This window comes from Bacillus sp. WMMC1349 (genome assembly GCF_013155385.1).
Taxonomy (GTDB): Bacteria; Bacillota; Bacilli; order Bacillales; family Bacillaceae; genus Bacillus.
Map to the genome: position 1 here is coordinate 1 of NZ_JABJUQ010000005.1, position 56,776 is coordinate 56,776.

Annotated in this window: 69 protein-coding genes and 1 pseudogene (1 of these 70 cut by a window edge); 65 read left to right on the forward strand and 5 right to left on the reverse strand. The window is 37.9% G+C overall.

The window, feature by feature from the left end; translation table 11 throughout:
* Positions 1-162: 162 nt before the first annotated feature.
* From HOO54_RS01375 to HOO54_RS01480, 21 genes are all read left to right on the forward strand, one after another.
* Positions 163-681 carry a phage terminase small subunit P27 family gene (locus HOO54_RS01375; protein ID WP_172292190.1) on the forward strand — a complete coding sequence of 173 codons (519 nt, stop codon included), beginning with the start codon at positions 163-165 and terminating at the stop codon, positions 679-681.
* The gene (locus HOO54_RS01380) at positions 678-2,387 is read left to right on the forward strand and encodes a terminase large subunit (protein WP_172292192.1); all 1,710 of its coding nucleotides are present in this window, start codon (positions 678-680) and stop codon (positions 2,385-2,387) included. The genes HOO54_RS01375 and HOO54_RS01380 overlap by 4 nt, the downstream gene beginning before the upstream one ends.
* Before the next feature lie 11 nt (positions 2,388-2,398).
* Positions 2,399-2,587, forward strand: coding sequence for a DUF1056 family protein (locus tag HOO54_RS01385; protein ID WP_172292194.1), 189 nt, complete (start codon positions 2,399-2,401; stop codon positions 2,585-2,587).
* Positions 2,588-3,892 carry a phage portal protein gene (locus HOO54_RS01390; protein WP_172292196.1) on the forward strand — a complete coding sequence of 435 codons (1,305 nt, stop codon included), beginning with the start codon at positions 2,588-2,590 and terminating at the stop codon, positions 3,890-3,892.
* The gene (locus HOO54_RS01395) at positions 3,843-4,568 is read left to right on the forward strand and encodes a head maturation protease, ClpP-related (RefSeq protein WP_172292198.1); all 726 of its coding nucleotides are present in this window, start codon (positions 3,843-3,845) and stop codon (positions 4,566-4,568) included. The genes HOO54_RS01390 and HOO54_RS01395 overlap by 50 nt, the downstream gene beginning before the upstream one ends.
* A 39-nt stretch (positions 4,569-4,607) precedes the next feature.
* Positions 4,608-5,888, forward strand: coding sequence for a phage major capsid protein (locus HOO54_RS01400; RefSeq protein ID WP_253907589.1), 1,281 nt, complete (start codon positions 4,608-4,610; stop codon positions 5,886-5,888).
* Between the two features lie 28 nt (positions 5,889-5,916).
* The gene (locus HOO54_RS01405) at positions 5,917-6,219 is read left to right on the forward strand and encodes a head-tail connector protein (protein WP_172292200.1); all 303 of its coding nucleotides are present in this window, start codon (positions 5,917-5,919) and stop codon (positions 6,217-6,219) included.
* A complete protein-coding gene (locus HOO54_RS01410; protein WP_172292202.1) occupies positions 6,209-6,517 on the forward strand; it encodes a phage head closure protein in 309 nt (102 codons plus the stop codon). Before HOO54_RS01405 ends, HOO54_RS01410 begins: the two co-directional genes overlap by 11 nt.
* Entirely contained in the window at positions 6,517-6,915 is a 399-nt protein-coding gene (locus HOO54_RS01415; protein ID WP_172292204.1) for an HK97-gp10 family putative phage morphogenesis protein, read from the forward strand. The genes HOO54_RS01410 and HOO54_RS01415 overlap by 1 nt, the downstream gene beginning before the upstream one ends.
* Positions 6,912-7,295: a hypothetical protein gene (locus HOO54_RS01420; RefSeq protein WP_172292206.1), complete on the forward strand. Its 384-nt coding sequence runs from the start codon at positions 6,912-6,914 to the stop codon at positions 7,293-7,295. The genes HOO54_RS01415 and HOO54_RS01420 overlap by 4 nt, the downstream gene beginning before the upstream one ends.
* 14 nt (positions 7,296-7,309) lie before the next feature.
* Positions 7,310-7,915, forward strand: a complete 606-nt coding sequence (locus HOO54_RS01425) for a major tail protein (protein WP_172292208.1) — start codon at positions 7,310-7,312, stop codon at positions 7,913-7,915.
* Between the two features lie 64 nt (positions 7,916-7,979).
* Positions 7,980-8,345: a phage tail assembly chaperone G gene (gpG, locus tag HOO54_RS01430; protein ID WP_172292210.1), complete on the forward strand. Its 366-nt coding sequence runs from the start codon at positions 7,980-7,982 to the stop codon at positions 8,343-8,345.
* Between the two features lie 194 nt (positions 8,346-8,539).
* Positions 8,540-12,991: a phage tail tape measure protein gene (locus HOO54_RS01435; RefSeq protein WP_172292212.1), complete on the forward strand. Its 4,452-nt coding sequence runs from the start codon at positions 8,540-8,542 to the stop codon at positions 12,989-12,991.
* Entirely contained in the window at positions 12,991-13,827 is an 837-nt protein-coding gene (locus HOO54_RS01440) for a phage tail family protein (RefSeq protein ID WP_172292214.1), read from the forward strand. The genes HOO54_RS01435 and HOO54_RS01440 overlap by 1 nt, the downstream gene beginning before the upstream one ends.
* A 12-nt stretch (positions 13,828-13,839) precedes the next feature.
* Positions 13,840-15,552, forward strand: a complete 1,713-nt coding sequence (locus tag HOO54_RS01445) for a phage tail protein (RefSeq protein ID WP_172292216.1) — start codon at positions 13,840-13,842, stop codon at positions 15,550-15,552.
* A gap of 36 nt (positions 15,553-15,588) precedes the next feature.
* Positions 15,589-18,150, forward strand: a complete 2,562-nt coding sequence (locus HOO54_RS01450) for a peptidase G2 autoproteolytic cleavage domain-containing protein (RefSeq protein WP_172292218.1) — start codon at positions 15,589-15,591, stop codon at positions 18,148-18,150.
* Positions 18,151-18,163: 13 nt separating this feature from the next.
* Positions 18,164-19,531: a phage baseplate upper protein gene (locus HOO54_RS23980; protein ID WP_253907590.1), complete on the forward strand. Its 1,368-nt coding sequence runs from the start codon at positions 18,164-18,166 to the stop codon at positions 19,529-19,531.
* Between the two features lie 14 nt (positions 19,532-19,545).
* Positions 19,546-19,995, forward strand: coding sequence for an XkdX family protein (locus tag HOO54_RS25035; protein WP_375335794.1), 450 nt, complete (start codon positions 19,546-19,548; stop codon positions 19,993-19,995).
* Between the two features lie 58 nt (positions 19,996-20,053).
* Positions 20,054-20,266 (forward strand): BhlA/UviB family holin-like peptide, encoded by a 213-nt coding sequence (locus HOO54_RS01470; protein WP_172291990.1) that lies wholly within the window; start codon positions 20,054-20,056, stop codon positions 20,264-20,266.
* A gap of 12 nt (positions 20,267-20,278) precedes the next feature.
* Entirely contained in the window at positions 20,279-20,542 is a 264-nt protein-coding gene (locus HOO54_RS01475) for a phage holin (RefSeq protein WP_172292220.1), read from the forward strand.
* Between the two features lie 61 nt (positions 20,543-20,603).
* Positions 20,604-21,530, forward strand: coding sequence for a peptidoglycan-binding protein (locus HOO54_RS01480; RefSeq protein WP_172291992.1), 927 nt, complete (start codon positions 20,604-20,606; stop codon positions 21,528-21,530).
* Between the two features lie 97 nt (positions 21,531-21,627).
* Here HOO54_RS01480 and HOO54_RS01485 read toward each other — a convergent pair whose 3' ends face one another.
* Positions 21,628-22,032 (reverse strand): hypothetical protein, encoded by a 405-nt coding sequence (locus tag HOO54_RS01485; protein ID WP_172292222.1) that lies wholly within the window; start codon positions 22,030-22,032, stop codon positions 21,628-21,630.
* 30 nt (positions 22,033-22,062) lie between these two features.
* Positions 22,063-24,651, reverse strand: coding sequence for a T7SS effector LXG polymorphic toxin (locus HOO54_RS01490; protein ID WP_172292224.1), 2,589 nt, complete (start codon positions 24,649-24,651; stop codon positions 22,063-22,065).
* 331 nt (positions 24,652-24,982) lie between these two features.
* Here HOO54_RS01490 and HOO54_RS01495 point away from each other — a divergent pair.
* From HOO54_RS01495 to recA, 7 genes and pseudogenes are all read left to right on the forward strand, one after another.
* Positions 24,983-25,345 (forward strand): annotated as a pseudogene (locus HOO54_RS01495) (response regulator aspartate phosphatase); the annotation flags it as partial.
* 122 nt (positions 25,346-25,467) lie between these two features.
* Positions 25,468-26,751, forward strand: coding sequence for an IS110 family RNA-guided transposase (locus HOO54_RS01500; RefSeq protein ID WP_172291902.1), 1,284 nt, complete (start codon positions 25,468-25,470; stop codon positions 26,749-26,751).
* 479 nt (positions 26,752-27,230) lie between these two features.
* Positions 27,231-27,905, forward strand: coding sequence for a hypothetical protein (locus HOO54_RS01505; protein ID WP_172292000.1), 675 nt, complete (start codon positions 27,231-27,233; stop codon positions 27,903-27,905).
* 315 nt (positions 27,906-28,220) lie between these two features.
* Positions 28,221-29,489, forward strand: a complete 1,269-nt coding sequence (locus HOO54_RS01510; protein WP_172292070.1) for an MFS transporter — start codon at positions 28,221-28,223, stop codon at positions 29,487-29,489.
* Complete coding sequence (locus HOO54_RS25325; RefSeq protein WP_253907579.1) at positions 29,476-29,652, forward strand: hypothetical protein; 177 nt, start codon at positions 29,476-29,478, stop codon at positions 29,650-29,652. Before HOO54_RS01510 ends, HOO54_RS25325 begins: the two co-directional genes overlap by 14 nt.
* A 433-nt stretch (positions 29,653-30,085) precedes the next feature.
* Entirely contained in the window at positions 30,086-30,619 is a 534-nt protein-coding gene (locus HOO54_RS01520) for a serpin family protein (protein WP_172292002.1), read from the forward strand.
* A gap of 337 nt (positions 30,620-30,956) precedes the next feature.
* Positions 30,957-32,033, forward strand: coding sequence for a recombinase RecA (gene recA, locus HOO54_RS01525; protein WP_253907581.1), 1,077 nt, complete (start codon positions 30,957-30,959; stop codon positions 32,031-32,033).
* A gap of 61 nt (positions 32,034-32,094) precedes the next feature.
* On the opposite strand, the gene HOO54_RS01530 is transcribed toward recA, so the two are convergent.
* Positions 32,095-33,507, reverse strand: a complete 1,413-nt coding sequence (locus HOO54_RS01530; RefSeq protein ID WP_172292226.1) for a recombinase family protein — start codon at positions 33,505-33,507, stop codon at positions 32,095-32,097.
* Between the two features lie 81 nt (positions 33,508-33,588).
* The gene (locus HOO54_RS01535) at positions 33,589-34,251 is read right to left on the reverse strand and encodes a LexA family protein (RefSeq protein ID WP_172292228.1); all 663 of its coding nucleotides are present in this window, start codon (positions 34,249-34,251) and stop codon (positions 33,589-33,591) included.
* A gap of 162 nt (positions 34,252-34,413) precedes the next feature.
* Between HOO54_RS01535 and HOO54_RS01540 the strand changes: the two genes are divergently transcribed.
* The 5 genes from HOO54_RS01540 (at position 34,414) to HOO54_RS01555 (ending at position 36,659) form a co-directional block, all read left to right on the forward strand.
* Positions 34,414-34,659 (forward strand): helix-turn-helix transcriptional regulator, encoded by a 246-nt coding sequence (locus HOO54_RS01540; protein ID WP_172292230.1) that lies wholly within the window; start codon positions 34,414-34,416, stop codon positions 34,657-34,659.
* Positions 34,659-34,793, forward strand: coding sequence for a hypothetical protein (locus tag HOO54_RS24635; protein WP_301539265.1), 135 nt, complete (start codon positions 34,659-34,661; stop codon positions 34,791-34,793). The genes HOO54_RS01540 and HOO54_RS24635 overlap by 1 nt, the downstream gene beginning before the upstream one ends.
* Complete coding sequence (locus tag HOO54_RS01545) at positions 34,794-35,609, forward strand: phage antirepressor KilAC domain-containing protein (protein ID WP_172292232.1); 816 nt, start codon at positions 34,794-34,796, stop codon at positions 35,607-35,609.
* Positions 35,609-36,265 (forward strand): hypothetical protein, encoded by a 657-nt coding sequence (locus tag HOO54_RS01550; protein WP_216664702.1) that lies wholly within the window; start codon positions 35,609-35,611, stop codon positions 36,263-36,265. The genes HOO54_RS01545 and HOO54_RS01550 overlap by 1 nt, the downstream gene beginning before the upstream one ends.
* 145 nt (positions 36,266-36,410) lie before the next feature.
* Positions 36,411-36,659, forward strand: a complete 249-nt coding sequence (locus HOO54_RS01555) for a hypothetical protein (RefSeq protein WP_172292234.1) — start codon at positions 36,411-36,413, stop codon at positions 36,657-36,659.
* Here the strand turns inward: HOO54_RS01555 and HOO54_RS01560 are convergent.
* Positions 36,656-37,036 carry a DUF2513 domain-containing protein gene (locus HOO54_RS01560; RefSeq protein ID WP_172292236.1) on the reverse strand — a complete coding sequence of 127 codons (381 nt, stop codon included), beginning with the start codon at positions 37,034-37,036 and terminating at the stop codon, positions 36,656-36,658. The genes HOO54_RS01555 and HOO54_RS01560 overlap by 4 nt on opposite strands.
* Before the next feature lie 50 nt (positions 37,037-37,086).
* On the opposite strand from HOO54_RS01560, the gene HOO54_RS01565 reads away from it, so the two are divergent.
* The 32 genes from HOO54_RS01565 to HOO54_RS01720 all read left to right on the forward strand — a co-directional run.
* Entirely contained in the window at positions 37,087-37,356 is a 270-nt protein-coding gene (locus tag HOO54_RS01565) for a YqaH family protein (RefSeq protein ID WP_172292238.1), read from the forward strand.
* A 205-nt stretch (positions 37,357-37,561) separates the two neighbouring features.
* Complete coding sequence (locus HOO54_RS01570; RefSeq protein WP_172292240.1) at positions 37,562-38,143, forward strand: host-nuclease inhibitor Gam family protein; 582 nt, start codon at positions 37,562-37,564, stop codon at positions 38,141-38,143.
* Positions 38,143-38,802, forward strand: coding sequence for an ERF family protein (locus HOO54_RS01575; protein ID WP_172292242.1), 660 nt, complete (start codon positions 38,143-38,145; stop codon positions 38,800-38,802). The genes HOO54_RS01570 and HOO54_RS01575 overlap by 1 nt, the downstream gene beginning before the upstream one ends.
* Before the next feature lie 15 nt (positions 38,803-38,817).
* Positions 38,818-39,681 carry a hypothetical protein gene (locus HOO54_RS01580; protein WP_172292244.1) on the forward strand — a complete coding sequence of 288 codons (864 nt, stop codon included), beginning with the start codon at positions 38,818-38,820 and terminating at the stop codon, positions 39,679-39,681.
* Positions 39,599-40,387, forward strand: coding sequence for an ATP-binding protein (locus HOO54_RS01585; RefSeq protein WP_172292278.1), 789 nt, complete (start codon positions 39,599-39,601; stop codon positions 40,385-40,387). The genes HOO54_RS01580 and HOO54_RS01585 overlap by 83 nt, the downstream gene beginning before the upstream one ends.
* Positions 40,384-40,533 (forward strand): hypothetical protein, encoded by a 150-nt coding sequence (locus HOO54_RS01590; protein ID WP_172292246.1) that lies wholly within the window; start codon positions 40,384-40,386, stop codon positions 40,531-40,533. Before HOO54_RS01585 ends, HOO54_RS01590 begins: the two co-directional genes overlap by 4 nt.
* Complete coding sequence (locus tag HOO54_RS01595; protein ID WP_172292248.1) at positions 40,533-40,742, forward strand: hypothetical protein; 210 nt, start codon at positions 40,533-40,535, stop codon at positions 40,740-40,742. Before HOO54_RS01590 ends, HOO54_RS01595 begins: the two co-directional genes overlap by 1 nt.
* 93 nt (positions 40,743-40,835) lie before the next feature.
* A complete protein-coding gene (locus tag HOO54_RS01600; protein WP_172292250.1) occupies positions 40,836-41,213 on the forward strand; it encodes a YopX family protein in 378 nt (125 codons plus the stop codon).
* Entirely contained in the window at positions 41,210-41,494 is a 285-nt protein-coding gene (locus HOO54_RS01605) for a hypothetical protein (protein WP_172292252.1), read from the forward strand. Before HOO54_RS01600 ends, HOO54_RS01605 begins: the two co-directional genes overlap by 4 nt.
* Positions 41,491-41,907, forward strand: a complete 417-nt coding sequence (locus tag HOO54_RS01610; protein WP_172292254.1) for a RusA family crossover junction endodeoxyribonuclease — start codon at positions 41,491-41,493, stop codon at positions 41,905-41,907. The genes HOO54_RS01605 and HOO54_RS01610 overlap by 4 nt, the downstream gene beginning before the upstream one ends.
* On the forward strand, positions 41,894-42,106 hold the full coding sequence (locus HOO54_RS01615) for a hypothetical protein (protein ID WP_172292256.1): 213 nt from the start codon (positions 41,894-41,896) through the stop codon (positions 42,104-42,106). The genes HOO54_RS01610 and HOO54_RS01615 overlap by 14 nt, the downstream gene beginning before the upstream one ends.
* A 106-nt stretch (positions 42,107-42,212) precedes the next feature.
* Positions 42,213-42,650: a single-stranded DNA-binding protein gene (gene ssb / locus HOO54_RS01620; protein WP_172292258.1), complete on the forward strand. Its 438-nt coding sequence runs from the start codon at positions 42,213-42,215 to the stop codon at positions 42,648-42,650.
* An 11-nt stretch (positions 42,651-42,661) separates the two neighbouring features.
* Positions 42,662-42,838 (forward strand): hypothetical protein, encoded by a 177-nt coding sequence (locus HOO54_RS01625; RefSeq protein WP_172292260.1) that lies wholly within the window; start codon positions 42,662-42,664, stop codon positions 42,836-42,838.
* A complete protein-coding gene (locus tag HOO54_RS01630; protein ID WP_172292262.1) occupies positions 42,825-42,995 on the forward strand; it encodes a hypothetical protein in 171 nt (56 codons plus the stop codon). The genes HOO54_RS01625 and HOO54_RS01630 overlap by 14 nt, the downstream gene beginning before the upstream one ends.
* Entirely contained in the window at positions 42,992-43,390 is a 399-nt protein-coding gene (locus HOO54_RS01635) for a hypothetical protein (protein WP_172292264.1), read from the forward strand. Before HOO54_RS01630 ends, HOO54_RS01635 begins: the two co-directional genes overlap by 4 nt.
* Before the next feature lie 13 nt (positions 43,391-43,403).
* Complete coding sequence (locus HOO54_RS01640) at positions 43,404-43,550, forward strand: hypothetical protein (protein ID WP_172292266.1); 147 nt, start codon at positions 43,404-43,406, stop codon at positions 43,548-43,550.
* A 195-nt stretch (positions 43,551-43,745) separates the two neighbouring features.
* Positions 43,746-44,123: an ArpU family phage packaging/lysis transcriptional regulator gene (locus tag HOO54_RS01645; RefSeq protein ID WP_172292268.1), complete on the forward strand. Its 378-nt coding sequence runs from the start codon at positions 43,746-43,748 to the stop codon at positions 44,121-44,123.
* Between the two features lie 487 nt (positions 44,124-44,610).
* A complete protein-coding gene (locus tag HOO54_RS01650; RefSeq protein ID WP_172292270.1) occupies positions 44,611-44,961 on the forward strand; it encodes a hypothetical protein in 351 nt (116 codons plus the stop codon).
* Positions 44,951-45,325, forward strand: coding sequence for an HNH endonuclease (locus HOO54_RS01655; protein ID WP_172292272.1), 375 nt, complete (start codon positions 44,951-44,953; stop codon positions 45,323-45,325). Before HOO54_RS01650 ends, HOO54_RS01655 begins: the two co-directional genes overlap by 11 nt.
* A gap of 228 nt (positions 45,326-45,553) precedes the next feature.
* Entirely contained in the window at positions 45,554-46,072 is a 519-nt protein-coding gene (locus tag HOO54_RS01660) for a phage terminase small subunit P27 family (RefSeq protein WP_172292190.1), read from the forward strand.
* Positions 46,069-47,778 (forward strand): terminase large subunit, encoded by a 1,710-nt coding sequence (locus HOO54_RS01665; RefSeq protein ID WP_172292192.1) that lies wholly within the window; start codon positions 46,069-46,071, stop codon positions 47,776-47,778. The genes HOO54_RS01660 and HOO54_RS01665 overlap by 4 nt, the downstream gene beginning before the upstream one ends.
* Before the next feature lie 11 nt (positions 47,779-47,789).
* The gene (locus HOO54_RS01670) at positions 47,790-47,978 is read left to right on the forward strand and encodes a DUF1056 family protein (protein WP_172292194.1); all 189 of its coding nucleotides are present in this window, start codon (positions 47,790-47,792) and stop codon (positions 47,976-47,978) included.
* Positions 47,979-49,283, forward strand: a complete 1,305-nt coding sequence (locus tag HOO54_RS01675) for a phage portal protein (protein ID WP_172292196.1) — start codon at positions 47,979-47,981, stop codon at positions 49,281-49,283.
* Positions 49,234-49,959 carry a head maturation protease, ClpP-related gene (locus HOO54_RS01680; protein WP_172292198.1) on the forward strand — a complete coding sequence of 242 codons (726 nt, stop codon included), beginning with the start codon at positions 49,234-49,236 and terminating at the stop codon, positions 49,957-49,959. Before HOO54_RS01675 ends, HOO54_RS01680 begins: the two co-directional genes overlap by 50 nt.
* A 39-nt stretch (positions 49,960-49,998) precedes the next feature.
* Complete coding sequence (locus HOO54_RS01685; RefSeq protein WP_253907589.1) at positions 49,999-51,279, forward strand: phage major capsid protein; 1,281 nt, start codon at positions 49,999-50,001, stop codon at positions 51,277-51,279.
* Positions 51,280-51,307: 28 nt separating this feature from the next.
* Entirely contained in the window at positions 51,308-51,610 is a 303-nt protein-coding gene (locus HOO54_RS01690) for a head-tail connector protein (RefSeq protein ID WP_172292200.1), read from the forward strand.
* Positions 51,600-51,908 (forward strand): phage head closure protein, encoded by a 309-nt coding sequence (locus HOO54_RS01695; RefSeq protein WP_172292202.1) that lies wholly within the window; start codon positions 51,600-51,602, stop codon positions 51,906-51,908. The genes HOO54_RS01690 and HOO54_RS01695 overlap by 11 nt, the downstream gene beginning before the upstream one ends.
* Positions 51,908-52,306, forward strand: a complete 399-nt coding sequence (locus HOO54_RS01700) for an HK97-gp10 family putative phage morphogenesis protein (RefSeq protein ID WP_172292204.1) — start codon at positions 51,908-51,910, stop codon at positions 52,304-52,306. The genes HOO54_RS01695 and HOO54_RS01700 overlap by 1 nt, the downstream gene beginning before the upstream one ends.
* Entirely contained in the window at positions 52,303-52,686 is a 384-nt protein-coding gene (locus tag HOO54_RS01705) for a hypothetical protein (RefSeq protein WP_172292206.1), read from the forward strand. Before HOO54_RS01700 ends, HOO54_RS01705 begins: the two co-directional genes overlap by 4 nt.
* A gap of 14 nt (positions 52,687-52,700) precedes the next feature.
* Positions 52,701-53,306, forward strand: a complete 606-nt coding sequence (locus HOO54_RS01710; protein WP_172292208.1) for a major tail protein — start codon at positions 52,701-52,703, stop codon at positions 53,304-53,306.
* A gap of 64 nt (positions 53,307-53,370) precedes the next feature.
* Positions 53,371-53,736, forward strand: a complete 366-nt coding sequence (gpG, locus tag HOO54_RS01715) for a phage tail assembly chaperone G (RefSeq protein ID WP_172292210.1) — start codon at positions 53,371-53,373, stop codon at positions 53,734-53,736.
* 194 nt (positions 53,737-53,930) lie between these two features.
* Positions 53,931-56,776 carry the 5' portion of a phage tail tape measure protein gene (locus HOO54_RS01720; RefSeq protein WP_172292212.1) on the forward strand. It continues 1,606 nt past the right edge of the window, so only the first 2,846 of its 4,452 coding nucleotides appear in the window; the start codon lies at positions 53,931-53,933; the stop codon falls past the right edge of the window.

Below are 56,776 nucleotides of genomic sequence, written 5' to 3' on the forward strand. Positions count from 1 at the left end.
AAACACCGCTTTTCAAAGTTCCCGAAAAATACAAAATACCCTCTCGGCGATTTGCCAAGAGGGCTTGATATAAACGATTTGATTGTTAGTTTCATCATAGCATGTTTGACGGAAAAAACAAGCGAAAAAAGAAGATTTTTTTAACGAAATGAGGTGAAAAACATGCCGAGACCCGCAAAATCTGCAGCTCTTCAACTAATACAGGGTAATCCGAATAAAAAGAATACTGAGGAATTAGCCACCAGAGCTAAATATGAAAAACAAATGAAAATGCGTACTGAAAATATTAAGCCTCCTTCATGGTTGGATGATAAGGTAGCTAAAAAAGAATTTAAACGGGTTGCTGCTTTATTGTCTGAAGTGGATCTCATCACAGAGGCGGATATCAACATGTTGGCCACCTATTGTAAGATTTACTCTCGATATATTTCTATTACAAAAAAAATTGATGAAGATGGCATCATGATAAACACAGAAGGGTGTAATGAAAATGGTCAGCCCATCAAGTCGGTTGGTGAAGAACATCCCCTTCTTAAACGCGAGAAAAATTATTATGATCAGATGATATCTGCGGCCAACCATTTTGGCCTTACACCGTCTGCACGTGCAAAACTAGCCATCACCAAAACTCAGGAAGAACGAGAAAAGACGGCAGCGGAAAAGGAGTTTGGTAATGTATGAATACAATTAAACAGTTTATGATTGACTACTCGCGCGATGTGATATCGGGTGAGATTGTGGCGTGTCAAAAACATATTTGGGCTTGTCATCGCTTTTTAAATGACATTAAGAGAGAAGGAACAAGGGAGTTCCCTTATATATTTGATGACGAGAAAGCTAGACGGTTTCTTTATTGGATGACTCAGTTTAAGCATACAAAAGGACCTCTCGCAGGAGAAAATATTGTCCCCGAACCAATCCAAATTTTTATTTTTGGCAATGTGTATGGGTGGGTTCACAAAGAAACAAGGTATCGCAGATTCACAAAAGTATATTGGCAAGTTGGACGTAAGAACGCGAAAACACAAAGTTTAGCTTGTGTTGCTTCTTATGAAGCTATGGCAAATGATGAAAATATGTCAGAGGTCTACATTGGGGCAACGAAAACTGAGCAAGCAAAAATATGTTGGAATGAGATCAAAGCACAGATTCTTCAGTGTGAGCTATTAAATAAACCTGAGCAAAAATATAGGATTGCCTACGGGAAAATTGAACATCCAAAAACACAATCTAAAATTGAGGCACTCTCTAAAGATGCAGGGAAAACAGGAGATGGGTTCAATCCTCAGTGCGGAATTATAGACGAATATCACGCACATAAAACATCTGAAATATATGATGTACTTGTTTCTGGTATGGCTGCACGAAATCAGCCGTTAATGGTCATTATTACGACTGCCGGTTTTGAATTAAATAACCCTGCCTACCGCGTTGAATATGATTACGTGTCACGCATTTTAGATCCAAATAAAGTAGAAACAAATGAGCAGTATTTTGTGATGGTTAATGAATTAGACAAAGGTGATGACATTAAGGATGAGCAGAACTGGATCAAAGCCAATCCTATTGTTGCTAAAAATGAACATGGACTTAATTATCTGCGTGGAGAGTTGGAAGTTGCCTTGGCTGTACCAGAGAAAATGAGGAACTTTCTGACTAAGAATATGAATATCTGGGTTAACATGCGTGAAAATGGCTACATGGACATGCAAGCTTGGAAAGATTGTGGATCTGATCATTTTCCTGATCTATCCGGCCGGGAGTGCTATGTTGGAATTGACTTATCAAAACGAATTGACCTGACAGCCGTATCTTTTATTTTTCCGTTAGATGATGGGAGCTTTGCTGTAGAAAGTCATGGTTTTATGCCTGAAGATACATTCTATGAACGTATGAAGACAGATCATGTCCCTTATGACTTGTGGAGGGAGAGGAACTGGTTAACCGTTACTGATGGTGCTGTAGTTGATTATGACTATATCAGAGCTTATATCAAGAAAATGGAGAAAGAGAAAGGATGGAAAATTAAAGAAATCGGTTACGATCCATATAATGCGACACAGTTTGCTCAACAGATGGAGGCTGACGGATATGTGATGATTGAAATTAGGCAGGGAGTTGCCACACTTTCAGAGCCTACAAAAGACTTTCGCGAAAAAGTAAAGGCGAAAAACATCATCCATAATAAAAACGATCTACTGACATGGGCGATGGGTAATGCTGTTACAAAAGTAGATGCTCAAGAAAATATCATGCTGGACAAATCAAAGTCAACACAACGGATTGACCCTGCTGCAGCCCTTATTAATGCACATGTGAGAGCATCTCAAATTGATATGACGATTGACTTAAATGCTTATATCAAGTCAGGATCTTTCAGCCTGTAGGAGGTGGGAATATGAAATTTATAAAAAGTATGCAGCCGTTTATAGATGATATCTTACTTATTATAGGGATGATATTCATTTCTACTGCCATATATCGAATAAATATCAACGCGGGTTTGATTGCGACCGGTGTTTTTTTATTTTCTCTTGCTGGCTTGTTAGGTGTAGATAGGCAGCGTAAGGAGGAAGGAGGGGATTAGATGCTATTAAGCCGTTTAAAGGGCGGGGTCAAGAATGAAATCGCAGAAGAGGATAGCGGCTCCCTTCTTCATCCAGCCAATTGGTTTAGAAATATTTTTGCTGGCACTGAAACCTCATCAGGTGAAAGAGTATCATCAAAAACAGCTGTTCTTCATCCCGATGTTTATGCATGTGTCATAGTTTTGGCGGATGATATCGCGAAACTGCCAATCAAACTTTTTCAGAATAAAAACGGCAATATCAAACAAGTCCAAAATGATATTAGTGAGATGATTCTGAACAAAGTCAATGATTATATGACAAGTTTTATTTGGAAAAGGCTTTTGGTCACAAGGCTTTGTACTTGGGGGAACAGTTACAATCTTTTGCTTTTTGATAAAGACGGAAATGTGACTGGAATCAGACCTTTAAACCCTGAGGCAACAAATACAAATATTGACCCTAATAACGGTCGGGTTTGGTATTCAACCACGATTGACAGCAAATATCGTGAGTTTTTTTATGAAGAAGTTCTGCATTTTAAAAACCTTTCTCTTGATGGAATTGTGGGACAAACTCCGATTTCAGTTATTCGTGACAATATCGGATCAAATCGAGCTGCCACAAAATTCAATGCAAAATTTTATAAAAATGGTGGCGCTCCGTTTGGCGTTGTCAAAGCACCAACTCTATTAGATAGAGAAAGTAAAAAAATTGTGAGAGAAGACTGGGAGCGTGTAAATGCGGGTCAGTCTATTGCAGTCCTAGACGCTGGTCTCGACTATTCACAAGTAACCATGCCGATGAAGGATGCTCAATTTATTGAGTCCATGAAATGGAACCGTCAGCAGATCGCATCTATTTATAAGGTACCACCACATAAAATAGGTGAACTTGATCGAGCCACTTTCTCTAATATCGAACAACAATCATTGGATTATGTCAAAACGACGTTACAACCTTTAGTGACAAATATAGAACAAGAATTGAACGATAAAATATTGACAGAAAACCAGTTAAAAAGTGGTTATTACTTTAAATTTAACCTAGAATCAGAACTTCGTGGAGATAGTAAATCTCGTGCTGAGTTTTATAAAACGATGCAAAGTGTTGGCGCTTTTAGCGTAAACACAATCCTTCAAAAAGAGGACATGACCGGAATTGGAGATATTGGGGATGAGCATTATGGGAATTTAAATCTTGTTCCTCTTTCAATTATGAAAGAATATCAATTGAACAAAGTAAAAGGGACATCTGATGAACAGAAGGGGGGTGATGGCAACGAAGAAGAAAAACAAGTATTGGAACATGAAGATTCTGAATGATTCTACTGCTGAAATCACACTTTATGGCTCAATAACGGGTGAAGGATGGTTTAGTGAGAGTTCTTCTAAAGTTTTTCAGTCAGAATTGAAAAGTTTAGGTGATGTAAGCTCTATTGATTTGTACATTAATTCACCTGGAGGAGATGTCTTTGAGGGCCAAGCGATTCATTCAATGCTTAAACGTCATAAAGCTAAAATTAATGTTTATGTGGATGCACTGGCTGGAAGTATTGCCTCAGTTATTGCAATGGCGGGGGATAACATTACAATGCCAAGTAACGCCATGATGATGATTCATAATCCTTACATGGGAATGGTCGGGAATGCAACAGAATTTCGAAAGGCTGCCGATGATCTTGACAAGATCACAGAAAGTATTGTTTCGACATACCTTGATAAAGCTGGTGACAAGCTGGATGATGTTACTTTACATCAATTACTTGATGAAGAAACGTGGCTGACAGCTGATGAAGCATTACATTATGGTTTGATTGATGAGGTCTCAGAATCAAAGGATGTAGCAGCCTGTATTGATCATCAAATTTTGGCACACTTTAAACATGTGCCAGGAAAGATAGTTGCTAAAACAGTTGCTGAAAATTCGGCTGAAGAAGCAGGATTGGATGAATTACAAAAACAAAAAATTGATATGAAACTTGAACTCTTAAATCTTTAAGGGTTCTTTTTTAATGCCACTTTTAAGGAGGACAAGAATTTGAAACCGAAACTATTAAAACAAAAAAATTTTTTATTGAAACTAGATATTCAATTTTTTGCTGGAGGTGGAATGTCTAAAAAAGAACGGGAGTTACGCCAAACGCTAGCAGAAAAGCGTACAGAAATTGAAGCATTGACAGACAAAGGGAAAATTGATGAAGCTAAAAAACTACTTTCTGAAGCTCAACAAATAAAAGAGCAGATCCAGACATATGAAGAAGTCCGAAATATGCAAGTCCCTTATGAACAGGAGCAGACATCACAAGATTCAGTAGCAACTGGTCAACAGCCAACAGATGATATCGCCAAAACGGAAGTAAAGAACCATGTTCAGCTTTTTGCGTCAGCTCTTAAATCTGGAACAATACCGAAACCTCTTTCCGCAATGAAAGAAGGTGTGGATGAAGATGGCGGTCTTGTTGTTCCGCAAGATATTTCAACGAAGATCAACGAAAAACGTAGACAATTTGATACACTGGCTAATCTCGTTGATGTCATTCCGGTATCTACAAATAAAGGTTCACGAGTGCTTGAAAAACTAGCAGATATCACTCCATTAGCAAACCTTGAAGAATTAGCGGATATTACGGAACTAGAGAATCCTAAATTTGAAAACATTAAATATAACATTAAAGATTATGCAGGAATTTTGGTTCTTTCTAATGATTTGCTTTCAGATACACAAGAAGCGCTTCTTCAATATTTGACCAATTGGCTCGCTAAGAAATCAGCTGTTACGCGTAATACGTTGATTATTAAGCAATTAGGAACACTCGTAAAAACAGCAGTTTCAAAGCAAGACGATATTAAAGATATTTTGAACGTCAAGCTTGATCCAGCTATCAACGCCACAACCTCTTTTATTACAAATCAATCAGGATTTAATGTTTTGGATAAATTGAAGGATGCTTTTGGCCGGTACTTACTACAGCCTAATCCAACAGATCCGACTAAAAAACTTTTATTCGGAAAGCCTGTGTCCGTTATATCTGATAAATATTTGCCAAACGGTGGTACAAAAGCAGCGCCAAAATATCCGTTGATTGTCGGTGATCTTAAAGAAGCTGTTAAACTATTTGACCGTCAGCAATATTCCATTTTAACGACAAATGTTGGCGGTAAAGCATTCTATCGTAATTCTACAGATATGCGAATCATTGAACGTGAAGATGTTGTTCTTTGGGATACTGATGCTGTTGTGTTTGCAGAGTTTTCATCAATCAAAGATGCAACTCCAGACAATGGGGTTCCAAATCCCGGTTCTGGTGAGAACAAATAATAGGTGAATGAAAGCTAGGTGATGCCCAATGACAGAAATTGAGCAAAAAGAACTTAAAGAAGCGAAAAAATTTCTCAGGGTTGATGGTGATTTGGAAGATGATTTAATCCTGGGATTTATCGCTTCGGCGAAGGAATATATTACAGCTGCAACTGGTTTAAAGTTCCCAAATCATTCAGCACGAGCTGATATGTGTGTAAAAGCATTTGTAACGCATTGGTATGAAAACAGGGAAGTAGCTGGCACAACTTCAAACCTTGATGGGGTGCTAACGATGATGATCAATCAATTAAAATATACGGTTTCGGAGACTGGTTCCAATGTTGAATGACATGCGGTATCGGATTGAATTTCAACAGAAAAAAGAGGGCGGGCGCCTCCCTGTGGAAGGTAAGTATGAAACTGTTGTGGAATGCTGGGCCAAAGCTGAGGGATTAAAAGGCCGAGAGTATTATGCAGCGGCAGCTGTTCAGAAAGAAAAAACTATAAAATTTACAATTCGTCACCGTGAAGATCTTAACGAACATATGCGAATTCTTTTTCAAGATCAACCATACGAGATTGAATCAATTTTGCCGAACTATTCTCGGAAACATTTCACCACAATAAGGGCAAAGGCGGTGGAATAATGGAATTTGAAATGGAGATGCAGGGCTTTAAAGAATTAGATTCATATTTAACTGACCTTGCAAGGAAAGATGAGTCAATCAATAAAGCAGCCGTAAAAGCCGGGGGTGCTATTCTTGCCAAAGAAATAGATAAAAATGCACCTCGATCTGATATTGGGGGCAGTCATCCCCATATTGATGAGGATATTATTGTTGGAAACCGTACTCGAAAGGATTTGGATGGTGAAATCTATGCTGTTGTTGGACCTACTAAAGACACAAAATTCCGTGTTCACTTACCGGAATTCGGAACCATTCATCAGCCAGCTAATCCATTTATTCAGCGAAGTATGAGAAGCGCAAATGAAAGAATGTTACAAGCGATGGCAAGCGTAATTAAAAGAGGGTACAAGCTATGAATGTAGTAGAAAGGTCTTTACTACTGAAAAACAAAGTATTTGAAGCGTTGGAGAATGATCCAGCGCTTTTATTATTGGTGAAACCATCAAATATTTTTGAACTAGCTGTACCAATTGGGATCAAAAGTAAGCCAGCCTATATTGTTGTACAGGAACTAGAGTATAGAGCTACTCAGTGGGCTGATGGCAAGCCAATAAAGGATAGTGCTGTCTATCAAATTGATGTCTATCACAGTTCTTCCTGTGATGAGATTCTTGTTGCCATCGTTCATGTGATGAATCAATTAGATTTTCAAACGACTGTTTTAATCAATGGTTTTTTAAAAGATGAAGTCCTCATCCGGAAAGGATATCGATTTGAGGCCAATATTTTAATATAATTGGAGGTTTAAAAATGCCTGAATTTAGTTCAGTTACCGGGTTGGAAGGTGTGAAATTCGCACCACTAAAAAAGGAAAACGGGGTTTATATAGCCTCAAAAATTATAGATTACCCTTATGCAATTAATGCAAAAGTAAATACTGAAACTTCAACAGAAAAGCAGTATGCGGATAATAAACTGGTTGATATGGCTGTTACAACAGGTTCCACAAAACTGGAACTCGAAATGCGTGATTTACCAATGGAAATATTAGCTGAGTTGTTAGGAATTGAAGCAACAGATGGACTGTATATGTTTAAAAAGAATATTATCCCGCCATGGGTTGCTATGTCGTTTTTTGGGCCGAAAGCAAACGGTAATCATCGTCATGTGGGATTAGTGAAAGGTCGTTTCTCGTTACCAGATGATGAATGGAAAACAAAAGAAGAAAAAACGAATTTCCAAACAATCAAACTTTCAGCTGAGTTTATGGAGCGTGAGCAGGATAATGTCTTTAAAGTATTAGCTGATGAAGATGCACCAAGCTTCAGTTTGGATAAGTTCTATACGAAGGTATTTGGCGATGCTTACAAGTCTCCTAGTGCAGGAGATAACCCTAACGTCAATCCAGGAAAATAAACATAAAGGGAAGCCTTAGTGCTTCTCTTTTTTCGTACTCAATACTTTTAAAGGAGGAGTCAGCATGGCTCAAAAGCAAATTGCAATTAAATTATGGTTTGAAAAAGATCAAAAATATAAAACGTTTATTGCCCCTCGTACGAATACAAAAATCTTGTATGAAGCCTTGGAATTAGATGAAGATGCAGCAAAAAAAACAAAAAACATTAAAGAAGTCCTTAAAAGTCTAGATGAACGCATGAAATTTATTGTCCGAGTATTTCACAACCAGTTTAGCTTAGAGGAATTCCAAGAAGGCCTACAATCCTTTGAGGTATCTGATCAAGTAAGACGAATCATGGGCGAAATCATGGGATACGAAGAGGTTAAAGAGGACGATGATTTTTTGCAGACAGCGGAAACAGAAACCTTACAGCCAAAAGTGGAATAGAGCAACTCAATGATATTTATTCGGCTCTTTTAAAGCAAGGATGGACAATGACAGAAATAGATCAGATGGATATTTATCACTATTTAGAAGTTTTGGCACATGAAAACAAACCTAAAATAGTACCTATAGATCAAGTATTTTTCTAAAAATGATTTTTTTGTTGAGTTTAAGCCAGGGAAGCGGGGTGGTTACATATGGCGCAACCTATCGGAAACATGATTGTTAAAGTAGGGCTTGACGATACTGGCTTTAATCGTGGTATTGAAGGTTTGAAACGACAAATGCGTTTGGCAAATTCAGAAATGAAAGCCTCCGGAGCAATTTATAAAGCAGCGGGCAATCAGTCTAAGTTCCTCCAATCTCAAATAGAAGGCCTTAATAATAAATATCAGATTCAAGGACGTTTAGTTGATGAACATCGCACTAAATACAATAAATTAGTAAGGGAAAAAGGATTAGATAACCGTGAAACACAGATACAAGCCCGGCGGTTAAATGACGCGATTGCTGTCCACCAAGGTCTTGGAAATGAACTGAAACGAGTAACCAGAGAATTTGATAATACGACAAACAGCACCCGAAGAGCAGCGGGTGTTTTTTCTGTATTCAAACGTAACTCAGGTGAAGTATCTAAAGAATTAAATGCAGTTTATCAGTCTGCTACTACAGCAGGGAAAGCACTTTCTGCCATTGGTGCAGCTGGAACTGTTGGAATTGGACTCACTGTAAAAGCAGCAGCAGACTTTGAGAAAGCAATGAGTCGTGTAGGTGCTTTGGCAAACGCAACGAATGAACAAATGGGAGAGTTAACAGAAACAGCCCGTCATTTAGGTGCGACAACTCAATTCACAGATGGGCAAGTTGCTGAAGGGATGCAATATCTAGCGATGGCGGGGTATAAAACGAATCAAATTGTTGGAGCCATGCCGGGACTTCTAGCGACTGCCGCAGCTGGTCAAACTGAACTTGGTGTTACAGCAGATATTGTTTCAGATATTTTGACTGAATTTCATATTAAAGCTGAAGATACAAACCGTGTTGCAGATGCGATGACCTACACGTTTACCAATTCAAATGCCACACTGCAAGAAATCGGACAGACAATGAAATATGCGGCACCTGCCGCAAAAACAGCCGGACTCAGTATGGAAGAGTTAGCAGCAGCCACCGGAATCATGGCAAACAGTGGGATTAAGGCGGATATGGCAGGAACAGCCTTACGATCAACACTTACTCGTTTAGCAGCACCGCCAAAGCAAGCAGGCAATGCAATAGATGAATTGGGATTAAAGGTCACAGATTCAACCGGAAAATTACGACCACTGGCAGATATCATTGGACAAATCAATGAGAAAACTAAAAACTATACGGAAACCGAGAAAATTCGTATTGCCAAACAAATAGCAGGGCAACATGCACTTTCAGGATTTATTACCTTAATGCACGCTGGAAAAGACAAGCTTCAAGATTTCACGAAAGAAGTAGAAAACAGTGGTGGAACTGCTGAAAAAGTAGCTAAGAAACAAATGGATAATTTATCTGGATCACTTGAATATCTAAAGTCAGCTACAAATAACGCAGTTATCACTTTGGGAAATCAGTTCTTACCTGTTATTAGAGCTACAGCTGATGGATTGACTAAGATGGTAACTTGGTTTGATTCGTTACCTCCTTCTGTGTCTCGTACAATTGCTATTACAGGTGGAGCCGTCACTGTGTTTTCACTTTTAGGTGGTGCAGCTTTGTTGTTGCTTGGCTCTTTGCCAAAGATGGCAGCAGGATGGAATATGCTTCGTACTGCCGGTGGATATTTAACTCGTAATGTAAACCGTGCTTCAACTAGTCTTGGAGTTTACTCTACAGAAGCGATTGCCGCGGGTAGAGCCTCCAGAACAGCAGCCACAGGGATGAGCACAACATCAACAGCGGCAAACTTAGCATCCACAAGAATGAATAGATTTCACCAAACGACCAACTTAGCAACAACAAGAGTTGGTAGACTTGAACAGTCAGCTAGTAGAAGTACTAAGGTCATGAGAGGGTTGGGTGGAGCCTCTCGTGTAGCTGGTTTAGGTCTTGGTATGTTTGGTGGTCCAGTTGGTGTAATCGGAGGACTTTTGCTTTCTTTTGCCCCGGAACTATTAAAATTTGGCTCAGGTATTTTAAAAGTTGGGGTCAATGCTGTTAAAGGCGCTGGCGGTTTTATGAGACTAGCAAAAAGCGGTTTCGGACTGTTTAACATTATCAAAAAAGGTGTAGGGATAGTCGGCTTATTACGTGGTGGATTGAGCCTGTTGGGTGGTCCTGTTGGTCTTGCTATAACAGGAACTACACTTTTAACTGAAGCTGGTTTCAAATACTATGACAATCTAAAGAAAAGAGTTCTTCCAGCAACAATTGATTTTGGTAATGGTGTATCAAAATCTACTTCAAAAGCTATAAACGCTTATGAAGATATGAACATAAAAATCACAGCTAAGCTTAATACACTACGTGTGACGAATAAAAAAATCACTAAAAGTATTGCTGAAGATGTATCTAAACAATTCACAGATATGGGAAATTCGCTGAAAAAAGGTTTTCAGACAAGTGCAGATACGGCTACTAAGGTATTAACAGATTTTTATGCTTCTAATAACAAAACATCAGACAAGGAAGCTGCTAAAATACTAAATAAAATTAAAAACGGAAATAGCAAGCAACAAAAAGAAATTCAAGGGTATGTTAATCGAGTTAACCAAATCTATCGAAAAGCTGCAAAAGAACATCGCAAAACAACAGACAAAGAGAATAAAGAAATAGCTAAAATACAAAGAAAAATGTATGCCAAAATGAAGACAGCTCTTTCTAAAAGTAAAGATGAACAAATAAAAATTTCAAGAAAATTAAAAGAGGAATCTTCCAATCTTTCTGCAAAACAAGCAGCCGCAGTTGTAAGAAACAGTAATAAAGCTAAAAACAAAACAATAAAAGCAGCAAATGATCAATTTAATGCTGTTGTAAAGGCAGCGGACGATCAATATTATGTCAAAGGCACGATTACTAAAAAAGAACATGATGATACTGTTAAAAAGGCAAGAGATCAGAAAAAAAACACGATATCAAAGGCTAAAGAAACTCATCAAGGTGTTGTAAAAGAAGCCAAAAAACAGGCAACCGGACATGTTAGCCAAGTTGATTGGGAAACGGGTGAAGTTCTCGGGAAATGGAATCTTTTCATTGTTGATTTAGCCCGTATCATTAATAAAATTACTGGTGGTATAAACAAGGTTCTTGAATTTTTTCATGCCCCAACTATTCCTGAGTGGAAACCTAAAGGATATAGTGACAATGATAAAAAGATGCAGGTTGCTCCTGGTGCTGCATATGCGAAAGGAACAAATTTCCACCCAGGTGGTCAAGCACTTGTTGGTGAAGAAGGTTGGGAACTGGCTCATTCACCAGGAATTGGAACCTATATGATAGGGGTAGGCGGTCCACAAATCTTGGATCTACCACGAGGGACTTCTGTACTTCCACATGCTGAGTCTAAAGTGTTAACAGGATCAGGTTTACCTGGATATGCGGGTGGAGTCGGAAGTTTTTTCAAAGGAATGATTTCAGCAGGGAAAAATGTTGTAGATAAAACGATTGATGTGGGTTCAAAGGCAGTAGAGTTGATTAAGAAAGGACCAGGTGAATTCATTAAAAAACTGTTTAAGGGATTAATACCTTTCAAATCTGGAAAAGGCATTGATTCCATAGGAACTGGCATAATGAAGACCATAAAAGATGGAGCATTTCAGTTTTTAAAAGGGATTATACCAGAAAATACGGCCACGGATTCGAGTTCATTTAAAGGAACAGGTGGGACAAAAGCTGTTAACCAGTGGGTTAGTGAGGCAGCAAACATAGCTGGTGTTCCTCCTACATGGATACCTGGTCTTGTTACAATTGCCATGAAAGAAAGCGGTGGAAATCCAAATGCCATCAACTTGTGGGATTCTAATGCAAAGGCTGGACACCCTTCACAAGGGTTAATGCAAACTATTCCATCTACATTTAACGCTAACAAGTTTCCTGGGCATAATAACATATTGAATCCTGTAGATAATACTTTGGCGGCTATTAACTATATTAAGCGCAGATACGGAGATATACGCAACCATCCAGGTTTAAGATCGATGGCTCTCGGTGGTGGATATGTTGGGTATGCAAAGGGTGGGATTTCTCCCGGTCGTGGTGGTTCAAAATGGGCAATTTTAAACGAAAGAGGCTTTGATGAAACTACAATTACAGAAGATCCTTCATACCGCGAACGCAATATAGGATTATGGGCGCGTATTGGTAGCAAGCTTGGAGTTCTCCCGTCTTTACAAGAAGGGATGATTTCAAAAGCTCTTGTGTTGTTGCAAAAAGTATCGATGCAACCCGAAAAAGAACGAGGTTCTTCTAATATTCCATCTGTGGACATTAGTAGTATCGTGCAGAACCAAGAAAAACAAATCAATATGATGGCAAAACAAATTGATTTTCTGAATAAAAACATGCAGCTGTTACAACAGATTCTATTAAAAGAGAGTGACACTTATCTTGATGGAAGAAAGATTGATCAATCTACCGGTGATCGGTTTACCCGAACGTCATTTATGAACGGGGTGAGATGATGAAATTGTTTATTGATTATGATAATGGGCTGGGGGAGCAAAGTTTAAATAGCTTGCTCCCTTTTTTCGAGGTTCTAAGCTTTACACCTGAGGCTCCAGGGATAAGTCGTGAAACAATCAATATTCCGAGAATAAATGGAGTTATTTTGCCGCAGCACCCACGTGAAATCACGTATACGGAGAGAAAAATAACAGTCGAAATTTATATGAATTCAATTATTGCAGAAAATTTTTATCAGTATAGACATGAACTTTATGCGTTACTGGTTAAACCTTTCCCATATTATATTTCAACGGATTTATTGCCAAATCTCCGTTTTAAAGTAACTTGTGATGGGAATTTCAGCATTCCAAAACAGAAAGAAAAAAATCACGTAGTTTTCACTGTGGACTTTAATAACTTTACAGGATTAGCTGAATCAAAATCTACTTCTCTGACAAAACAAAATTTTAATGGTGAACACTGGAGCCCGGGGATGAATATTCAAATGCGTGATGATCTAAAATACATGTTCAAAAATCAAAAAAGGTTTCAGGTCTATAACACTGGTGACGCCTATATTAACCCTATGCAGCATGATTATCATGTAACCTTACGAGCAAAAGGAAAAAATGTCACGATCATCAATCATACAAATGGTGAAAAGTTAAAAATAGAACGCGAGTTGAAAAAATCTGAGTCTGTGACTTTTGTTAAACAATATACGGTGATCAATAAAAAGCCTGTCAAAACATCTGGGAGGCTTCCGGGGCTTGATATCGGAGTGAATGATTTTGAAGTGCAGAATACCAATGATTTTGACATCACGTTTGATACACGTTTCTACTACGCGTAAGGGGCAAGTGATATGGCAAATTTAGATTTTATTAAACAGATTGCACCAGACGCACAGAGAGTTTATAAAAAGCATGATATTCTTGCTTCCCTGATTATTGCTCAAGCCTGTTTAGAAAGTGGATGGGGTACAAGTGAGCTAGCCCAGCAGGGAAAGAATTTATTCGGAATGAAAGGTACGTATAAAGGACAATATGTCCTCATGTGGACGACTGAATATGACAAGAACGGAAAACCTACTCCCGTGCAAGCCAGGTTTTGCAAATACCCATCTTGGTCTGAATCGATTCAAGACTTAGCCAAGTTATATGTCAACGGGACAAGCTGGGATCCTAATCACTATCAAGCTGTCGTAGGGGAAAAAGATTACAAGAAAGCAACAGCCGCACTTGTTGAAGCCGGTTATGCGACTGATCCGAATTACGCCATTAAATTAAATAGTTTAATCTTTACTTACAAACTAACACAATATGACACTGTGGAAGGTGTCCCTGACGGACCAGATGATCCAGATACACCGACACCTGATCCCGAATTTCCTAGTAAAGAGTATGACGGGAAAGACATCACACTCAATCAGAATTTACCTTCTGACGTTACCTTTCCACAACTACATGTTTCAACAAAGGATGGAAAAAGTGTTGTCGAAATAACGGGCGTTTCAGTCGATCTGATGGACGATAAGACAGGGAAGAAGAGTTTTACCTTTACGATCACAAAAACGCAGGAGAACGCCATAGAATTCGATTTATTGGTAAATGATAATATTCTGTATTTGGATGAGAAGAAATTCAATCATCAAAAGTATTACATTACAGATGTTAACATCCGTCAAGAGAAAAATGTTCTAAGGAAAACTGTATCAGCGAGCCACATTTTCACTGTGCTTCTGATTAACAATCGCATTCATGAAACGGTCTCAAAAAAGCTAAAGTTAAGAGAGGCGTTAGATATTGCGTTAAAGGATACGAATTTCAAATATATTTTTAAAACGCCTGAAAGAGAATTTGATGCAGCAGAACAAGAAAATTTTGGGGATAAGAATTCCACAGAGTTGATGGATGAAATTATCCAAGATTACAAGCTTGAGATCGATGTCGATAACTATAAAATGTATGTTTATCAAAAGATGGGAAAACGGATTAATTTCACCTTAGATTCACGCTATAATATGCCTGGTATCTCCATTAAAATTAACTCACAAAACAGCACAACTAGAGCTTGGGGCTATGGTGCTTTGAAAAAAGGCAGTAGCGCAGATAGCAAAAAACCAAAATATGAATTTGAGCCGATTTTGTACATTCATCCAGATGAAAAAAAGTTTTTACTCGAAGGAAAACCACGTTGGGCAGAACCGATCAGGGATGAAAGATATAAAAAGGCGAGTATCATGGTTTCAGCGCTTAAAAAACATGTGAATCCATATCCTGAAATGACAATCGAGGCAGACTTTCAATATATCTATGAACCAAAACTATTAGAAATTGAACAGGACTTCTGGAAAGGTGATACGATTCATGTCTTAGCTGATACGGCAGATGGTATCACGTTTGAAGATGATGTACGGCTGATCTCCATTCAGTACAATCCTTTAGATCCTTACAGTAGTCCAAAATTGATATTCGCCAATTTCAGAAAAGATATTCAAGATATCGCCGTTAGTCAGGCTAAGCAGTTAAGAGATCAAAAACGATATATCAACCAACTTTTTCAAACGCTCAGATAGCGTTTTTTTATTTTTGTTTAAAAAGGAGTGAGGCAGATGGTGCAGCTGATAAAAAATTATGATCAAACGCGAAACTCCCGTCATCAAGCACAATTAAAATCAGATATGCAAAGTATTGAAAATACCTTAAATGATCACGAGTATCATTTGAAAAGTCATGAATTATCTAAAACAGCCCATACATCAAAACAAGTCGATCACGGCGGTTTTTCTGTGTCTTCGGTTTTAGAAGGATTAAAGAACAGAATACGAAATTTAATATTAAATACCGATGGGACGAACGTTAAAGAGGTAGTCGATTCGAGAGTTACAGCTGATGGCGAGGTATTTCCCTTGCTTAAAGAGCGATTAGATACGGAGTATGGTAAGCTACTACAAAAAATCAAACGTAATGTAAATGTTGACGATTTCGGTGCTGATCCGACCGGTATAAAAGATAGTACAGAAGCATTTCAAAAAGCGATTGGTACCGGTAAAGTACGTCTGAACCTATCAGCCGGTACCTATATTGTAAAAGGCGTCAAACTTCCGTCTTGGACGTACATGGTCGGTCAAGGCATCGGTGTTACTACGCTGAAACTGCACGAAGATACGCCAGCTAGTGAGTGGGTGGTCACGAACGCGGATCATGTAAAGGGAAACCGAAATATCGTTGTAGAAGGAATGTCGCTTGATTGGAATTCGGAGCGCCAGGGCGGTGTAAGTGCAACCGGTGGAATACATTCGAGCTGTCTTACCTTTGCCAATGTTACATTCGGGATTGCGCGAGAAGTAGAAGGCATTAATCCGGGGTTACATTGTTTTGATGCCTCTGCACCAAGCTATAATATTGCGGATGTTGATTATACAAAAAGTGGATGCCGGTATATCTGGTTTGATCGATGCGTCGGTTCGGGGTATGGAGATGACGGAGTAACAACGCACTATAGTGAGTATGTTTTTATCACACAATGTGTGATGACCAATCCTAGTGGAAAGGCCCATCCAGTTGGAGAGGCAAATTCGAACGGTGTCGAGGTAGATGACGGGTCTAAAAACGTTTGGGTTATTGATTGTTATACGTCAGGGAATGTTCGTGGTGTTGAAGTGAAAGCACATCCGGAATGGCCGGCGCCTTCTAACGTCCACATTACAGGTTGTGAATCATTTCGAGATGTTCGCGCGTTTGATCTTCGTCACATTGGACATCACTTAGCAAACGAACCATGGAGCGAAACAGCTCGAGATGTTACGTTAGTCAATTGTACAGCGCGTGAACCAGTATTTAATGATCTATGTGTGGGACTAGATCCACGAGCGCTTGTCGTTTCAGCTTATCAACATGTCATGATTTCAAACTTCCGTGCGATTGGCGATCCTACGTATAACTATAAAGGGACAACAATCATCGCTTTTCAATATAAGAGTCGAAAGATTAATGTTAACGGATTACAAATGCATGGTTTCGCAAAAGCTGGTACAGATATTCATGTGATCGGAGGCGATCAACGAACGGATGATGTTCATATCTCAAACTTTGCAATCCATGATTCGGCAAAAGTCGGTATTAGCTTAGGCGGTGGGGTATATTACGTTAATTTAATGAATGGTATCACACATACAAAAGGTGGGATAGCCGGTGTAACAGCGCCAAACAACCAAGCAAATATTGTTTCGGTGCGTGCTGTTGGATATACTGATGCGGCTGTGATCGCAGGTGAACGTTACCCCTTTGTTCCAAACAATATCAAGGGCGGTTTTAGAGCTGCATCAAGTTCTGGTTCTCCTTTGTCAGATACTAGCGCAATTATCGGCTCTACTGGTGGTGGCAAAGCTAAAGGTGACGCTAATGTATTGATCGGAACACGGGGAGGTTCCACAACAGAAGGCTCTCGGTCTGTTGTCATGGGTTCAAATAATTCCCATGTGAAAGGCAAAGATTTAGTTTCGGCTATGGTTCTCGGTTCTGTCAATGTCATAAACGACAAGAGTTATACCACAGTGTGGGGGTTCGGAAGTGAGCCATCAACGGCTAATAAACGAGTCGAAGTGAATGCAGAGGCTGGATCGGTACGAGGTACGGGAGCCGTCCAGAGCGTTTCAGACCTAAAGGACCTTGCGGAATACTTCGAATCTAAAGACGGAAACAAAATTGAATCTGGCTATCTGGTGACATTGGATGGCGATAAAATTCGAAAAGCGCAAACAGGTGAAAAAGTTCTCGGTGTTATTTCTGAAACTGCCGGCGTTATCATGGGTGGTGCAGCGTTTTACTGGAATGACCGATATCTTAGAAACGAGTTCGGTGGTTTGATCTATGAAACAATGATTAAAGATGGCTGTGAATATAAGATCCCGAAAGAAAACCCAGATTATGATCCTAAGATTGAATACACACCAAGAGAAGATCGCGATGAATGGCATGTAGTCGGTTTAATCGGTCAGGTGTTTGTTAGAATTGATGAAACAGTAAAAACCGGTGATTTCATTGTACCTAACGATGGAATAGGTACAAAATCGGATAAAGGTAAAGGTCTTTATGTCATGCGAATCCGCAAAGACTTTAATAAAGATCAGGGTTACGGTGTGGCAAAAGTCTTTATTCATCCAGGAATATAACGGAGGTGGTTAAATGATATATAAAGACTCCGGCATTCAGTTCGATGTAAACGCACAAGTCAAACGCAATATATCAACTAGTATTCAATACAGTACACAAGACACTGGGACGGCAAAAATAACCTTTAAACTATTGAAAGACGGTGTACCATTGCCCATATCAAACGCGACTCACGGAAAACTGTTTATGAAGTTCGCGGACGGTAGTCACTTTTATGTTCATACGGAAGTCGGAGACGCTCTTACAGGCGTTATTTTTTATGTCTTGACTTCGGAACAAATGAAGCATTTTGGGACAGTGCAGGCTGAACTTTATGTCAATTATGATAACGGTCAGAAAATGAGTATTCACAAGTTTTCTTTTAAGATTGATCAAGCTCTTGTGGATGCGGATATTGTCCCGATGGCAGAATATTATATCGAAGATTTTGAGACGCTCAAAACCCTTGTTCAAGAAAAGGCAGCACATGCAGACAACATATTAGACGAACTTCAAAAGAAGTTTGCAGAACTGAATAACGTTGAAACAAAAGACGGAGCGCAAGCAAAAGCAAACAAGGCAGAAGCAAACGCAAAACATTATACGGATCAGCATGTAGCGAATAAGGAAAATCCACACGCAGTTACAAAAGAACAGATTGGATTATCTAATGTCGAAAATATGAAGCAAGCATCGAAGATTGATTTTGATACACACAATGAAGATTCTACTCGGCATATTACGCCTGAGGAACGAATGAAGTGGAATGATGGTCAATTAACTAAAATATCTAATGACACTGGGGGCGTGTTGGTATCCATAGGAGATACGGATGATCTCTATTTGAAAATAGTTCAGTCCGGCAAACGATTCGGAACTTTTTATTGTTCTGGGAAAGCCAAAAACTCGCCGAGTCCTCACTCGTCAAGAGGGCTTTTTCATATGACCGGAACGGATGAAAAGGGACTAGGTACGTACGGGTATGTCATAGCGCTTGATTGGAAAAACAACCTTTATACGAATTATATTGATCAAACGGAAGGCTGGCAGGGGTGGCAACGGTCTTTATCATCGTCAGACTTATCGCCGGAATGGAATGCGGCTACACTGATCAATGGGGCAAAGCAAGATTCAGCGTTCCCGTTACAATTCTCCGTCAATAATAACGTTTTATGGTTACGTGGCTCTTTCAGTTCCTTACCGGCTATCGGAACCATTGTCGCAAAGTTCACAATTAAGCTCTCTAGGCTTGTTGATTTTGTTGTACCTACAATTGGATCTTACGGAATCGCTCGTTTTTCTTTAACCACTGATGGGGAGCTGAGATATGACGGCATCATGGCGAATGATAATGCAAGTGTTACGAGAGTCTCTTTTAATGTCGGAATTCCGTTATGGTAAGGGGAGGGAAAAATATGCACGTTCTTTATTATGATGCAAACTTTAAATATGCTGGTGAAGATGATGTTGAGATAAATGGTGATACATTACCGCCTAATAGTACGACAGTGCTAATCCCTGAAGGGCTATACGATCCTAAATACCAGCTAGAGAAGGGTGTGGTGTGGGTTGAATCGGCTACACAAGAGTATATTGATAGCGTGAAGCCTTCTCCGCCTGAACCTAGTGCAACCGAGATTTTGAGGAAACAGGTTGCTCATCTATACTATATGATCTCGATAGAAGGATCAGAAAAGACGGCAGATTGGTTCACATATATGAAAGGCTTTTATAAAGACGGTCTGTGGACGAAGAAACAAATTCATGATGGAGTAGGTGCCAGAAGGATTACACCGAAACAATATGAAGAAATCACTGGAGAACCTTACGATTCCAATAAGCCTCCTAGCAACAAGACAGAATAACAGAACTATAAAAGAGCCGATTGGGCTTTTTTATTTTGCCTTAAAGGAGGTGAAGCCTTTGGAGATGGATTTAACTCAATATTTAATGACACAAGGACCCTTTGCGGTTCTTTTTTGTTGGATATTGTTTTATGTATTAAATACAACAAAAGAAAGGGAAAACAAGCTTAATTCACAGATTGATGCACAAAATGAAGTGCTAGCCAAATTCAGTGAGAAATATGATGTTGTGATTGATAAGTTGGATCAAATTGAAAAAAATCTAAAATAGGAGTGAAGAAAAATGAAAAATTTTGATAAAGGTACAGTCGTTCGGACGGTGCTTCTTTTTATTGCACTTATTAACCAGACTTTGATGATGTTCGGAAAGGGTGCATTGCCGATTAGTGAGGACCAAGTAAACACACTGGCAGATACTTTGTATTTGGTGGGTTCCACAGTGTTTACGATCATTACTTCAATCGTCGCATGGTATAAAAACAACTATGTCACAGAGAAAGGGAAGAAACAAAAAGAAGTGTTAAAACAAAATGGATTAACAAAATGAGAGGGCTACCGGTTGGCAGTCTCTTTTAATTGTCAAAAATAAAAAATAGAGGTGTTTTACAATGGCAGTTTCTTTACAAACATTGATCGATCGTTCTATTCGAAATATGGGGTCTGGTATTCACCCCGTAGTGAAAGAAACAGCAATCGAAGTCGTCAAAAGGGCATATAAAGAGAACATTTATGTGCAGATGACATCTGGCTATCGTTCTTTTGCGGAACAAAATAAGCTGTATGCGAAAGGACGTACTGCATCAGGGAAGATTGTGACTAATGCTAAAGCCGGACAGTCTAACCACAATTACGGTTTAGCAGTCGATTATGTTCTATTATCTTCAGATGGCAAAACAGCGATCTGGACGGTCAATTCTAAGTGGAAAAGAGTCGCTCAAATTGCAAAGGCTTTAGGATTTGCGTGGGGAGGGGACTGGAAAAGCTTTAAAGATTACCCACATTTAGAAATGATGGGCGGTTTAACTTTGAGCCAATTACAAGCTGGTAAACGTCCAGTCCTCGTATCAAAAGTAAACAACGCAACACCTGCGGTTCCTAAACCAACTAAAAAGCAGTCGTCAAAGAAATCATCTTCCAGTGGTGGTCGTGCGATTGTTAGAACGATTCAGAGTACGTTAAATAAACGCTATAAGTTAAATATTAAGGTAGACGGTTATCAAGGTCCTGAAACATACAAAGCTCTGCTTAAGGGCTTCCAGACCGAATTAAATAAGCAATTTCATGCCGGTCTTGTCGTAGATGGGGAGTGGGGACCGAAAACTCGTGCGGCTGTCGTAAATGTCCGTAAGGGAGCAAAAGGAAATATCACTTGGATTCTTCAAGTGTTGTTGATCTGTAAGGGATATGATGTGAATGGTCTGGATTCTATCTTTGGTCATGGACTTGAGAAGGCTGTGAGAGCTTTTCAAAAGGTGAATGGTCTGGCTGTGGATGGGATTGTTGGGAGAGCTACTTGGACAAGGTTGTTTGTATGAACATATTTTAGGCTGGGTGTTGAGTTTTTAATTACTAATAAGGTAAAAGGTGATGAATTTACAAAATTGTCACAACATCACCTTTTACCCCCATTTTTTATGGCTTCAAACTAAGAATATATTCAATTCGTGATTTTGCACCAAAGCTTGATTCTATAACCTTATAATCTTTACTTCCCATTAATTGTTTACATTTATTTATATCTTGCAGTAATTGATCTATATCTTCTGTATTAGCTTCAACTTTAAATTCGTTACTTTTAATATAATAATCTAATTTTTCATATATAAAATCAGGTATTTCTTTTAATTTAAAACACTCTATTGCAACACAAATATAATATGCAGTCTTTGTGAAAATATTATAGTTTAGCTCTCTCCAATCTTCTTCAAATACTTTTGCTGCAGATTGAGGTGCTGTAAAACCATCATCCTCTACATATTCTTCAAAACTAAATACAACGGAATCTTTGATGCTTTCATAATCAACATTATTATTCATATCACAAACCTCCCCTTAAATTCTGTACTCCTATGGAGTTACTGTATTATTTGAAAATACATTTAACTTTATATTAGGATACTTTGCTCTGAATTCTAATATAATATTTGTACAACTTTGACAAGTATCTAACTCTGAGAAAAGATTAATTTCTCCTTTAATATTTGGGTCTTTTATTTTAGATGCAATGTCTTCAAGAATCTTCGCTTCTGTATCATTATATCTCGGAAACTGATCTACTACATAATTTTTGAAGATACGCTCACTATCTGTCGGTGTATATGAAAAATCCATAACATCCGTTCCTAAATTATCCACAGAATGAATTTGACTATGAGCAGTAAATTCATTTCTTATACCTGGTATATTAACATCTGCTGTAGCAACATTACCTTTAGTAAGTGACTTTATTTTTCTATCTATTTTTTTCCTCTGTGTGTTAGATAGATTTAAATATTCATCTGAACTTTTGAATGCTGTTATTGAATCAGATAATTTTGTTCTTACGACGTTAGCCCTATCTTTTAAAGTTTTTCCAATAAGATTACGAGTACCCTTAGTCCCATTGTCAACATCTTTCCCAGATTCATGCTTCCTCGGCTTAGAAGACTCATGAGGATGCTTACCAGAAACGTTTTCAGCACCTTTAGTAGACTCGTGATGCTTATCAACCTTGTGAACTGGCTCGTGTGATTTTGATTTTGGTTGATGCGGAGTTTTGGGATCTCCGTCACCATGCTTGCCTTTTTGAACATTTTTGCCTTCGTGTTTTTCGGTCACTTTTCCAGTGCTTTTGGTTGCTTCTTTATTCTTCTCAACCTTCTGAATTGATTCGTGTGACTTCGGTTTTGATTTATGTGGAACTTTAGGTTCTCCACCATGGTCACCTTTCGGAGTCTTCTTAATGCCGTCCCCACCATGAGCTTTTCCACCTTTAGGACTTGTAAAATGATCAAACGACTTCTTGATGAACTGAATCATCTCATGTCCAGACTGCCGTAAAGTAAGCGCATGTATAGGAATTCCTTCTGTTACGAGGATCTCCCGTGCAACTGGGTTAGGTAAGTCTCCTATTTTTATGAGTCCTTTTTTGATTAGTTCTCCAACTTCCTTGAGATCTTTAACGACTCTGTTTCCTACGACTATTCCAACGTGTCCAGCACCTTTGATTCCTTGTTTGATTGCCGTTTTTCCAGCGCCTTTGATTCCTTGTTTGACTATTGATTTACCCGCAGCGCTTGCAAATCTTCCAGCTTTCGAAGCAATTGATGCACCCTTTGATGCTGCACCGGCACCACCTGATATAAATGTAGTGACGATATTTAATTTAAGATATTCAGCATAATGTGTCCTTGAATACAAATCTCCATGTACAAAGTTTTTATCCCATTTTTCTTTTACTTCATCCCAAGCAGAATTCCAAGCTTTTTTATAGTCGAATTCTATAATTGAGTTTGCAGTTCTAACTGGATGTAATGCAGAATTTCTTACAAATTTATTTAGTGTTACAACACCTTCAAGAGTTTCCTTAACAAAATCATATCTAGCCACTGTTATTCCTTTTGCATAGTCGTATGCAGAGCCTAGATATTTTTTACCTGCCTCATCTACAGGTGCTAAAACTTCTTTTAGTTTCTCCTCTCCTGTTTCTATAAGATTTATAACACCATCATCAAAATCGTCTAACTTCTCTGATACATAATCAATAGGATGTTCCCAGAAACTAACATCTTCTTCTTCAAGGGATTTAACATACTCCTGTTGTTCTGGTGAAAGGTTGTTATAACCAATTTCTTTAGCCATTTTAACATATTCATCAGGGTCAGATACGTTTGCAAGCTTCTCTTGCAACTCTGCAATTCTGCGGGCTTCTGCTTGCTCTTTTTTCGCATTAATATATGTAGTCGCTTGTTTGTCGGTTTTGATTGCTTCTTTATATAACTTATTCGAGTGAAAAGCCTTTTTATCAAAATACATAGGAGAAGCGCTTTTGCCATTACTTGTGGCTTCCATCAATGCTGATAATTTTTTGGAGACACTTTCGGCTTCAGCCAATGCTTGTGTGTATTCACCTGTCATAAATTTATCCAAATCGTCTACTGCATCAATTGCATTTTCCCGAGTTGTTTGTGCTTTTGACATCTCTACTGTGTAATTGTGGTCAGTCCACTTATCCAGATCAACGATGTCGCTCACTCGGTCTATGATCCGATCCATGCTACTCTTGAGAGAGTCAACGATTTGATCGGATTTTTTATCTGCATTTTTTAATTCAGTCTTTAAAAAAGACATTTCAATGTACGAATCGGGCAATTTTTTCGCTTCGATATCACCAGAAACCCCATTAAAAAACGAGATCTGCATATCGGCAAGAGTGATCCAACTGTCGACAACCTCAGCCTGTCCTCTAAAAAACTCTTTAATGTTATCTGCGCCTTTTCCTGTGAAATCATCACCTAAATCTGCCACTCCAAGACAGGCTGTTTTTAGCGTTTGAAGTTTCTCTTTTAGGTTTTTATAATCTTTTTTACGTTGATCGGCTCTTTCAACTAAAGTACTGGCTTCAAAAACTTTAGCTGAACTGTCTAACTCTTTGTTTTTCTTTTTCTTGTCTGCCATCACATTTTCCTTTCAGATAGTTATTTTTTTAAACAACATCATAAAAATAGCAATCAGTTAAAATTTTATCATGTTAATAAAAAGGGTGGTAGGATATTTTTTCCATTCTAAGAAAATGAATCTTTAGGATTAGGTATAAGATCCCAATAAATGGTTTTTTCTTCTCTATGAATTTTTATTTGCCATCAATCAACAGATGTTTTTTGGGAACTATAACAATATATGGTTGTCAAAAAGTGGGGTATTGTGTAGAATATTTACGATAAGAAAGAGGATATATTATTCTGATTATTTTCAAAAAATAAAATATTGGGAAAAGGGGAGAAATTGAGTGGAAATAATTCCTTATGATTTAGTTGCTACAAAAATGAATTTTTGGTATAACTCACTAAAGAACAACTGGATAGAAAAGGCGGAGATAACAAAAAAGGAAGTTAGACAGTTACTTGATAATATGGAAGAGAATCAAGACGTCCTGATTTATTACTCGCTATTAGAATTTCGACATAAACTCCAGCTCGACTATTTGTGTGCTGGTTCTGGTGGTAGTCTTGAGGAACGATTTGAGGAGTTTAGAGAGATTAGAGAAAAGAATAACCTAGAAGGTATGCTTGACTACTACTATCATTTCTTTTCAGGGATGTATCATTTTAGACAAAAAGAATTGTTACATGCTTTAAGGTATTATAGGAGCATTCCTGTAATGAAGAAATTTGAGAGTTGAACAAAAAAAGAGCCCCTTGGTATCATACGAGGTGTCCAAAGCTTCGAAGCAAAAATGGACCCTTAATTTAAGTAACCAAGGAGGACTCAATAATGAATTATACACAAAATCATAAAATCTCTCAAATTACACCTTTAACTCTTATTGTTGGCATTGATATTGCCAAGGATAAACATGTAGCACGTGCACAAGATGACCGAGGTATCGAGTTCGGAAAACGCTTGATTTTTGAAAATCGAAAACATGGCTTTCAAAAATTAGTGACTTGGGCGGAAAGTCTTCGAAAAGAAAATGGCAAGAATCACGTCATTCTTGGCGTAGAGCCGACTGGTCATTACTGGTTTAGCCTCGCTTATTTTTTGGTAGAAAAAGGGTACGATTTTGTCATGGTAAATCCAATGCATGTAAAGAAAAGTAAAGAACTAGATGACAATTCCCCTACCAAGAATGATACAAAGGATGCTCGAGTAATAGGGCAGTTGATTAAGGATGGGCGATACTCCGTACCAAACCTCTTAGATGGCGTTTATGCCGAATTAAGAGAAGGCGTCAAATTACGAGATCAGCTCACAAAGCAACTGATGACCACAGAAGGTCGCATCCAAAATCATATACAACGCTACTTCCCTGAATTCTTTGATGTGTTTAGAGATTGGGAAGGAAAAGCAGCTTTTTGTACGTTGCGTATGTTTCCATTTCCGTCTCAAATTAAAGAAATGTCAGCGGAAGAGGTGCTTAAGAAATGGAAACCATTTGTTCAACGAGGAGTGGGAATAAAACGAGCGAGGAAGCTAGTAGAAGCTGCGAAGAAGAGTATTGGTATTCAAATTGGTATTCAGTTTGCCCAGCGTGAACTAGATTATTTACTCGACCAATATGAGCTTTATAAGCAACAGTTAGCACAGTTAGACAAAGAGCTAGAAGCTCTAGTAGAAACACTTCCAGGAGCCAAACAAATGATGGAGATACCAGGATTAGGATCTACGACAATCGCTCTGTTTTTTTCAGAGGTAGGTGACATGACAAAATATAGTCATCCCCAACAGCTAGTAAATTTAGCAGGTCTCTCTTTACGAGAACATAGCTCTGGTAAATTCAAGGGTCAAACACGAATTACGAAAAGAGGACGAAGTCGTTTGCGACGAGCTTTATATTTGGCTATTCGCCCATTAGTCGCTCATAATCCGACGTTTAAAGCATTGCATCAATACTATACAATGCGATCTGAAAAGCCATTGAAAAAGCAACAATCACTCATTGCCTTGTGTTGTAAGTTACTACGTGTATTATTTGTCATTGGGCAAAAACAATGTCAGTTTGATGGTTCTAAACTATTAAGAGGATTGCCTCGAACCCAAGAATTACAGGTTGTTTAAAGTCTTTAGAAATACACTCTAAAGACCAACAATTTCTCATACAAACACCAATAGTGCAGAGTTGGAGCTTATTTTCACCATTCGGGCTTTAGACCCAGCATAGGAGCATTTCCAACCTCCACCTCATGGATACGCAGGACGAAGGAAAGTATGGATACGATCCGGAGAGATATGGGAGGGTTAGCGACCGTGATTTGTGTGGAGAATTCCTAGCACGGTTATACACTTGTTTTCCAAACTAATCCAGTTTGGTAGATAGGATGGCTTATTCCTTGTAAATATTTTATATATATTAAAAAGATATCCAGTAATATTGGTGTGTCAACTATATGGTGGTTATGAAATAGTGAGAATGCATGAGTATTTGGAAGAAAAACGAACTTTATTGAGGGAGTGCAGAAAATAAACTTGAAGTCTTCAACTGCGATGAGTTAGAGAAAGCTGAGTTTTATTTTAAAATTTCAGAACTTTATTACAATATGAAACAAACTTTGTTTTCGATGGATTATGCAACTCAAGCATATAATATATTCAAGGATCATGAAACATATGGTCAGCGTCGTATTCAAAGTCAGTTTATTATGGCTGGAAACTGGTTAGATCACATGTGTCCTGAGAAATCATTAGATAATCTATATCAAGCACTATTTGAATCTGAAAAAATGAATGTGGGTTATTTAATGGGAATGGCACACGCAAACCTTGGAATATGTTATGATCAACTTGAAGAACTTGAGAAATCCTCCAGTCATCTACGAAAATCCCTTGAAATATACAGAGAAGAGAATAATAGTTATCAAGGTAGAGTAATATTTAACCTTGCGCATGTTGAAGTAAAGCAAGGTAACACTATTGTTGCCAATGATTTATATTTAGAAGGAAAAGAATTTGCTGAAACGAATCAAAAGTTAGATGACCTTGCGAAGATGGAACTTCTTAAAGGACTTTATCTTGAAAATGATACGGACTTAGTTAGGGAATCATTTAAGTTCTTCAAGGAAAGAGGTATGTATGCAGACTTGGAAGAGTACGCTATAGTTGCAGCAGAAGTTCTAAGAAGAAGGGAAAAGGTGTATGATGCCCTTGATTTTTATCGTGCTGCAGTAGAGGCGAAGCGACTAATCAAGAGGAGTGTGGTATTAGATGAAATCTAAAATATTAGTTTGCGTAATTTTAATATTGGGTGTGGCGGGCACTACCCTAGGAGTAACTTACAGTCAACTAGATAACGCTACTTACAAGGTTGCTGACAGGATGTTGTCCTAATCTCATTAAAAATAAAGGAAACAAATTAGTGCAGATCACATTGATCTGCTTTTTTTCTAAATTTAAATTTGCTTAACCCTTTTCACTTTCCTTCTTTTATTTAACAGATATTAAATAAAATAATCCAAATAATCAATTTTATGTTAAAATTATTGGTGTTATTTTAATATTGTTTAAATAGGGACAGGAAGGGACTCTGCGTGATGGAGAAATTAAATGGGACATTAACTGTTTGGAATAAGAATTTCACTTTTCTCTTTTTTTCAAGGATCATCAAAATTTCGGCTGACAGCTTTGCATTCTACTCGATTTTATGGTTTCTTATTTTTAGTGGAGAAGGTGCTATCGGTACATCTTTATTAATTGCTGTTACCTTTCTACCGGAAGCTTTGTTGGGACCGGTGACAGGTCCGTTAATGAAAAGAAGCACTTTGAAGTTTTGGATGTATTTCTCTGACTTAACAAGAGCAGTGGTTGTGCTATCAATACCAATTTGTTATTTCAACGGTTTCTCACCTATGTGGTTTATTTTGAGCCTCATGATTATTTATTCAGCAACTGGAGCCACATATCATCCTGCATCAATTACCCTGATTCCGCAAATTATCCATGAAAATTTCATGCAAAAAGCAAATGCAATCCTCCAGTCTTCCTCTGAAATTGCGAAGCTTGGTACTGTAACACTGTGCGGTTTCCTCTTGACTTTGATCGGACCAGCAACGACATTGATCATTTCTTTTATACTTTATATCATTTCTGGCATTTTTGTTCTTTGTATCAAGTATCAAATCGAACAGCAATCTGCTGTACACGAAACTGAGAAAAATAGAGGTACATATAAGGAAAGATTAAAAAGAGGATTTTCTTTGGTTAGACATCATAGAATCCTATTTCCATTAGCCATCTATTGTATTTTTATGAATTTAGCAGCAACTCCATGGGAAGCACTTTCCGCCGTTTATGTTTCAGAAGATTTAAATGCCACGCCGTTTATTCATTCGCTTTTGAAGGCTACAACAACTACCGGTGCTTTTTTACTTGGGCTTATCCTTACTAAGGTAAAGATCAATAGATATGGACTTCTTTTCATAACAGCTGGAATTATTGAAGGCACATCTTTCTTCATCACAGGATTATTTACAATTTTACCACTTGTATTTATTGCTGCCTTTGTATTTGGAGCAGCAGTAAGCTCAATCAATGTACCAGAGTACACAATTATTCAAAAAACCGTTGATGGTGATGATCAGCCTCAAGTATTTGCTATCATCCGTATGATTGGAAACTTTGCTTTTCCACTAGGTTCAATAGTCTGTGGGTATGCAGCAGTCACATTTGGAGCTGGCAAGGTGATCGCGTTTGGTGGTTTAATTGAACTTCTCGCAGGTCTTGGAATTTTACTGTTCACGAAACTAGCCAAGGCTAAGGAATCAGATCTTATCAAGGAAAAAAAGGCAAGTGCCTCAATATAATGTAACCTCAAACACACTGATTGTTCATATTCAGCAAGTTAAAGGAAAAGACAATATTGATGCGGAACAGATTGAAAGTGAAGTCAGGGAAGCAATAGAGGAACAAAAAGCTGTTCTAGAGAAAGGTAACAGAGGATGGAGAAAGAGGACGAAGAACATATAGTAGACAATTCATTTGAAGTCATGGTGTATTGGCATCTTGGAACTAAATTTTATAATCAAGTCAGAAAGCAGGCCATCAGGCCTGCTTTTATTGCTGATTAAAAAATACTTGTTTGAGTGAATAAATAATAGAATGAAAACAAAAGCGCTAAGATTCCTACGAATAAAGCGAATTTTTTTTGTTTATTGTCCTTTTCGGTTATGAAATAAAGACCCGTGCAGAAAGATCCTATGAACCAACCAATTGAAATTTGTACAATGGCTAAAATAAAACCAATAATTCCTATAATCTTAATTACCATCCTTATGACATCTTTCAATAAAATTACCACCTTTGGATATTTTTTCATAAATAAATATATTCAAACGCTTTCATTTATGATATCATAATTTTGTATTACAAAATATATAAAGGGAGGAATTTAATAGAAATGATGAAACAGTTAATAGTTTCGTTGTTGTCTTTGTCTTTATTGGTTGGAATAGTGTCACCTCTAACTACATTGGCGAGTGCCAGTGAATTACCGTCTCAAGAGCTTTCGAATGATGCTGTGGTGAAAAAGGCTGCTCCTATTACTTCGTCTGTATTGCCAGAGGGGACAGTTTTGGGGGATGATAAAAAAGCGGACACAGCTGGGAAATGGAGATATTACGCAACTTCAAAGTATAGTAATAAAATCGTCTGGACTACAGTATCTGCGGCGGCTACTGCAATGGGACTCTATACGGGTATCAAACATTTAACCCTTGCGGGGATTGTAGGGAACTATATCATTGCTAATTATAATGATTGGATTTATTACACAGACAGAAAATATTGGAGAATGGCTGGGTTTGTTCGTCAAGTAAAGCACAGGGTAACATGGTATAAGGACAGAAAACGTAAAAAGAAAATTCATACGCAGGAGTATATAACAAATGATTATGGTGGTCCGAAATCTGTTCCTTCTCCTGCCATCAACAATTAAACTAAAGTAAAGCAGGCCTCGGCGGCCTGCTTTTATTGTTAGGTCTATTGATCGACCTCTTTTTGTCGTGGTGTCCACAGTTGGGTTTGAAAACAACCATAGTCGATATGATGATTTTTTATAAGGCTCGTGTATTGAGACTTCATAGTTAAAGCAGAAAAACCTAAAAGTATCTAAGGCGTTTAAGATCCTTAGTTAAGTTATTTAAGTATTTTAGAGGCAGCTTAAACTGTCGTCTTTCAGGAAGTTTTTAGAACTTATTGAGAATATATGTTCTATTTTAGAAATAAATGTGCTATGATAGGAACGAATGTTCTGTTAGGAGATGATTTATGTGATGGTGGCAGAGAATAAAACAATCGGAAGAGAAGAAGCCTTGGGAAAAGCATTAAAAGATATTGAAAAGGCTTTTGGAAAAGGTGCAATTATAAAAATGGGTGAAAAACCATCTTTGCAAATTGAAACTGTATCAAGTGGCTCCATAAGTTTAAATTTAGCTTTAGGTTTAGGAGGATATCCGAAGGGGAGGATAACTGAAATTTATGGTCCAGAAAGTTCTGGGAAAACAACATTAGCTTTACATGCAATTGCTGAAGTGCAAAAAACAGGGGGGCAAGCTGTGTTTATTGATGTAGAACATGCTTTAGACCCTCATTATGCTCAAAAGTTAGGTGTAAATATAGATGAATTATTGGTCTCACAACCAGATAGTGGTGAGCAAGCTTTAGAAGTTGCGGAAGCTTTGGTTAGAAGCAGTGCAGTGAACATTATTGTGATTGATTCTGTTGCAGCACTTGTACCCAAAGCCGAGATTAAAGGTGAAATGGGCGATTCACATGTTGGATTGCAGGCACGCCTTATGTCGCAAGCATTGCGTAAGTTATCTGCTGCAATTAATCAAAATGATGTAATTGTCATTATGATAAATCAGATTCGTGAAAAGATAGGGACTTATGGCAATCCAGAAACTACAACTGGAGGAAGAGCGTTACGATTTTATGCTACTATTCGTATTGACGTTCGACGGGGTGAAGTTTTAAAAAATAAAGAAAAAAGAGTTATTGGAAACCGAACAAAAATAAGAGTAGTAAAAAATAAGATTGCACCGCCTTTTAAAATTGCAGAATTCGATATTTTTTACGGTGAAGGCATTTCAAAACCTGGAGAGCTTATTGATCTTGGGTCTGATGCTGGTATAGTTCAGAAAAGTGGAACATGGTTTTCTTATAAGGAAGAAAGACTGGGACAGGGAAGAGAAAACGCTATAATGTTTTTAAAAGAAAATGAAAGTATAAAGTCCGCTGTTGAGAAAGATATCAAAGAATACTTTGAAGAATGCAACCATATTAATGAAGGAAAAAAGAATAAAGAAGAACAAGACTCCCTTTTGGAAGTCGAGAAGCCTTGTCATTGAGAAAAAATTTATGGTGACTTAATGTATATTTAAGCACTCCGTTATGGTCAGAAAATCACGATTAATTTAACTTATATTCAGTAATGATAATCTCTGCTGGTTGAGAATATCGAGATGGTTTAGAGAAAGTTTTTACATCAACTTTTACGTAATCAAATACTGCGTTGATAGCTGATTTCTTTTCAATGTCATCTAAATTAACCCATTCACTTTGAATATTTTCAATGAAAAGGGCAAGCTCTTCAAGTGTTACAGATTCAGAATCAGTTTTGATTTTTTGTAAAAGTTTTGATTGCATATTTGAATAATTCTCTAACATTTCTCGATATTCTTTCTTTGTTAAGTCACCTTCAATATAAAGTTCTTTTGCACGCTTTTTCTTTGCATCTAATTCATTTACTTTTTTCTTTATATTACCCATATCATCTTTTGTCTCATCTGTTTCTAATTTGTCTTTAAAACCAGTTAGTTTTAACAAGTTTAAGAATGTTTTTTCCAGTGAATCTTGTCCAAATTGCGGGAGATCGCATATTCCTAATGAGTAATGTCCCTTGCATTTATAACCGTATCTAACGCTACCATCTTTTCGGTATTTAGGAGAACCCATAAGTGGATTACCACAACGAGCACATTTAAAAACACCACTAAATAAATATGTGTATTTCCGGTATGATTTAGTATTGTTCTTTTTTCTTATATCCATCGATTTATGGACTTGTTCCCATAATTCTAAAGAAATGATTTGTTCAAAGCTTTTTTGCGCGATATCAGTATAAACCTCTTCTCCCCAGCGTATTTTTCCAATATAGATCGGGTTGTTTATTATGCTTAATATTCCTGCACGTTGAAATAATGAACCACTTCTTGTTCTAAATCCATTTTTATTTAGGTATCGCGATAATGCACCGGCTCCTAGAGATATGGAGCGTTCAAATATTAACTTTACAAGTTTAGCTTCTTCTTTATGTGTAACTAATTCTCCATTTTTTAATCTATAACCATAAGGAACTTTCCCACCATTAAATTTTCCTTCTTCAGCACGCTTTTTCATAGCATCTTTGACACGTTCTGAAATTGTTTCTCTTTCCCATTGTGCTAAAGTGGCTACTAATGTTATAAACATTCGCCCAGTAGCGGTGGTTGTGTCAAATATCTCCATAGATGATTTGAATTTCACATTATACCTATCCATCTGTTTTAGTATTTCGTATAAATCTACAACTGAACGAGTGAAGCGGTCTAAGCGATAAACCAAAATTATGTCAAAAGTTTTCGATTTCATGTCATTAAGCATTTTTTGAAAAGCTGGTCGCTCTGTATTTTTAGCAGAAAATCCTTCATCAGTATATACTTCTTTTATTTCCCACCCTTGAGAAAGAGCATATTGCTCCAATCTTTCTTTTTGCAGATCTAATGATATTCCTTCTTCTGCTTGTAGATCAGTAGAGACCCTTGTATATATCACACATTTCATCCTTATTCTCCTTTATCAGAATGTATGTTCTTTTGGTTGTAAAAGAAGAGCGGGTAGTCTCCCGCGTTGGTAAATTATGAATTAATCAATCGGCGCACAACTCCATACGTATTTTCCCGTTATTGTAATTTCAGGACATTCAAAAGGATTGGTGCAATCAAAAATAAAAGGTTTTTGTTCAGGATTGTATGAGTCTGGCTCAAGAATAATGCTGTTGTTTGTTTGGTAAAATCTTTTCAGTGTTGTTTCATAACCATTGATACGGACAGCTACAATATCACCGTTTGCAACTTCTTTAGTTTTAGTATCTATAACAGCATAAAAACCATTAGGCACTATTTTGTTCATGCTATCTCCTTCGATTTTCAAAGATACGAGGTTTTCCAAACCATACATTTTAATTAATTTATCAGGGATTGGAAGGCTACCTATGATATTGTCATCTGCCCATTTAGGGCAACCTGCAGGAATAGATCCATATATAGGAACTGTCTCTGTCATCGGAACAATACTACTATGCGTATTTTGTTCGCCCACATTGTCAAAAATCAATTCGGCTGTGCTAACTCCTAGTTTTCTTGCTAGCGTTTCAATTGTACCTGTCTTGGGAGTTCGTTCCCCTCGCTCCCAATACCCTATTGTGACATCAGAAAAGCCAAGTCGCTTTCCGAATTCAGCTTTAGAAAGTCCTAACTCTGTTCTAATCCTTGCTATGTTTTTGGCGAAGTTTATTTTTTTCCCCATTTTTTCACCTCCTTGTTATTTATGTTGTTATTATAAAACAAAATGTTAGCTATAGCAAACATACAGTTAGAAAAAACAACGCAAATATATAAAAATGGTGTAAAAATCGTTGACATCTAACAAAATGTTAGATATTATTAACGTGTGAGGAGGTGAGGTAAATTGGAATATAAAATTGCAAGAACTCCAAAAGAATGGAGGGCGCGTTTAAATTTAACTCAAGACGATGTAGCTAAAGCCTTAGGTATTCATAGAACTACTTACTCTTCGTGGGAGAGAAATCCGCAAAAGATGGAGATAGAAGAAGGTGTGGCACTAGCTGATGTATTTGGGTGTGACTTTTCAGAAATCATTTTTTTTAAACTAAAACCTAACAAAATGTTAGATATAGAGAGGGATGTTTCTTAATGAAAAAAAACAAATCAGTTGAATCAATTGTTCTTAGCGGAAAGTATGCTATTACATTTGTTCAAGAGATAAGACCGAGCATGCATTCAATTATTAAAGAACGAAAGGCAAAACAAAAAAAGGAGATTTCATAAATGAATGAATTACAAACGTTTAATCATAAAATTTTTGGAGATTTACCTGTAATGATAGTGGATGGAGTTGAGTGGTTTGGAGCAAAGGAAATTGCTAAAGCATTAAGCTTTTCGAAACCACATAATGCAATTCAAAACCATGTTGAGGAAGATGACTCCGCGGTCCACGGAGTCATCGACAGAATAGGAAGAAAACAAAAGAAAAAGTTCGTAAATGAATCAGGTTTATACGATTTAATATTTGGAGCTGCAAAACAAGGGAACAATCGAGAAATTAAAGAGAAGGCAAAAAAATTTAAACGATGGGTAACCTCTGAAGTGCTACCTATAATTAGAAAAACGGGCGGATACGTTAATAAAGGTAACGAAGAACAATTCATTAAAAACTATTTTCCTAGTTTCAGTGATGAAGTAAAGCAAGCAATGGTGCTAGATTTGCGAAATCAGAACAATCAACTAAAAAAGCAAATTGAGCAAAACAAACCTAAAGTTCTGTTTGCGGATAGTGTGTCAGCATCCAGTACATCTATTTTGGTGGGGGAGCTTGCAAAACTATTAAAACAGAATGGAATTGAAACGGGACAGAAACGATTTTTCGCATGGTTAAGAGACAACGGATATTTAATAAAGCGAAAAGGGACAGATTACAACATGCCAACTCAAAAGAGCATGGAAAGTGGATTGTTCGAAATTAAGGAAACATCTATAACACATTCAGATGGTCATATCAGTATCAGTAAGACACCTAAAGTCACTGGCAAGGGTCAAGTATATTTCATCAATAAGTTTCTAACGAAAGAAGAGGCGGTTTCATAATGTCAAATCAATTGCAGGTTATAGATGGTATTCAAAAGGAAAAGGTGGATTATTATTCGATCTATCGAAAAATATTTTTAAATGAGCTATACGAAGGATTGGCACAATGCGAAAGCCAGGGATCTATTGAAAGAGAGACCCTCAAAAGAGTTGTCTTTAGTGGTTTAAAAATGATTAATAGTGAGGACATGCCTGAAACATATGAAGACGTACTAACGAGATTTCACATTATTGGCTCTATCAATACAATGATAGGTTGGTTAACGCCAAGGGAATTGATGCAGATGTTCCCGGTCGAAAAGCATTATGACGGTGATAAATATGAAATGAAAGACTATTTTTACACAATGCGAGTTATTGAAGAAAAGGGACTAGACAATTGCATTGGAACAGAACGAGAAGTATTTGACTTTATTTCAGATTATCAAAACTCGGATATTACATCATTTATGATCGAATCGCTATCAACAGTCAGTGCCTTACGAAGAGCAGAAGGACAAAAAGGTTTGTTAGAAGAGTTTGCTGAGGAAAAGGGGATTGATACTTACACAATGGGGACTGATCACAGAGGAAAGCAAGTATTGGTTAACAATACAACTGGTGAAGTGCAGAGAGTGATAAAGAAGCGTCCGAGATATATACAGCCAGTAGATTAGGTCATTACTGACCAACTAAAAGGAGGTGGGTAAAGTGAAGATCAAAACAAAAGAATGGCTTGCTCTAAGCGAGGCAGAACGTTTTATGAAGATTTATCAGGCTTTTGTGAAGAAGCATATCTAAAAGTTAAAGGAGAGAGAATAAATGGCTAATATGAAATATCAAATGCCAGTTACATTAGAAAAAGGTAAGGCCTGGGCAGCTGTCTGGATTAAAGGGTTTGAAATAAAAAATAGAAATGCTTTTTCCATGGGTGATGCTAAAGAAAGCCAGCTCAATCTTGAACTGACTTTTAACAGTAATGATTATTCTACAGAAAAATATACACAGTTTATAAATGATCTTATTAGATTTCTTAATGAGCATGGTTGGACTGAAGGAAAACAATATTAATTTAAACCGAGCCTTTGTTTTAAATAATCTTGTGCAATTCCAGCCATTAACGACACTGAAATACTTGCAAGACCTTTTGTTTTTTCTTTAGTAGCTTCCCATATTGATGTCTCTCTTATGTTATCAAGAAATACATGGCCATCCCAGGTCAAATGACCTAGGATTAAGCCACTTAGTGAATCATCAGATCGTATTGCTTTACCTTCGATAAAATTGGCATCAATTAGCTTTAAAATAGCGTAAAACGAGGTTTCTTCTCCAAACTTTTGAACGGTTTGAAGTTCTCTTACCTCGCTAGTATTTAGCTGGTCGTTCAATGTAAGTTTTTCTTCTAATTCAAGAAGGATTTCTCTTACACAATCGTGATCAAGTTTCATAGTTTCACCCCCTATCTTACAGGAACATTATACCAAAGAGGAGGATAAGCATGAATTTAAATCGATTTCTAAAGTCTGATCAGGAAAGAGCTGAAAGGCTAATCAAATCAATGGATTTTCTAATCACTGAACTGTTACCAGATGCTATTGAGGACGGAGATTATGAAGGGTGTATTGAAATAGCAGGGTCGATGATTGCCCATTGTAAGGATCTTAAACGGATGGAGCATCCAGAACAAGTTGTTCAGCTGCATGAAATAGCGTCCCAACTCTTAAGTAAAGGGATAGACGTTTCAACTGTAAGGAGGGCGTATCAATGAATATCGAGCATCCAATCATTACAGAAATCAACCGTTACGGTTATCCGTTGGAATATTTGAAGTATGAAAAAGAGAAAGACAACGAAGAGGAAGACAATTAAAAAAGTTCACTCTGCCAAGTGAACTTTAGGGAAGTGATTTTTTAAGAAAGAATATTTAAAGCATATCGAATATTTTTTGAAAAATCAAGGGAGGAAACAAATTAATGAGTAGTCTTCCAGAAACAGAACAAGTGTTAATCGATCAGGTCGAAGAAGAGGAAAAGGATTATGAAGTGTTTGAGGTGACTGACCTAGAATCAGCAGCCGAAGCACAACGGCGCATCACTTACTTTAAAGGGAAACAATCAGAAATAGATGCAGTGGCTGAAAAGCAGCTTGAACGCCTCAGAACTCAAATTGAACGGGTTGAGTTTTGGCGTGATGAGTCTAAAAAACCATATGTCGAGCGTGAAAACTTCTATATCCATAGACTAGAGCGATACATGCGGGAAGAAGTCAGAAGGCAGATTGAAAGTGGCAAAAAGCCATATAAGTCAATCAATCTACCGTATGGAAAAATTAAGCTTACCAAGCAGCAGCCGGAATATCAACGTAATGAAACCGACTTGTTGAAATACGCGGAAACAAAAGGGTTAGTCAAAATTAAAAAAGACGTTGATTGGGCATCCATTAAAAAGAAATCTTCAGTTTTCGGGGACAAGCTAATAGACGCAGATGGCGAGATTATTTCAGGTGTGACAGTGGTTGATAGGGAAGATAAATTCACAGTCGAGGTGAACGAATAATGAATATTTATCAAAAGCTGATCGAGGTCAGAAAGGCGATCCCGTATCTCCAAAAAGAAAACAAAGGAAACCAGTACGAATATGTCGGATCAAGTCAGGTTTTAGGCGCTATCAGAGATGAATTAGACAAACAAACGCTTTTACTGATTCCGAAAATTGTAGACAAACGCATCTTAACAGAAACAGTTGAAAGTAAAGATAAGTACGGCAATCAGAAAAAGAAAACGACATATTTCACAGAATTAGACCTTGAATTTATTTGGGTGAATGCAGAAAATCCCGAAGAAACGTTGACTGTCCCTTTTTATGCACAGGGTGTTGATATAGCAGGAGAAAAGGGAGTCGGTAAGGCTTTGACATACGCTGAAAAATATTTTCTTTTGAAACAATTCAACATTCCGACAGATAAAGACGATCCAGACGCATTTCAACAAAAAGTAGAAGCGACAAAACCACCTGAAATGATCACACAGGAGCAAAAGGATGAAATTCAATCCCTTGCTCAACATTATATTGAATTGCGTGGACAAGGCGATGTGAAGACCGTTATAACAGCTCTTGACATCAAAGATATTAACAAAATCAATAAAGGGCAAGCTGACCATTGTATCTATCTACTTAAAAGATGGGTGGCTAAAGCAGAGAAAGAATTAGCATAACAAGAGGGTGATTTTATGGGCGGAGCGTTCCAAACAAGTAGAGACATTTTTACAAGCGATATATGGCAAAACCCAGTCGAATTCCGTCTATTCTTCTTTATTTATGGAAATGCAGTTTTTTCGGAAGAGGGGCAACGAAAAGGCGATGTTTTGGTGAAGCGCGGTCAATTTTTAAGATCATATCGAAATTTACAAAAAGACTTGCAGTATATCGAAAATAGATCGGTCAAACAGTATTCACTTTCGAGGATCAAAAGGGCGGTTGATCGACTGATTAAAGAAAATCGTTTGAAAATCGAGGACACCGAACTTGGAACGCTCTTCACTGTCGTAAATTATGAGGTATATCAGGGGTTAGAGAACTACAAAAAAGGCAACTTGGAACGGAGAGAGAACGCAGATGGAACGGAGACGGAACGCAGATGGAACAATAATAAGAATGTAAAGAAGGTAAAGAAGGAAAATAATAATAATAATAAACGTTTGGTTTTTGATGAAAAACAAATGCAGCTGGCTGAATTGCTTTGGAAACATGTCCATATAAACGCCCCTGACATGAAACAACCAAACCTTGATAAATGGGCTAATACAATTCGACTGATGATGGAACGTGACGGACGCACAGGAAAAGATATTCAAGAAGTGATCTTGTGGTCTACTAAACACGAATTCTGGTACAAAAATATTTTAAGTGCTGATAAATTGCGAAAACAATATGCCAGATTAGTAGTTCAGAAGAATGAAGAAGAAAGAAGGGGAACGAGAAATGGCAACCAACAACCGTACGGACAAAGCTATGGAGAAAATACTGAAGAAGCTTCAGGAAAGGTCAGCTCAATCTTTGGTGGAAGAGTCGGACGCCTTAGAAAAAAAGGGTGAATATGACTGTCCCACTTGTAAGGATGAATTGGGTTATCTAGAAAACAGGGACGGCATTGAGGTGTGGGTACGCTGTAAATGTGTTGAGTGGCGTCGAATTAGGAAATTAATGAATTCTAGTGACATAACTGCAGAGTTTGAGAAATTACAATTCAAGAATTTTGTTACGGAAGGGAAACACGGTCTGATCGTTGATGCTTACGATTGCGCTGTTGATTACTATAAGAATTTCGACAGTATCAAGGATAAACGTAAAAACAGCATTGCCCTTTTGGGACAGCCAGGATCAGGAAAGACACATTTACTTACAGCCATATCAAATAAATTAATCAAATCGAAAAACGTGCCAGTTCAATACTTTCCATATGTCGAGGGCTTCAATGATCTGAAAGATGATTTTGAAAAATTGGAAGAGAAGCTACGGCGAATGAAAGAGGTTGATGTCCTTTTTATAGACGATCTATTTAAGCCTCTGAAGGGTAAACCTAGGGCAACTGATTGGCAGGTGGAACAGACATATTCAGTCATCAATTATCGTTATCTCAATCATAAGCCGATTCTCATTTCAAGTGAATTGGATATTGAGCAGCTTGTACAAATAGACGAAGCACTCGGCACACGGATTTATGAAATGTGTGAGAACTATATAGTCATCATCAAGGGTGACCGGATGAAATTAAATCATAGATTAGGAGCTTGGAAATGAAAAACTATCAAATCATTCCATTGATGCCGGGAGTTTACGAATTGTCGCCAAGGAAGACAGGGAAAGGCAAAGACCTGACACCAGTTATCAAAATGCTAGAAGAGAAAATGCGCGAAATGGAAAAAGCGATAAAGGAGAGCGCCTAATGGGTGTTTATATCATGCTTGATCATTGTAATTTTGATTGGAAGCCGGACGAAGTGGATGAAGTTGAATCTTACTGGCAGGGCGGTTTACCCATTGAAAGAATTGCAAAAATCGTTAAACGACCAGTGAAAGAAGTCTTTCTCTTACTCTATGACCGTGCGGAGTTGGGGCATATCAGGGAAAGAGAAGGCGGGATATTCGGTGCTTGAGCAAATAAAAGCTGCATTTGAGATCTTATTTCTGGCCGGATACAGAGAAAAACAGATTAAGCAATGGATACATGATGACGGGAGGTAAGGAGATTGAGAGAGATCAAGTTTCGAGGTAAACCGATTGAGGATTATGGCGATATTAAATGGTTTTATGGCGGTATCGACTTATACCATGATAAAAAATTAGCCTATATCAGTGCTCCTTATAACGGTCATATACAGGTAGAGTGGGCATCAATTGGACAATACACCGGATTGAAGGACAAAAACGGTCAGGAGATCTACGAGGGGGATGTCTACCATCAAGGCGACCTAAATATCTTGTACGTTGTTGTATATAAAGACACTAGTTTTATAGGTAAGCAAATAAGGGCCAGTAGTTATGCGGGTTTGGAATATTGGAAAGACAGAATCGAAGTTATCGGCGACATATATCGAAATCCTGATCTATTGGAGGTGGCGGAATGATTAAATTACCTGAAAATCCTTGCGCTATCTGTCGGAAAAATGAGGTAACTCAGTTATGTGATTTTGTAACAGCTTATGTGTGGACATCAGTTCATGGTGGTATTCATAGAACTTGTGATTTGCCAATGTGTAAGGAGTGTGCAAAATCACACGGCCCATTTGACTTTTGCCCATACCATGATGGATTAAGCAAAAAGCTTAAAGTTCCAGATAAAAAATTAATAAGACGGAAAAATCAGTATAAATCAAAAGAGTTAAAAGAATTGAGGGGCAACCAATGATCACCCTTAACATACCCGTTACACCAATGGGAGCCGTTCGAATGACTGGGCGTGGCAAATTCGTAAATAAAAACGCTCAACGATACTTAGCCTATAAAGATTTCATCAAGTGGGAAGCGCAGAAACAGATGAAAAGCGATCCTTTTGAATCGGGAGCACTCCATGTAGATATCACTTTCGTTATGCCGATTCCTAAAAGTTGGTCAAAGAAAAAACAGCAACAATCCATCAATACGCTGCATACCAAAAAGCCAGACATCGACAATCTTATAAAAGGCGTGTTCGATGCTCTAAACAAAATTGCTTGGAAAGATGATAACCAAGTTTCAAAAGTAACTGCTTGTAAAAAGTACGGTGAAAAGCCAGGAATCGAGTTCAGATTACAAGGGCGACAGAAGAATGGGAACAGCTAAGCGTCTGATTATACGCTATAAAAACGATTATAGGCGCACTGTGGGGCATAACACCCTATGGAGGAACATTGATAGTCTAATAGAGTTAAAACGTCGCTATGGCTTTTTAAACGACGATTTAGAGTATATCGAAATTGATGGTATTGAATACGATCTCGACAAGGTAAGGGCAGCGCTCGAAAAGCATGGTTATTCATGAGATTGAAACAACTTTCCGTATAAATGGGATTTCACACCGGAGAGTAAAATAAATAACGGCTTCATTTGTCGAATTTTGTCGAAAAAATGAGAGGGAGAATTTAAACATGTTAAATAGATCAATTATTGTTGGACGCTTAACTAAAGATCCAGAGTTAAGATATACCGGCTCAGGTGTTGCTGTTGCAGGATTCACACTTGCGGTTAATCGACCGTTCAAAAATCAAAATGGAGAGTCAGAAGCAGACTTTATAAACTGTGTGGCTTGGAGAAAGCAGGCTGAAAACGTCGCGAACTTTCTTAAAAAGGGATCATTAGCAGGCGTAGACGGACGATTGCAGACACGCAACTATGAAAACCAGCATGGTGGTCGGGTGTTCATTACAGAATTAGTCGCTGAATCAGTTCAATTTCTGGATACAAAAAACAGCAACCAGAATCAAGGACAGAACCAGAGACAACAGCAAGGAAATAGATTCCTAGATGACCCGTTTGCCAATAATGGAAAGCCGATTGATATAAAAGATTCAGATTTGCCGTTTTAAGGGGGATAAACATGATAAGGCGTGTTGTTCAGTGGGTGGCAACAAACTATGATTCTGAGAATCTACAGGTCATTACTGTTTTTGAAGAAGGCATAAATAAACAAGCTGCTAAAAATCAAACACCGTTCTGCAGGCGTCACAGGGTACTTTACAAAAGTAAAGGGGGGAATAAATATGAGTTCAAATAAAAATTGGAGATTGCCAGGGGAAGTGAAAGTTTGGAAGATGACAGAGAAAGAACGGTTGGCTTATATCAAAAAGTACCCAATTGTCTACCGAGAGTATTTAAAACCTTCACGTAATTTTATATTTGAAAAACAGAATTATTGGGAGGCATGGAAATGACACTCTTACAAGGGGAATTCCTAAATCTATACAAGGCAAAATTGAATACCAGTAAAAAAACATCAGAACAAATTAAAAACGAATTAACTGGGCTAGAACCAAATGAAGAAGAAATTCAAAATTGGCTTAAAATATATGGCTTAATTGCCGGAGTAGAGGTTATTGTCGCAAAAAGTTGGAGTGGAGACGGGTATTGTCTCGTTAACTGGCTAGAAAAAGATAGTGGAACAATAAAAGAGTTTTTCTACCACTTAGAACAAGATCCAATGTTCGGCTCCTATTTTGATGAACGAGAAGAGTTTGAGGAAGATTGGCAATCGGGAGAGTATTGTCCGGCCTGTTCAATTGTATTCAGTGATAAAGATGTTGAAATTATTGAGATAATTGTTCGTTAAAGGAGTTACGAAAATGAAAGAATGCTCAAATTGTGGTGATGAGTTTCAAACAGATGAAGGTTATCCAACTAATCAAGAAAATAGGTTTGAATGTTGTTGTTCATTAAATTGTTGGCTTGAGCTTATAGATGAAGCGCCTTGGAAAGAAGAAATTGACTAATTCACAGTTTAAGAAATTAACGGCATAGTGTTCAGTCGTAGTTGACTAAAAAATAACATAAGACGGGAAGGGAGAATCATGATCTATCTAATTATAGGAATCATTATTATTGCAGCACCGTTGATTTGGATAGAGTTTACCGAAAGACGTATTGAAAAATGGGAAAAAGAAAAGTAGAAGAATAGGAGGGATAGGATGTCTAAACAATTATCTTTTCTTCCAGCTGTGGATGAAAAAGCCGTCCGCAAAGTTGTCATCAAAGAATTGAAAAATTACCGTGCGCTTAAAGTCCAATTGGAGAACAAAAAGGAATGTTCATCTGCTGGCATAAATACTTTCCCTTCCCTCCGAGATTCATTAAATCTCAATGAACTCAAGGTCAAGCAGATGGAACGCGCCTTACAAAACAGCTTGGATGAAGAAGAACGGTTAATCATTGAAAAGAAATATCTAACTGCTGCAAGGGTAAAAGATATTCATATCTATATAGAACTCGGAATGAAAAAGGATACTTATTATGAAATCAAGCAACGCGCTATAAACCGTATAGCTACAGCACTCGGAATTATCTGAGTGCTTTTTTTATCGACAAAATCCCGACATTTTTCCGATAAAATGGGGGACAAAAAGGGGGACTATTTATGTCTGCATTAGCGATAACATTTACTTATCAAGAATATATGGGAGACGCGCCTTTCCCTTATCAATGGCGTATCCGGATACGGAACAAAGGTGTTGAGGAATGAAGCCGAACGGGAGGAACATTCTGAGCCTGGATAGCGCTAGTCTTGCGGCAGCCGTATCGGGGAATAGTATTTTCATTGTACCCATGATCTTACTATGCTTGGCTTCCTCCCGGGGTATGTGTAAGTTCAATTTTATTAAATATAAGCGTGTTAATGGACTTGGTTGATGTTCTCTGTAAACCGTGTCCAGTGAATCTCAGATAAGACGATTGATGGCAAAGGGAGCCTCTGAGTGTGGGCATGGTTTAGAAAGAATATAGCCAAGCGCTTTTCCGAAAGGGAGGGTGTTTTTTTATTTGAGGGAGGTATAAAAAGTGGATTTTAAAAAGGATTTAGCCAATATGAGTATATCTGACCTATTGGAAAGGGTAGTAAATGGTCCATATCAACCGTATCAATCAATCACAACTAAAGAGAAAATGGCACCACCTTTACTTCAAATTGAACTTGATGATATTGATTCTCCGCCACGTATTTTTTATAACGGTAAAAAAATTGACAAGATTATAAATGCAGATTTTTCATACTTAACTAGGGATGATTCAACGCTTAATCCAACGCATATTGACATTGAATTTGTCGATAAAGATAGCAAGTATGGAACAAAAGCAATCGTTTACAATCGATCTCTTTACAACCGAAGGAAGGATAACAATGCCACCTAAGCCGTTAAGGGAGTGTAAGGCCTATGGGTGTAAGGCACTAACTAGAGAAGCCTATTGCCATGATCATAAGCACATCAAGCAAGAGGAAACAAAACAATACAACAAACATTCAAGAGACAAAACAATTACAAGTTTTTATAAATCAACTGATTGGAAGCAAACAAGACAACTTGCTTTGTTAAGAGACAACTATCTTTGTCAGAGATGTTTGAGGGAACATCGCTTCATACCTGCTGACATGGTTCACCACATTGTGGAAGTAAAAGAGGACTGGTCCAAGCGTTTAGACCTTTCAAACCTTGAAAGTCTCTGTAATGCTTGCCATAACAAGGTTCATGGTGATCGAAGTAAGCTAGGGCAGTAGGATACCCCCCTACTAAAATCTTTGGAAAACAACCGTCTGGGGAACGGCGCGCCCTCTTCTGCAAACAAACACCGCTTTTCAAAGTTCCCGAAAAATACAAAATACCCTCTCGGCGATTTGCCAAGAGGGCTTGATATAAACGATTTGATTGTTAGTTTCATCATAGCATGTTTGACGGAAAAAACAAGCGAAAAAAGAAGATTTTTTTAACGAAATGAGGTGAAAAACATGCCGAGACCCGCAAAATCTGCAGCTCTTCAACTAATACAGGGTAATCCGAATAAAAAGAATACTGAGGAATTAGCCACCAGAGCTAAATATGAAAAACAAATGAAAATGCGTACTGAAAATATTAAGCCTCCTTCATGGTTGGATGATAAGGTAGCTAAAAAAGAATTTAAACGGGTTGCTGCTTTATTGTCTGAAGTGGATCTCATCACAGAGGCGGATATCAACATGTTGGCCACCTATTGTAAGATTTACTCTCGATATATTTCTATTACAAAAAAAATTGATGAAGATGGCATCATGATAAACACAGAAGGGTGTAATGAAAATGGTCAGCCCATCAAGTCGGTTGGTGAAGAACATCCCCTTCTTAAACGCGAGAAAAATTATTATGATCAGATGATATCTGCGGCCAACCATTTTGGCCTTACACCGTCTGCACGTGCAAAACTAGCCATCACCAAAACTCAGGAAGAACGAGAAAAGACGGCAGCGGAAAAGGAGTTTGGTAATGTATGAATACAATTAAACAGTTTATGATTGACTACTCGCGCGATGTGATATCGGGTGAGATTGTGGCGTGTCAAAAACATATTTGGGCTTGTCATCGCTTTTTAAATGACATTAAGAGAGAAGGAACAAGGGAGTTCCCTTATATATTTGATGACGAGAAAGCTAGACGGTTTCTTTATTGGATGACTCAGTTTAAGCATACAAAAGGACCTCTCGCAGGAGAAAATATTGTCCCCGAACCAATCCAAATTTTTATTTTTGGCAATGTGTATGGGTGGGTTCACAAAGAAACAAGGTATCGCAGATTCACAAAAGTATATTGGCAAGTTGGACGTAAGAACGCGAAAACACAAAGTTTAGCTTGTGTTGCTTCTTATGAAGCTATGGCAAATGATGAAAATATGTCAGAGGTCTACATTGGGGCAACGAAAACTGAGCAAGCAAAAATATGTTGGAATGAGATCAAAGCACAGATTCTTCAGTGTGAGCTATTAAATAAACCTGAGCAAAAATATAGGATTGCCTACGGGAAAATTGAACATCCAAAAACACAATCTAAAATTGAGGCACTCTCTAAAGATGCAGGGAAAACAGGAGATGGGTTCAATCCTCAGTGCGGAATTATAGACGAATATCACGCACATAAAACATCTGAAATATATGATGTACTTGTTTCTGGTATGGCTGCACGAAATCAGCCGTTAATGGTCATTATTACGACTGCCGGTTTTGAATTAAATAACCCTGCCTACCGCGTTGAATATGATTACGTGTCACGCATTTTAGATCCAAATAAAGTAGAAACAAATGAGCAGTATTTTGTGATGGTTAATGAATTAGACAAAGGTGATGACATTAAGGATGAGCAGAACTGGATCAAAGCCAATCCTATTGTTGCTAAAAATGAACATGGACTTAATTATCTGCGTGGAGAGTTGGAAGTTGCCTTGGCTGTACCAGAGAAAATGAGGAACTTTCTGACTAAGAATATGAATATCTGGGTTAACATGCGTGAAAATGGCTACATGGACATGCAAGCTTGGAAAGATTGTGGATCTGATCATTTTCCTGATCTATCCGGCCGGGAGTGCTATGTTGGAATTGACTTATCAAAACGAATTGACCTGACAGCCGTATCTTTTATTTTTCCGTTAGATGATGGGAGCTTTGCTGTAGAAAGTCATGGTTTTATGCCTGAAGATACATTCTATGAACGTATGAAGACAGATCATGTCCCTTATGACTTGTGGAGGGAGAGGAACTGGTTAACCGTTACTGATGGTGCTGTAGTTGATTATGACTATATCAGAGCTTATATCAAGAAAATGGAGAAAGAGAAAGGATGGAAAATTAAAGAAATCGGTTACGATCCATATAATGCGACACAGTTTGCTCAACAGATGGAGGCTGACGGATATGTGATGATTGAAATTAGGCAGGGAGTTGCCACACTTTCAGAGCCTACAAAAGACTTTCGCGAAAAAGTAAAGGCGAAAAACATCATCCATAATAAAAACGATCTACTGACATGGGCGATGGGTAATGCTGTTACAAAAGTAGATGCTCAAGAAAATATCATGCTGGACAAATCAAAGTCAACACAACGGATTGACCCTGCTGCAGCCCTTATTAATGCACATGTGAGAGCATCTCAAATTGATATGACGATTGACTTAAATGCTTATATCAAGTCAGGATCTTTCAGCCTGTAGGAGGTGGGAATATGAAATTTATAAAAAGTATGCAGCCGTTTATAGATGATATCTTACTTATTATAGGGATGATATTCATTTCTACTGCCATATATCGAATAAATATCAACGCGGGTTTGATTGCGACCGGTGTTTTTTTATTTTCTCTTGCTGGCTTGTTAGGTGTAGATAGGCAGCGTAAGGAGGAAGGAGGGGATTAGATGCTATTAAGCCGTTTAAAGGGCGGGGTCAAGAATGAAATCGCAGAAGAGGATAGCGGCTCCCTTCTTCATCCAGCCAATTGGTTTAGAAATATTTTTGCTGGCACTGAAACCTCATCAGGTGAAAGAGTATCATCAAAAACAGCTGTTCTTCATCCCGATGTTTATGCATGTGTCATAGTTTTGGCGGATGATATCGCGAAACTGCCAATCAAACTTTTTCAGAATAAAAACGGCAATATCAAACAAGTCCAAAATGATATTAGTGAGATGATTCTGAACAAAGTCAATGATTATATGACAAGTTTTATTTGGAAAAGGCTTTTGGTCACAAGGCTTTGTACTTGGGGGAACAGTTACAATCTTTTGCTTTTTGATAAAGACGGAAATGTGACTGGAATCAGACCTTTAAACCCTGAGGCAACAAATACAAATATTGACCCTAATAACGGTCGGGTTTGGTATTCAACCACGATTGACAGCAAATATCGTGAGTTTTTTTATGAAGAAGTTCTGCATTTTAAAAACCTTTCTCTTGATGGAATTGTGGGACAAACTCCGATTTCAGTTATTCGTGACAATATCGGATCAAATCGAGCTGCCACAAAATTCAATGCAAAATTTTATAAAAATGGTGGCGCTCCGTTTGGCGTTGTCAAAGCACCAACTCTATTAGATAGAGAAAGTAAAAAAATTGTGAGAGAAGACTGGGAGCGTGTAAATGCGGGTCAGTCTATTGCAGTCCTAGACGCTGGTCTCGACTATTCACAAGTAACCATGCCGATGAAGGATGCTCAATTTATTGAGTCCATGAAATGGAACCGTCAGCAGATCGCATCTATTTATAAGGTACCACCACATAAAATAGGTGAACTTGATCGAGCCACTTTCTCTAATATCGAACAACAATCATTGGATTATGTCAAAACGACGTTACAACCTTTAGTGACAAATATAGAACAAGAATTGAACGATAAAATATTGACAGAAAACCAGTTAAAAAGTGGTTATTACTTTAAATTTAACCTAGAATCAGAACTTCGTGGAGATAGTAAATCTCGTGCTGAGTTTTATAAAACGATGCAAAGTGTTGGCGCTTTTAGCGTAAACACAATCCTTCAAAAAGAGGACATGACCGGAATTGGAGATATTGGGGATGAGCATTATGGGAATTTAAATCTTGTTCCTCTTTCAATTATGAAAGAATATCAATTGAACAAAGTAAAAGGGACATCTGATGAACAGAAGGGGGGTGATGGCAACGAAGAAGAAAAACAAGTATTGGAACATGAAGATTCTGAATGATTCTACTGCTGAAATCACACTTTATGGCTCAATAACGGGTGAAGGATGGTTTAGTGAGAGTTCTTCTAAAGTTTTTCAGTCAGAATTGAAAAGTTTAGGTGATGTAAGCTCTATTGATTTGTACATTAATTCACCTGGAGGAGATGTCTTTGAGGGCCAAGCGATTCATTCAATGCTTAAACGTCATAAAGCTAAAATTAATGTTTATGTGGATGCACTGGCTGGAAGTATTGCCTCAGTTATTGCAATGGCGGGGGATAACATTACAATGCCAAGTAACGCCATGATGATGATTCATAATCCTTACATGGGAATGGTCGGGAATGCAACAGAATTTCGAAAGGCTGCCGATGATCTTGACAAGATCACAGAAAGTATTGTTTCGACATACCTTGATAAAGCTGGTGACAAGCTGGATGATGTTACTTTACATCAATTACTTGATGAAGAAACGTGGCTGACAGCTGATGAAGCATTACATTATGGTTTGATTGATGAGGTCTCAGAATCAAAGGATGTAGCAGCCTGTATTGATCATCAAATTTTGGCACACTTTAAACATGTGCCAGGAAAGATAGTTGCTAAAACAGTTGCTGAAAATTCGGCTGAAGAAGCAGGATTGGATGAATTACAAAAACAAAAAATTGATATGAAACTTGAACTCTTAAATCTTTAAGGGTTCTTTTTTAATGCCACTTTTAAGGAGGACAAGAATTTGAAACCGAAACTATTAAAACAAAAAAATTTTTTATTGAAACTAGATATTCAATTTTTTGCTGGAGGTGGAATGTCTAAAAAAGAACGGGAGTTACGCCAAACGCTAGCAGAAAAGCGTACAGAAATTGAAGCATTGACAGACAAAGGGAAAATTGATGAAGCTAAAAAACTACTTTCTGAAGCTCAACAAATAAAAGAGCAGATCCAGACATATGAAGAAGTCCGAAATATGCAAGTCCCTTATGAACAGGAGCAGACATCACAAGATTCAGTAGCAACTGGTCAACAGCCAACAGATGATATCGCCAAAACGGAAGTAAAGAACCATGTTCAGCTTTTTGCGTCAGCTCTTAAATCTGGAACAATACCGAAACCTCTTTCCGCAATGAAAGAAGGTGTGGATGAAGATGGCGGTCTTGTTGTTCCGCAAGATATTTCAACGAAGATCAACGAAAAACGTAGACAATTTGATACACTGGCTAATCTCGTTGATGTCATTCCGGTATCTACAAATAAAGGTTCACGAGTGCTTGAAAAACTAGCAGATATCACTCCATTAGCAAACCTTGAAGAATTAGCGGATATTACGGAACTAGAGAATCCTAAATTTGAAAACATTAAATATAACATTAAAGATTATGCAGGAATTTTGGTTCTTTCTAATGATTTGCTTTCAGATACACAAGAAGCGCTTCTTCAATATTTGACCAATTGGCTCGCTAAGAAATCAGCTGTTACGCGTAATACGTTGATTATTAAGCAATTAGGAACACTCGTAAAAACAGCAGTTTCAAAGCAAGACGATATTAAAGATATTTTGAACGTCAAGCTTGATCCAGCTATCAACGCCACAACCTCTTTTATTACAAATCAATCAGGATTTAATGTTTTGGATAAATTGAAGGATGCTTTTGGCCGGTACTTACTACAGCCTAATCCAACAGATCCGACTAAAAAACTTTTATTCGGAAAGCCTGTGTCCGTTATATCTGATAAATATTTGCCAAACGGTGGTACAAAAGCAGCGCCAAAATATCCGTTGATTGTCGGTGATCTTAAAGAAGCTGTTAAACTATTTGACCGTCAGCAATATTCCATTTTAACGACAAATGTTGGCGGTAAAGCATTCTATCGTAATTCTACAGATATGCGAATCATTGAACGTGAAGATGTTGTTCTTTGGGATACTGATGCTGTTGTGTTTGCAGAGTTTTCATCAATCAAAGATGCAACTCCAGACAATGGGGTTCCAAATCCCGGTTCTGGTGAGAACAAATAATAGGTGAATGAAAGCTAGGTGATGCCCAATGACAGAAATTGAGCAAAAAGAACTTAAAGAAGCGAAAAAATTTCTCAGGGTTGATGGTGATTTGGAAGATGATTTAATCCTGGGATTTATCGCTTCGGCGAAGGAATATATTACAGCTGCAACTGGTTTAAAGTTCCCAAATCATTCAGCACGAGCTGATATGTGTGTAAAAGCATTTGTAACGCATTGGTATGAAAACAGGGAAGTAGCTGGCACAACTTCAAACCTTGATGGGGTGCTAACGATGATGATCAATCAATTAAAATATACGGTTTCGGAGACTGGTTCCAATGTTGAATGACATGCGGTATCGGATTGAATTTCAACAGAAAAAAGAGGGCGGGCGCCTCCCTGTGGAAGGTAAGTATGAAACTGTTGTGGAATGCTGGGCCAAAGCTGAGGGATTAAAAGGCCGAGAGTATTATGCAGCGGCAGCTGTTCAGAAAGAAAAAACTATAAAATTTACAATTCGTCACCGTGAAGATCTTAACGAACATATGCGAATTCTTTTTCAAGATCAACCATACGAGATTGAATCAATTTTGCCGAACTATTCTCGGAAACATTTCACCACAATAAGGGCAAAGGCGGTGGAATAATGGAATTTGAAATGGAGATGCAGGGCTTTAAAGAATTAGATTCATATTTAACTGACCTTGCAAGGAAAGATGAGTCAATCAATAAAGCAGCCGTAAAAGCCGGGGGTGCTATTCTTGCCAAAGAAATAGATAAAAATGCACCTCGATCTGATATTGGGGGCAGTCATCCCCATATTGATGAGGATATTATTGTTGGAAACCGTACTCGAAAGGATTTGGATGGTGAAATCTATGCTGTTGTTGGACCTACTAAAGACACAAAATTCCGTGTTCACTTACCGGAATTCGGAACCATTCATCAGCCAGCTAATCCATTTATTCAGCGAAGTATGAGAAGCGCAAATGAAAGAATGTTACAAGCGATGGCAAGCGTAATTAAAAGAGGGTACAAGCTATGAATGTAGTAGAAAGGTCTTTACTACTGAAAAACAAAGTATTTGAAGCGTTGGAGAATGATCCAGCGCTTTTATTATTGGTGAAACCATCAAATATTTTTGAACTAGCTGTACCAATTGGGATCAAAAGTAAGCCAGCCTATATTGTTGTACAGGAACTAGAGTATAGAGCTACTCAGTGGGCTGATGGCAAGCCAATAAAGGATAGTGCTGTCTATCAAATTGATGTCTATCACAGTTCTTCCTGTGATGAGATTCTTGTTGCCATCGTTCATGTGATGAATCAATTAGATTTTCAAACGACTGTTTTAATCAATGGTTTTTTAAAAGATGAAGTCCTCATCCGGAAAGGATATCGATTTGAGGCCAATATTTTAATATAATTGGAGGTTTAAAAATGCCTGAATTTAGTTCAGTTACCGGGTTGGAAGGTGTGAAATTCGCACCACTAAAAAAGGAAAACGGGGTTTATATAGCCTCAAAAATTATAGATTACCCTTATGCAATTAATGCAAAAGTAAATACTGAAACTTCAACAGAAAAGCAGTATGCGGATAATAAACTGGTTGATATGGCTGTTACAACAGGTTCCACAAAACTGGAACTCGAAATGCGTGATTTACCAATGGAAATATTAGCTGAGTTGTTAGGAATTGAAGCAACAGATGGACTGTATATGTTTAAAAAGAATATTATCCCGCCATGGGTTGCTATGTCGTTTTTTGGGCCGAAAGCAAACGGTAATCATCGTCATGTGGGATTAGTGAAAGGTCGTTTCTCGTTACCAGATGATGAATGGAAAACAAAAGAAGAAAAAACGAATTTCCAAACAATCAAACTTTCAGCTGAGTTTATGGAGCGTGAGCAGGATAATGTCTTTAAAGTATTAGCTGATGAAGATGCACCAAGCTTCAGTTTGGATAAGTTCTATACGAAGGTATTTGGCGATGCTTACAAGTCTCCTAGTGCAGGAGATAACCCTAACGTCAATCCAGGAAAATAAACATAAAGGGAAGCCTTAGTGCTTCTCTTTTTTCGTACTCAATACTTTTAAAGGAGGAGTCAGCATGGCTCAAAAGCAAATTGCAATTAAATTATGGTTTGAAAAAGATCAAAAATATAAAACGTTTATTGCCCCTCGTACGAATACAAAAATCTTGTATGAAGCCTTGGAATTAGATGAAGATGCAGCAAAAAAAACAAAAAACATTAAAGAAGTCCTTAAAAGTCTAGATGAACGCATGAAATTTATTGTCCGAGTATTTCACAACCAGTTTAGCTTAGAGGAATTCCAAGAAGGCCTACAATCCTTTGAGGTATCTGATCAAGTAAGACGAATCATGGGCGAAATCATGGGATACGAAGAGGTTAAAGAGGACGATGATTTTTTGCAGACAGCGGAAACAGAAACCTTACAGCCAAAAGTGGAATAGAGCAACTCAATGATATTTATTCGGCTCTTTTAAAGCAAGGATGGACAATGACAGAAATAGATCAGATGGATATTTATCACTATTTAGAAGTTTTGGCACATGAAAACAAACCTAAAATAGTACCTATAGATCAAGTATTTTTCTAAAAATGATTTTTTTGTTGAGTTTAAGCCAGGGAAGCGGGGTGGTTACATATGGCGCAACCTATCGGAAACATGATTGTTAAAGTAGGGCTTGACGATACTGGCTTTAATCGTGGTATTGAAGGTTTGAAACGACAAATGCGTTTGGCAAATTCAGAAATGAAAGCCTCCGGAGCAATTTATAAAGCAGCGGGCAATCAGTCTAAGTTCCTCCAATCTCAAATAGAAGGCCTTAATAATAAATATCAGATTCAAGGACGTTTAGTTGATGAACATCGCACTAAATACAATAAATTAGTAAGGGAAAAAGGATTAGATAACCGTGAAACACAGATACAAGCCCGGCGGTTAAATGACGCGATTGCTGTCCACCAAGGTCTTGGAAATGAACTGAAACGAGTAACCAGAGAATTTGATAATACGACAAACAGCACCCGAAGAGCAGCGGGTGTTTTTTCTGTATTCAAACGTAACTCAGGTGAAGTATCTAAAGAATTAAATGCAGTTTATCAGTCTGCTACTACAGCAGGGAAAGCACTTTCTGCCATTGGTGCAGCTGGAACTGTTGGAATTGGACTCACTGTAAAAGCAGCAGCAGACTTTGAGAAAGCAATGAGTCGTGTAGGTGCTTTGGCAAACGCAACGAATGAACAAATGGGAGAGTTAACAGAAACAGCCCGTCATTTAGGTGCGACAACTCAATTCACAGATGGGCAAGTTGCTGAAGGGATGCAATATCTAGCGATGGCGGGGTATAAAACGAATCAAATTGTTGGAGCCATGCCGGGACTTCTAGCGACTGCCGCAGCTGGTCAAACTGAACTTGGTGTTACAGCAGATATTGTTTCAGATATTTTGACTGAATTTCATATTAAAGCTGAAGATACAAACCGTGTTGCAGATGCGATGACCTACACGTTTACCAATTCAAATGCCACACTGCAAGAAATCGGACAGACAATGAAATATGCGGCACCTGCCGCAAAAACAGCCGGACTCAGTATGGAAGAGTTAGCAGCAGCCACCGGAATCATGGCAAACAGTGGGATTAAGGCGGATATGGCAGGAACAGCCTTACGATCAACACTTACTCGTTTAGCAGCACCGCCAAAGCAAGCAGGCAATGCAATAGATGAATTGGGATTAAAGGTCACAGATTCAACCGGAAAATTACGACCACTGGCAGATATCATTGGACAAATCAATGAGAAAACTAAAAACTATACGGAAACCGAGAAAATTCGTATTGCCAAACAAATAGCAGGGCAACATGCACTTTCAGGATTTATTACCTTAATGCACGCTGGAAAAGACAAGCTTCAAGATTTCACGAAAGAAGTAGAAAACAGTGGTGGAACTGCTGAAAAAGTAGCTAAGAAACAAATGGATAATTTATCTGGATCACTTGAATATCTAAAGTCAGCTACAAATAACGCAGTTATCACTTTGGGAAATCAGTTCTTACCTGTTATTAGAGCTACAGCTGATGGATTGACTAAGATGGTAACTTGGTTTGATTCGTTACCTCCTTCTGTGTCTCGTACAATTGCTATTACAGGTGGAGCCGTCACTGTGTTTTCACTTTTAGGTGGTGCAGCTTTGTTGTTGCTTGGCTCTTTGCCAAAGATGGCAGCAGGATGGAATATGCTTCGTACTGCCGGTGGATATTTAACTCGTAATGTAAACCGTGCTTCAACTAGTCTTGGAGTTTACTCTACAGAAGCGATTGCCGCGGGTAGAGCCTCCAGAACAGCAGCCACAGGGATGAGCACAACATCAACAGCGGCAAACTTAGCATCCACAAGAATGAATAGATTTCACCAAACGACCAACTTAGCAACAACAAGAGTTGGTAGACTTGAACAGTCAGCTAGTAGAAGTACTAAGGTCATGAGAGGGTTGGGTGGAGCCTCTCGTGTAGCTGGTTTAGGTCTTGGTATGTTTGGTGGTCCAGTTGGTGTAATCGGAGGACTTTTGCTTTCTTTTGCCCCGGAACTATTAAAATTTGGCTCAGGTATTTTAAAAGTTGGGGTCAATGCTGTTAAAGGCGCTGGCGGTTTTATGAGACTAGCAAAAAGCGGTTTCGGACTGTTTAACATTATCAAAAAAGGTGTAGGGATAGTCGGCTTATTACGTGGTGGATTGAGCCTGTTGGGTGGTCCTGTTGGTCTTGCTATAACAGGAACTACACTTTTAACTGAAGCTGGTTTCAAATACTATGACAATCTAAAGAAAAGAGTTCTTCCAGCAACAATTGATTTTGGTAATGGTGTATCAAAATCTACTTCAAAAGCTATAAACGCTTATGAAGATATGAACATAAAAATCACAGCTAAGCTTAATACACTACGTGTGACGAATAAAAAAATCACTAAAAGTATTGCTGAAGATGTATCTAAACAATTCACAGATATGGGAAATTCGCTGAAAAAAGGTTTTCAGACAAGTGCAGATACGGCTACTAAGGTATTAACAGATTTTTATGCTTCTAATAACAAAACATCAGACAAGGAAGCTGCTAAAATACTAAATAAAATTAAAAACGGAAATAGCAAGCAACAAAAAGAAATTCAAGGGTATGTTAATCGAGTTAACCAAATCTATCGAAAAGCTGCAAAAGAACATCGCAAAACAACAGACAAAGAGAATAAAGAAATAGCTAAAATACAAAGAAAAATGTATGCCAAAATGAAGACAGCTCTTTCTAAAAGTAAAGATGAACAAATAAAAATTTCAAGAAAATTAAAAGAGGAATCTTCCAATCTTTCTGCAAAACAAGCAGCCGCAGTTGTAAGAAACAGTAATAAAGCTAAAAACAAAACAATAAAAGCAGCAAATGATCAATTTAATGCTGTTGTAAAGGCAGCGGACGATCAATATTATGTCAAAGGCACGAT

Excerpts from the sequence above, each read along its gene's own strand:
- HOO54_RS01505 (WP_172292000.1), top strand. The coding sequence starts at position 27,231 with ATGAAACAAACTTTGTTTTCGATGGATTATGCAACTCAAGCATATAAT.
- HOO54_RS01680 (WP_172292198.1), top strand. The coding sequence starts at position 49,234 with ATGGCAACGAAGAAGAAAAACAAGTATTGGAACATGAAGATTCTGAAT.
- HOO54_RS01705 (WP_172292206.1), top strand. The coding sequence starts at position 52,303 with ATGAATGTAGTAGAAAGGTCTTTACTACTGAAAAACAAAGTATTTGAA.
- HOO54_RS01645 (WP_172292268.1), top strand. The coding sequence starts at position 43,746 with ATGTCTAAACAATTATCTTTTCTTCCAGCTGTGGATGAAAAAGCCGTC.
- gpG (WP_172292210.1), top strand. The coding sequence starts at position 53,371 with ATGGCTCAAAAGCAAATTGCAATTAAATTATGGTTTGAAAAAGATCAA.
- HOO54_RS01640 (WP_172292266.1), top strand. The coding sequence starts at position 43,404 with ATGAAAGAATGCTCAAATTGTGGTGATGAGTTTCAAACAGATGAAGGT.
- HOO54_RS23980 (WP_253907590.1), top strand. The coding sequence starts at position 18,164 with ATGATATATAAAGACTCCGGCATTCAGTTCGATGTAAACGCACAAGTC.
- HOO54_RS01660 (WP_172292190.1), top strand. The coding sequence starts at position 45,554 with ATGCCGAGACCCGCAAAATCTGCAGCTCTTCAACTAATACAGGGTAAT.
- HOO54_RS01445 (WP_172292216.1), top strand. The coding sequence starts at position 13,840 with ATGGCAAATTTAGATTTTATTAAACAGATTGCACCAGACGCACAGAGA.
- HOO54_RS01550 (WP_216664702.1), top strand. The coding sequence starts at position 35,609 with ATGTCAAATCAATTGCAGGTTATAGATGGTATTCAAAAGGAAAAGGTG.
- HOO54_RS01635 (WP_172292264.1), top strand. The coding sequence starts at position 42,992 with ATGACACTCTTACAAGGGGAATTCCTAAATCTATACAAGGCAAAATTG.
- HOO54_RS01530 (WP_172292226.1), bottom strand. The coding sequence starts at position 33,507 with ATGAAATGTGTGATATATACAAGGGTCTCTACTGATCTACAAGCAGAA.
- gpG (WP_172292210.1), top strand. The coding sequence starts at position 7,980 with ATGGCTCAAAAGCAAATTGCAATTAAATTATGGTTTGAAAAAGATCAA.
- HOO54_RS01395 (WP_172292198.1), top strand. The coding sequence starts at position 3,843 with ATGGCAACGAAGAAGAAAAACAAGTATTGGAACATGAAGATTCTGAAT.
- recA (WP_253907581.1), top strand. The coding sequence starts at position 30,957 with ATGGTGGCAGAGAATAAAACAATCGGAAGAGAAGAAGCCTTGGGAAAA.
- HOO54_RS01375 (WP_172292190.1), top strand. The coding sequence starts at position 163 with ATGCCGAGACCCGCAAAATCTGCAGCTCTTCAACTAATACAGGGTAAT.
- HOO54_RS01565 (WP_172292238.1), top strand. The coding sequence starts at position 37,087 with ATGAATTTAAATCGATTTCTAAAGTCTGATCAGGAAAGAGCTGAAAGG.
- HOO54_RS01580 (WP_172292244.1), top strand. The coding sequence starts at position 38,818 with ATGGGCGGAGCGTTCCAAACAAGTAGAGACATTTTTACAAGCGATATA.
- HOO54_RS01610 (WP_172292254.1), top strand. The coding sequence starts at position 41,491 with ATGATCACCCTTAACATACCCGTTACACCAATGGGAGCCGTTCGAATG.
- HOO54_RS01675 (WP_172292196.1), top strand. The coding sequence starts at position 47,979 with ATGCTATTAAGCCGTTTAAAGGGCGGGGTCAAGAATGAAATCGCAGAA.
- HOO54_RS01665 (WP_172292192.1), top strand. The coding sequence starts at position 46,069 with ATGAATACAATTAAACAGTTTATGATTGACTACTCGCGCGATGTGATA.
- HOO54_RS24635 (WP_301539265.1), top strand. The coding sequence starts at position 34,659 with ATGAAAAAAAACAAATCAGTTGAATCAATTGTTCTTAGCGGAAAGTAT.
- HOO54_RS01435 (WP_172292212.1), top strand. The coding sequence starts at position 8,540 with ATGGCGCAACCTATCGGAAACATGATTGTTAAAGTAGGGCTTGACGAT.
- HOO54_RS01545 (WP_172292232.1), top strand. The coding sequence starts at position 34,794 with ATGAATGAATTACAAACGTTTAATCATAAAATTTTTGGAGATTTACCT.
- HOO54_RS01490 (WP_172292224.1), bottom strand. The coding sequence starts at position 24,651 with ATGGCAGACAAGAAAAAGAAAAACAAAGAGTTAGACAGTTCAGCTAAA.
- HOO54_RS01520 (WP_172292002.1), top strand. The coding sequence starts at position 30,086 with ATGAAACAGTTAATAGTTTCGTTGTTGTCTTTGTCTTTATTGGTTGGA.
- HOO54_RS01630 (WP_172292262.1), top strand. The coding sequence starts at position 42,825 with ATGAGTTCAAATAAAAATTGGAGATTGCCAGGGGAAGTGAAAGTTTGG.
- HOO54_RS01405 (WP_172292200.1), top strand. The coding sequence starts at position 5,917 with ATGACAGAAATTGAGCAAAAAGAACTTAAAGAAGCGAAAAAATTTCTC.
- HOO54_RS01575 (WP_172292242.1), top strand. The coding sequence starts at position 38,143 with ATGAATATTTATCAAAAGCTGATCGAGGTCAGAAAGGCGATCCCGTAT.
- HOO54_RS01670 (WP_172292194.1), top strand. The coding sequence starts at position 47,790 with ATGAAATTTATAAAAAGTATGCAGCCGTTTATAGATGATATCTTACTT.
- HOO54_RS01655 (WP_172292272.1), top strand. The coding sequence starts at position 44,951 with ATGCCACCTAAGCCGTTAAGGGAGTGTAAGGCCTATGGGTGTAAGGCA.
- ssb (WP_172292258.1), top strand. The coding sequence starts at position 42,213 with ATGTTAAATAGATCAATTATTGTTGGACGCTTAACTAAAGATCCAGAG.
- HOO54_RS01560 (WP_172292236.1), bottom strand. The coding sequence starts at position 37,036 with ATGAAACTTGATCACGATTGTGTAAGAGAAATCCTTCTTGAATTAGAA.
- HOO54_RS01510 (WP_172292070.1), top strand. The coding sequence starts at position 28,221 with ATGGAGAAATTAAATGGGACATTAACTGTTTGGAATAAGAATTTCACT.
- HOO54_RS01480 (WP_172291992.1), top strand. The coding sequence starts at position 20,604 with ATGGCAGTTTCTTTACAAACATTGATCGATCGTTCTATTCGAAATATG.
- HOO54_RS01585 (WP_172292278.1), top strand. The coding sequence starts at position 39,599 with ATGGAGAAAATACTGAAGAAGCTTCAGGAAAGGTCAGCTCAATCTTTG.
- HOO54_RS01415 (WP_172292204.1), top strand. The coding sequence starts at position 6,517 with ATGGAATTTGAAATGGAGATGCAGGGCTTTAAAGAATTAGATTCATAT.
- HOO54_RS01500 (WP_172291902.1), top strand. The coding sequence starts at position 25,468 with ATGAATTATACACAAAATCATAAAATCTCTCAAATTACACCTTTAACT.
- HOO54_RS01425 (WP_172292208.1), top strand. The coding sequence starts at position 7,310 with ATGCCTGAATTTAGTTCAGTTACCGGGTTGGAAGGTGTGAAATTCGCA.
- HOO54_RS25035 (WP_375335794.1), top strand. The coding sequence starts at position 19,546 with ATGCACGTTCTTTATTATGATGCAAACTTTAAATATGCTGGTGAAGAT.
- HOO54_RS01595 (WP_172292248.1), top strand. The coding sequence starts at position 40,533 with ATGGGTGTTTATATCATGCTTGATCATTGTAATTTTGATTGGAAGCCG.
- HOO54_RS01625 (WP_172292260.1), top strand. The coding sequence starts at position 42,662 with ATGATAAGGCGTGTTGTTCAGTGGGTGGCAACAAACTATGATTCTGAG.
- HOO54_RS01420 (WP_172292206.1), top strand. The coding sequence starts at position 6,912 with ATGAATGTAGTAGAAAGGTCTTTACTACTGAAAAACAAAGTATTTGAA.
- HOO54_RS01700 (WP_172292204.1), top strand. The coding sequence starts at position 51,908 with ATGGAATTTGAAATGGAGATGCAGGGCTTTAAAGAATTAGATTCATAT.
- HOO54_RS01615 (WP_172292256.1), top strand. The coding sequence starts at position 41,894 with ATGGGAACAGCTAAGCGTCTGATTATACGCTATAAAAACGATTATAGG.
- HOO54_RS01390 (WP_172292196.1), top strand. The coding sequence starts at position 2,588 with ATGCTATTAAGCCGTTTAAAGGGCGGGGTCAAGAATGAAATCGCAGAA.
- HOO54_RS01555 (WP_172292234.1), top strand. The coding sequence starts at position 36,411 with ATGGCTAATATGAAATATCAAATGCCAGTTACATTAGAAAAAGGTAAG.
- HOO54_RS01485 (WP_172292222.1), bottom strand. The coding sequence starts at position 22,032 with ATGAATAATAATGTTGATTATGAAAGCATCAAAGATTCCGTTGTATTT.
- HOO54_RS01570 (WP_172292240.1), top strand. The coding sequence starts at position 37,562 with ATGAGTAGTCTTCCAGAAACAGAACAAGTGTTAATCGATCAGGTCGAA.
- HOO54_RS01380 (WP_172292192.1), top strand. The coding sequence starts at position 678 with ATGAATACAATTAAACAGTTTATGATTGACTACTCGCGCGATGTGATA.
- HOO54_RS01535 (WP_172292228.1), bottom strand. The coding sequence starts at position 34,251 with ATGGGGAAAAAAATAAACTTCGCCAAAAACATAGCAAGGATTAGAACA.
- HOO54_RS01440 (WP_172292214.1), top strand. The coding sequence starts at position 12,991 with ATGAAATTGTTTATTGATTATGATAATGGGCTGGGGGAGCAAAGTTTA.
- HOO54_RS01590 (WP_172292246.1), top strand. The coding sequence starts at position 40,384 with ATGAAAAACTATCAAATCATTCCATTGATGCCGGGAGTTTACGAATTG.
- HOO54_RS01710 (WP_172292208.1), top strand. The coding sequence starts at position 52,701 with ATGCCTGAATTTAGTTCAGTTACCGGGTTGGAAGGTGTGAAATTCGCA.
- HOO54_RS01605 (WP_172292252.1), top strand. The coding sequence starts at position 41,210 with ATGATTAAATTACCTGAAAATCCTTGCGCTATCTGTCGGAAAAATGAG.
- HOO54_RS01450 (WP_172292218.1), top strand. The coding sequence starts at position 15,589 with ATGGTGCAGCTGATAAAAAATTATGATCAAACGCGAAACTCCCGTCAT.
- HOO54_RS01695 (WP_172292202.1), top strand. The coding sequence starts at position 51,600 with ATGTTGAATGACATGCGGTATCGGATTGAATTTCAACAGAAAAAAGAG.
- HOO54_RS01690 (WP_172292200.1), top strand. The coding sequence starts at position 51,308 with ATGACAGAAATTGAGCAAAAAGAACTTAAAGAAGCGAAAAAATTTCTC.
- HOO54_RS01385 (WP_172292194.1), top strand. The coding sequence starts at position 2,399 with ATGAAATTTATAAAAAGTATGCAGCCGTTTATAGATGATATCTTACTT.
- HOO54_RS01410 (WP_172292202.1), top strand. The coding sequence starts at position 6,209 with ATGTTGAATGACATGCGGTATCGGATTGAATTTCAACAGAAAAAAGAG.
- HOO54_RS01475 (WP_172292220.1), top strand. The coding sequence starts at position 20,279 with ATGAAAAATTTTGATAAAGGTACAGTCGTTCGGACGGTGCTTCTTTTT.